46 protein-coding genes, 15 pseudogenes and 1 riboswitch (2 of these 62 cut by a window edge) are annotated in these 57,671 nt (G+C 66.4%); of the genes and pseudogenes, 23 read left to right on the top strand and 38 right to left on the bottom strand.

What is annotated here, in order from left to right; all coding sequences use genetic code 11:
- From GNX96_RS02305 to GNX96_RS02280, 6 genes are all read right to left on the bottom strand, one after another.
- Positions 1-1,068, bottom strand: the 5' portion of a protein-coding gene (locus tag GNX96_RS02305; RefSeq protein ID WP_163566826.1) for a hypothetical protein. 870 nt of this gene lie to the left of the window's left edge; the window shows 1,068 of its 1,938 coding nt (coding positions 1-1,068); its start codon is at positions 1,066-1,068; the stop codon falls past the left edge of the window.
- Positions 1,040-1,897, bottom strand: a complete 858-nt coding sequence (locus tag GNX96_RS02300) for a GH116 family glycosyl-hydrolase (protein WP_163566825.1) — start codon at positions 1,895-1,897, stop codon at positions 1,040-1,042. The genes GNX96_RS02305 and GNX96_RS02300 overlap by 29 nt, the downstream gene beginning before the upstream one ends.
- Before the next feature lie 271 nt (positions 1,898-2,168).
- Positions 2,169-2,957 carry an FHA domain-containing protein gene (locus GNX96_RS02295; protein ID WP_163566824.1) on the bottom strand — a complete coding sequence of 263 codons (789 nt, stop codon included), beginning with the start codon at positions 2,955-2,957 and terminating at the stop codon, positions 2,169-2,171.
- 40 nt (positions 2,958-2,997) lie between these two features.
- The gene (locus GNX96_RS02290) at positions 2,998-4,047 is read right to left on the bottom strand and encodes a protein kinase domain-containing protein (RefSeq protein ID WP_163566823.1); all 1,050 of its coding nucleotides are present in this window, start codon (positions 4,045-4,047) and stop codon (positions 2,998-3,000) included.
- A 21-nt stretch (positions 4,048-4,068) separates the two neighbouring features.
- Entirely contained in the window at positions 4,069-5,823 is a 1,755-nt protein-coding gene (locus tag GNX96_RS02285) for an outer membrane protein assembly factor BamB family protein (RefSeq protein WP_163566822.1), read from the bottom strand.
- Positions 5,799-6,263, bottom strand: a complete 465-nt coding sequence (locus tag GNX96_RS02280; protein WP_163566821.1) for a protein kinase domain-containing protein — start codon at positions 6,261-6,263, stop codon at positions 5,799-5,801. Before GNX96_RS02280 ends, GNX96_RS02285 begins: the two co-directional genes overlap by 25 nt.
- Before the next feature lie 530 nt (positions 6,264-6,793).
- On the opposite strand from GNX96_RS02280, the pseudogene GNX96_RS02275 reads away from it, so the two are divergent.
- Positions 6,794-7,933 (top strand): annotated as a pseudogene (locus GNX96_RS02275) (Cmx/CmrA family chloramphenicol efflux MFS transporter).
- Here the strand turns inward: GNX96_RS02275 and GNX96_RS02270 are convergent.
- The 8 genes and pseudogenes from GNX96_RS02270 to GNX96_RS02235 all read right to left on the bottom strand — a co-directional run bounded on the left by GNX96_RS02270 (position 7,930) and on the right by GNX96_RS02235 (position 17,863).
- Entirely contained in the window at positions 7,930-8,838 is a 909-nt protein-coding gene (locus GNX96_RS02270; RefSeq protein WP_163566820.1) for an alpha/beta hydrolase, read from the bottom strand. The pseudogene GNX96_RS02275 and the gene GNX96_RS02270 overlap by 4 nt on opposite strands.
- Positions 8,839-8,891: 53 nt before the next feature.
- Positions 8,892-9,497, bottom strand: a complete 606-nt coding sequence (locus GNX96_RS02265) for a TetR/AcrR family transcriptional regulator (RefSeq protein WP_163566819.1) — start codon at positions 9,495-9,497, stop codon at positions 8,892-8,894.
- Positions 9,497-10,267, bottom strand: a pseudogene (locus GNX96_RS02260) (enoyl-CoA hydratase family protein). The gene GNX96_RS02265 and the pseudogene GNX96_RS02260 overlap by 1 nt, the downstream one beginning before the upstream one ends.
- Before the next feature lie 12 nt (positions 10,268-10,279).
- Complete coding sequence (locus tag GNX96_RS02255) at positions 10,280-11,437, bottom strand: acyl-CoA dehydrogenase family protein (protein WP_163566818.1); 1,158 nt, start codon at positions 11,435-11,437, stop codon at positions 10,280-10,282.
- Positions 11,434-13,420: pseudogene (locus tag GNX96_RS02250) on the bottom strand (acetyl/propionyl/methylcrotonyl-CoA carboxylase subunit alpha). Before GNX96_RS02250 ends, GNX96_RS02255 begins: the two are co-directional and overlap by 4 nt.
- Positions 13,420-15,015: an acyl-CoA carboxylase subunit beta gene (locus GNX96_RS02245; protein ID WP_163566817.1), complete on the bottom strand. Its 1,596-nt coding sequence runs from the start codon at positions 15,013-15,015 to the stop codon at positions 13,420-13,422. The pseudogene GNX96_RS02250 and the gene GNX96_RS02245 overlap by 1 nt, the downstream one beginning before the upstream one ends.
- Positions 15,012-16,162, bottom strand: a pseudogene (locus GNX96_RS02240) (acyl-CoA dehydrogenase family protein). The gene GNX96_RS02245 and the pseudogene GNX96_RS02240 overlap by 4 nt, the downstream one beginning before the upstream one ends.
- Positions 16,162-17,863: pseudogene (locus GNX96_RS02235) on the bottom strand (acyclic terpene utilization AtuA family protein). Before GNX96_RS02235 ends, GNX96_RS02240 begins: the two co-directional pseudogenes overlap by 1 nt.
- 209 nt (positions 17,864-18,072) lie before the next feature.
- On the opposite strand from GNX96_RS02235, the gene GNX96_RS02230 reads away from it, so the two are divergent.
- The gene (locus GNX96_RS02230) at positions 18,073-18,978 is read left to right on the top strand and encodes a hypothetical protein (RefSeq protein WP_279579119.1); all 906 of its coding nucleotides are present in this window, start codon (positions 18,073-18,075) and stop codon (positions 18,976-18,978) included.
- 97 nt (positions 18,979-19,075) lie between these two features.
- Complete coding sequence (locus GNX96_RS02225; protein ID WP_279579118.1) at positions 19,076-19,264, top strand: hypothetical protein; 189 nt, start codon at positions 19,076-19,078, stop codon at positions 19,262-19,264.
- On the opposite strand, the gene GNX96_RS48090 is transcribed toward GNX96_RS02225, so the two are convergent.
- Complete coding sequence (locus GNX96_RS48090) at positions 19,261-19,713, bottom strand: aminotransferase-like domain-containing protein (protein WP_279579117.1); 453 nt, start codon at positions 19,711-19,713, stop codon at positions 19,261-19,263. The two genes, GNX96_RS02225 and GNX96_RS48090, sit on opposite strands and share 4 nt — an antisense overlap.
- Positions 19,676-20,680, bottom strand: a complete 1,005-nt coding sequence (locus tag GNX96_RS02220) for an aminotransferase-like domain-containing protein (RefSeq protein WP_279579116.1) — start codon at positions 20,678-20,680, stop codon at positions 19,676-19,678. Before GNX96_RS02220 ends, GNX96_RS48090 begins: the two co-directional genes overlap by 38 nt.
- A 63-nt stretch (positions 20,681-20,743) precedes the next feature.
- Between GNX96_RS02220 and GNX96_RS02215 the strand changes: the two genes are divergently transcribed.
- Positions 20,744-21,868: a pyridoxal phosphate-dependent aminotransferase gene (locus GNX96_RS02215; protein ID WP_163566814.1), complete on the top strand. Its 1,125-nt coding sequence runs from the start codon at positions 20,744-20,746 to the stop codon at positions 21,866-21,868.
- Here the strand turns inward: GNX96_RS02215 and thpD are convergent.
- The 4 genes and pseudogenes from thpD to ectA all read right to left on the bottom strand — a co-directional run bounded on the left by thpD (position 21,840) and on the right by ectA (position 24,993).
- Positions 21,840-22,748, bottom strand: coding sequence for an ectoine hydroxylase (gene thpD, locus GNX96_RS02210; RefSeq protein ID WP_163566813.1), 909 nt, complete (start codon positions 22,746-22,748; stop codon positions 21,840-21,842). The genes GNX96_RS02215 and thpD overlap by 29 nt on opposite strands.
- On the bottom strand, positions 22,745-23,146 hold the full coding sequence (locus GNX96_RS02205) for an ectoine synthase (RefSeq protein WP_163566812.1): 402 nt from the start codon (positions 23,144-23,146) through the stop codon (positions 22,745-22,747). Before GNX96_RS02205 ends, thpD begins: the two co-directional genes overlap by 4 nt.
- A 17-nt stretch (positions 23,147-23,163) precedes the next feature.
- Positions 23,164-24,416 (bottom strand): annotated as a pseudogene (gene ectB / locus GNX96_RS02200) (diaminobutyrate--2-oxoglutarate transaminase).
- Positions 24,417-24,426: 10 nt separating this feature from the next.
- The gene (gene ectA, locus GNX96_RS02195) at positions 24,427-24,993 is read right to left on the bottom strand and encodes a diaminobutyrate acetyltransferase (protein WP_163566811.1); all 567 of its coding nucleotides are present in this window, start codon (positions 24,991-24,993) and stop codon (positions 24,427-24,429) included.
- Between the two features lie 399 nt (positions 24,994-25,392).
- Here ectA and GNX96_RS02190 point away from each other — a divergent pair, with 399 nt between their 5' ends.
- Both GNX96_RS02190 and GNX96_RS62210 read left to right on the top strand, forming a co-directional pair.
- Positions 25,393-26,454, top strand: coding sequence for an alpha/beta fold hydrolase (locus tag GNX96_RS02190; RefSeq protein WP_163566899.1), 1,062 nt, complete (start codon positions 25,393-25,395; stop codon positions 26,452-26,454).
- Positions 26,448-26,717, top strand: coding sequence for an alpha/beta hydrolase (locus GNX96_RS62210; RefSeq protein WP_390623886.1), 270 nt, complete (start codon positions 26,448-26,450; stop codon positions 26,715-26,717). The genes GNX96_RS02190 and GNX96_RS62210 overlap by 7 nt, the downstream gene beginning before the upstream one ends.
- Here the strand turns inward: GNX96_RS62210 and GNX96_RS02180 are convergent.
- Together GNX96_RS02180 and GNX96_RS02175 are read right to left on the bottom strand one after the other, a co-directional pair.
- Entirely contained in the window at positions 26,673-27,566 is an 894-nt protein-coding gene (locus GNX96_RS02180) for an AurF N-oxygenase family protein (RefSeq protein WP_163566809.1), read from the bottom strand. The two genes, GNX96_RS62210 and GNX96_RS02180, sit on opposite strands and share 45 nt — an antisense overlap.
- A 154-nt stretch (positions 27,567-27,720) precedes the next feature.
- Positions 27,721-28,152 (bottom strand): hypothetical protein, encoded by a 432-nt coding sequence (locus GNX96_RS02175; protein ID WP_163566808.1) that lies wholly within the window; start codon positions 28,150-28,152, stop codon positions 27,721-27,723.
- A 155-nt stretch (positions 28,153-28,307) separates the two neighbouring features.
- On the opposite strand from GNX96_RS02175, the gene GNX96_RS02170 reads away from it, so the two are divergent.
- Positions 28,308-28,871, top strand: coding sequence for an MOSC domain-containing protein (locus tag GNX96_RS02170; RefSeq protein WP_313885567.1), 564 nt, complete (start codon positions 28,308-28,310; stop codon positions 28,869-28,871).
- A 111-nt stretch (positions 28,872-28,982) separates the two neighbouring features.
- On the opposite strand, the gene GNX96_RS48085 is transcribed toward GNX96_RS02170, so the two are convergent.
- The 3 genes from GNX96_RS48085 to GNX96_RS02160 are packed head-to-tail and all read right to left on the bottom strand — an operon-like array spanning position 28,983 to position 31,098.
- Entirely contained in the window at positions 28,983-29,408 is a 426-nt protein-coding gene (locus GNX96_RS48085) for a DUF445 domain-containing protein (RefSeq protein WP_279579115.1), read from the bottom strand.
- The gene (locus GNX96_RS48080; RefSeq protein ID WP_279579114.1) at positions 29,405-30,214 is read right to left on the bottom strand and encodes a DUF445 domain-containing protein; all 810 of its coding nucleotides are present in this window, start codon (positions 30,212-30,214) and stop codon (positions 29,405-29,407) included. The genes GNX96_RS48085 and GNX96_RS48080 overlap by 4 nt, the downstream gene beginning before the upstream one ends.
- 41 nt (positions 30,215-30,255) lie before the next feature.
- A complete protein-coding gene (locus tag GNX96_RS02160; protein WP_279579113.1) occupies positions 30,256-31,098 on the bottom strand; it encodes an SDR family oxidoreductase in 843 nt (280 codons plus the stop codon).
- Between GNX96_RS02160 and GNX96_RS02155 the strand changes: the two genes are divergently transcribed.
- The 6 genes and pseudogenes from GNX96_RS02155 to GNX96_RS60790 all read left to right on the top strand — a co-directional run bounded on the left by GNX96_RS02155 (position 31,097) and on the right by GNX96_RS60790 (position 37,558).
- On the top strand, positions 31,097-32,146 hold the full coding sequence (locus GNX96_RS02155) for an amidohydrolase family protein (RefSeq protein WP_279579112.1): 1,050 nt from the start codon (positions 31,097-31,099) through the stop codon (positions 32,144-32,146). The two genes, GNX96_RS02160 and GNX96_RS02155, sit on opposite strands and share 2 nt — an antisense overlap.
- Positions 32,147-32,242: 96 nt before the next feature.
- Entirely contained in the window at positions 32,243-32,413 is a 171-nt protein-coding gene (locus tag GNX96_RS02150) for a hypothetical protein (protein ID WP_163566806.1), read from the top strand.
- A gap of 197 nt (positions 32,414-32,610) precedes the next feature.
- Positions 32,611-33,729, top strand: coding sequence for a CaiB/BaiF CoA transferase family protein (locus tag GNX96_RS02145; protein WP_163566805.1), 1,119 nt, complete (start codon positions 32,611-32,613; stop codon positions 33,727-33,729).
- 31 nt (positions 33,730-33,760) lie between these two features.
- A complete protein-coding gene (locus tag GNX96_RS02140) occupies positions 33,761-34,345 on the top strand; it encodes a PH domain-containing protein (RefSeq protein ID WP_279579111.1) in 585 nt (194 codons plus the stop codon).
- Between the two features lie 80 nt (positions 34,346-34,425).
- Positions 34,426-35,835, top strand: a pseudogene (locus tag GNX96_RS60795) (PH domain-containing protein); the annotation flags it as partial.
- 165 nt (positions 35,836-36,000) lie between these two features.
- Positions 36,001-37,558, top strand: a pseudogene (locus tag GNX96_RS60790) (alkaline phosphatase D family protein).
- A 66-nt stretch (positions 37,559-37,624) separates the two neighbouring features.
- On the opposite strand, the gene GNX96_RS02125 reads toward GNX96_RS60790, so the two are convergent.
- Together GNX96_RS02125 and GNX96_RS48065 are read right to left on the bottom strand one after the other, a co-directional pair.
- Positions 37,625-37,888: a hypothetical protein gene (locus tag GNX96_RS02125; RefSeq protein WP_163566804.1), complete on the bottom strand. Its 264-nt coding sequence runs from the start codon at positions 37,886-37,888 to the stop codon at positions 37,625-37,627.
- Positions 37,889-38,050: 162 nt separating this feature from the next.
- Entirely contained in the window at positions 38,051-38,254 is a 204-nt protein-coding gene (locus tag GNX96_RS48065) for a hypothetical protein (protein ID WP_279579108.1), read from the bottom strand.
- On the opposite strand from GNX96_RS48065, the gene GNX96_RS02120 reads away from it, so the two are divergent.
- Positions 38,182-38,580 carry a septal ring lytic transglycosylase RlpA family protein gene (locus tag GNX96_RS02120; RefSeq protein WP_279579187.1) on the top strand — a complete coding sequence of 133 codons (399 nt, stop codon included), beginning with the start codon at positions 38,182-38,184 and terminating at the stop codon, positions 38,578-38,580. The two genes, GNX96_RS48065 and GNX96_RS02120, sit on opposite strands and share 73 nt — an antisense overlap.
- 41 nt (positions 38,581-38,621) lie before the next feature.
- Here the strand turns inward: GNX96_RS02120 and GNX96_RS02115 are convergent, their stop codons facing one another.
- Positions 38,622-39,761 (bottom strand): LacI family DNA-binding transcriptional regulator, encoded by a 1,140-nt coding sequence (locus tag GNX96_RS02115; protein ID WP_279579107.1) that lies wholly within the window; start codon positions 39,759-39,761, stop codon positions 38,622-38,624.
- A gap of 123 nt (positions 39,762-39,884) precedes the next feature.
- Between GNX96_RS02115 and GNX96_RS02110 the strand changes: the two genes are divergently transcribed.
- Positions 39,885-40,748 carry a GH39 family glycosyl hydrolase gene (locus tag GNX96_RS02110; protein WP_163566803.1) on the top strand — a complete coding sequence of 288 codons (864 nt, stop codon included), beginning with the start codon at positions 39,885-39,887 and terminating at the stop codon, positions 40,746-40,748.
- Positions 40,745-42,511, top strand: coding sequence for a discoidin domain-containing protein (locus GNX96_RS02105; protein ID WP_163566802.1), 1,767 nt, complete (start codon positions 40,745-40,747; stop codon positions 42,509-42,511). The genes GNX96_RS02110 and GNX96_RS02105 overlap by 4 nt, the downstream gene beginning before the upstream one ends.
- Before the next feature lie 134 nt (positions 42,512-42,645).
- Here the strand turns inward: GNX96_RS02105 and GNX96_RS62205 are convergent.
- The 6 genes and pseudogenes from GNX96_RS62205 to GNX96_RS60785 all read right to left on the bottom strand — a co-directional run.
- Positions 42,646-43,263, bottom strand: a pseudogene (locus GNX96_RS62205) (MBL fold metallo-hydrolase); the annotation flags it as partial.
- A 199-nt stretch (positions 43,264-43,462) separates the two neighbouring features.
- A pseudogene (locus GNX96_RS62200) lies at positions 43,463-44,473 on the bottom strand (serine hydroxymethyltransferase); the annotation flags it as partial.
- A pseudogene (locus GNX96_RS48055) lies at positions 44,457-44,651 on the bottom strand (serine hydroxymethyltransferase); the annotation flags it as partial. The pseudogenes GNX96_RS62200 and GNX96_RS48055, both read right to left, overlap by 17 nt.
- 53 nt (positions 44,652-44,704) lie before the next feature.
- Positions 44,705-44,824: riboswitch (ZMP/ZTP riboswitch) on the bottom strand.
- A gap of 3 nt (positions 44,825-44,827) precedes the next feature.
- Positions 44,828-45,568 carry a VOC family protein gene (locus GNX96_RS02090; RefSeq protein WP_163566801.1) on the bottom strand — a complete coding sequence of 247 codons (741 nt, stop codon included), beginning with the start codon at positions 45,566-45,568 and terminating at the stop codon, positions 44,828-44,830.
- 86 nt (positions 45,569-45,654) lie between these two features.
- Positions 45,655-46,377: an alpha/beta fold hydrolase gene (locus tag GNX96_RS02085; protein ID WP_163566800.1), complete on the bottom strand. Its 723-nt coding sequence runs from the start codon at positions 46,375-46,377 to the stop codon at positions 45,655-45,657.
- A 112-nt stretch (positions 46,378-46,489) separates the two neighbouring features.
- A pseudogene (locus GNX96_RS60785) lies at positions 46,490-49,583 on the bottom strand (alpha-mannosidase).
- Between the two features lie 217 nt (positions 49,584-49,800).
- On the opposite strand from GNX96_RS60785, the pseudogene GNX96_RS62195 reads away from it, so the two are divergent.
- The 6 genes and pseudogenes from GNX96_RS62195 to GNX96_RS02060 form a co-directional block, all read left to right on the top strand.
- Positions 49,801-50,346 (top strand): annotated as a pseudogene (locus tag GNX96_RS62195) (threonine/serine exporter family protein); the annotation flags it as partial.
- A gap of 40 nt (positions 50,347-50,386) precedes the next feature.
- Positions 50,387-50,830 (top strand): annotated as a pseudogene (locus GNX96_RS62190) (threonine/serine exporter family protein); the annotation flags it as partial.
- Positions 50,831-50,906: 76 nt separating this feature from the next.
- The gene (locus GNX96_RS02070) at positions 50,907-51,533 is read left to right on the top strand and encodes a threonine/serine exporter family protein (protein WP_163566798.1); all 627 of its coding nucleotides are present in this window, start codon (positions 50,907-50,909) and stop codon (positions 51,531-51,533) included.
- Positions 51,512-51,826: pseudogene (locus GNX96_RS62185) on the top strand (acyl-CoA thioesterase domain-containing protein); the annotation flags it as partial. The gene GNX96_RS02070 and the pseudogene GNX96_RS62185, both read left to right, overlap by 22 nt.
- Positions 51,783-52,238 carry a hypothetical protein gene (locus GNX96_RS62180; RefSeq protein ID WP_390623890.1) on the top strand — a complete coding sequence of 152 codons (456 nt, stop codon included), beginning with the start codon at positions 51,783-51,785 and terminating at the stop codon, positions 52,236-52,238. The pseudogene GNX96_RS62185 and the gene GNX96_RS62180, both read left to right, overlap by 44 nt.
- Positions 52,239-52,367: 129 nt before the next feature.
- Positions 52,368-53,540 carry an ROK family transcriptional regulator gene (locus GNX96_RS02060; protein ID WP_163566797.1) on the top strand — a complete coding sequence of 391 codons (1,173 nt, stop codon included), beginning with the start codon at positions 52,368-52,370 and terminating at the stop codon, positions 53,538-53,540.
- Positions 53,541-53,557: 17 nt separating this feature from the next.
- Here the strand turns inward: GNX96_RS02060 and GNX96_RS02055 are convergent, their stop codons facing one another.
- The 4 genes from GNX96_RS02055 to GNX96_RS02040 all read right to left on the bottom strand — a co-directional run bounded on the left by GNX96_RS02055 (position 53,558) and on the right by GNX96_RS02040 (position 57,229).
- Positions 53,558-54,379 carry a DUF346 domain-containing protein gene (locus GNX96_RS02055; protein WP_163566796.1) on the bottom strand — a complete coding sequence of 274 codons (822 nt, stop codon included), beginning with the start codon at positions 54,377-54,379 and terminating at the stop codon, positions 53,558-53,560.
- Positions 54,379-55,323 carry a family 20 glycosylhydrolase gene (locus tag GNX96_RS02050; protein WP_279579101.1) on the bottom strand — a complete coding sequence of 315 codons (945 nt, stop codon included), beginning with the start codon at positions 55,321-55,323 and terminating at the stop codon, positions 54,379-54,381. Before GNX96_RS02050 ends, GNX96_RS02055 begins: the two co-directional genes overlap by 1 nt.
- Entirely contained in the window at positions 55,208-56,122 is a 915-nt protein-coding gene (locus GNX96_RS02045; RefSeq protein ID WP_163566794.1) for a glycoside hydrolase family 20 zincin-like fold domain-containing protein, read from the bottom strand. Before GNX96_RS02045 ends, GNX96_RS02050 begins: the two co-directional genes overlap by 116 nt.
- Before the next feature lie 99 nt (positions 56,123-56,221).
- A complete protein-coding gene (locus GNX96_RS02040; RefSeq protein WP_279579184.1) occupies positions 56,222-57,229 on the bottom strand; it encodes a methyltransferase domain-containing protein in 1,008 nt (335 codons plus the stop codon).
- A gap of 246 nt (positions 57,230-57,475) precedes the next feature.
- Between GNX96_RS02040 and GNX96_RS67010 the strand changes: the two genes are divergently transcribed.
- Positions 57,476-57,671 carry the 5' portion of an LLM class flavin-dependent oxidoreductase gene (locus tag GNX96_RS67010; protein ID WP_452124459.1) on the top strand. 314 nt of this gene lie beyond the right edge of the window, so the window shows 196 of its 510 coding nt (coding positions 1-196); the start codon lies at positions 57,476-57,478; its stop codon lies off the right edge, out of view.

Here is a 57,671-nt window from a genome sequence, read left to right as displayed (position 1 = left end):
CGTCCATCCCGCGTACGTGCTGGATTCGAAGTCATCGACGACGATGTCCGCACGGGTGTCGGTGAAGCCGAGGTAGTCGACGTTGATGTGCGCCCACGCGCCCTGCCGCGAGTCGACGATCTGGATGGTCGCCGTCTGTCCTTTGTGGGCGGACACGTCGATGTACTGCTCTATCAACGGCTCGGTGCCGTCGCCAACGCCCGCGCCGGCTCCGGTGACCGAGCCGATGACCGTACCGTTGACAAGGACGTTGACGCATTCCTGTCCAGGCCAGTTGCCGCCGCCGACCCGCGCTCGTACGAAATCGCGGCTGATCGTGAAGGGTTGGCTGGTCAAAGTGCCGGTGTAGGAGTCCGGATCACCACTGTTGGCGCGATAGTTATACGACGTCACGATGTTCGTGCCGTTCGCGTTGAGGTCACCGAAGCGCTTCATCCCGTCCGGCACCGAAGAAGCCGCCACCGGTCCGGCGCCGAAGGCCGTCCCGGTCACCGTCCAACCAGCGTACGTTCCCGCTTCGAAGTCCTCGAAAAGAATGTCCGGCGCGTGGTCCGTGAAGACGATCTGGTCGACGTTGATATGTGCCCAGGCGCCCTGCCTGGAGTCGACGATCTGAATAGTGGCCGACTGTCCTTTGTGGGCGGACACGTCGATCCACTGGTCCACCATCTGCTCGGTGCCGTTTCCGGTCCCAGGCGTAGATCCGGTGACCGAGCCGACGACCGTGCCATTCACCACCACATTCAGGCATTCCTCGGCCGGCCAGTTGCCGCCACCGACCCGGGCCCGGACGTAATTGTGGGAAATCGTGAAGGCGGCGCTGGTCAGCGTCCCGGTGTACGAGTCAGCGGTGGCCAGGTCCCCGCCGGCCGCGATGAAGTTGTGCGAGGTGACGAAATGCGTACCGATCTGCTGGAAATCGCCGAAACGCCTCAGGTAGGCCGGCGTCGATCCAACGGTCACCGGGCCAGCGCCGAATGCCGTTCCGGTCGCTGTCCACCCCACATAGCGAGCCGTTTCGAAGTCCTCAAAGACAAAGTCACCCGGGTCGGTGGCACTGAATTCCACCCCGGCGCCACCACTGACGGTGAAACCGCGGCGTGTGCAGCTGGACCGGCTGCGTATTGCGGCTGGCCAGGCACACCGGCGCCTCGCTCCACCCGGCCAGGGTGACGGTGACCGGCTGCGTCGAGGTGTTCTTGACCGTGTACGCCATCACCGTCGCTGGCAGCTCGGAGTCGTCGACGTTGGTCGGCACGTACGGGCTGAATGCCTCCAGCGAGACGCTGACCGGCAAACCGCCGGCTGGGTAGTCGACGTGGGCGAGCGGATAGCGACCGGTGAAGGTGATGCCGGCCGGGTCGAACCCGGTGGAGTCCAGCGCCCGGGTCACCGTCTGGCCGGCCGACACCGTACGAATGACGAAGCCTTGCCGGAACCGCGGCGCGTACGTGGTGCGGTCGAGGTAGGACGCCGGCGCGACATAGTGCGGGCCACCGCAGTCGTTGGCGCCAGGCGCGACCAGCGTGGGACCGTTGTCGATGTCCCACCACCACAGCCGGCCGTCGCCGCCGAGGTAGAGCTGCCCGGTGGTGATGCCGCCAACCGGCATGCCGATGTGCGCCAACGCGGCCCCGGACCAACTTGTCGGCACGCCGCGGTCGGTCAACGCCTTCGCGGTCACCGCGTCCAGCTCGGCCGGTGCGCCGATCCGCTCGATCTGGTCAGGCCGCGCCGAGAAGGCGGCGGCCACGTCGGCTCGACTGGCCAGAATCCCAAAAGCCGCCGCCGACAGCGACGAGGTGAGGAACGCCCGCCGTGAGACCGCGCCGATGGGCAGTCGCGCACCCTTCGGGCCGTCGCAACAGTACGGGTCGTTCGGCTGAGTCGGATCCATGACGGTCGGCCTCCTGAGAAAATGCGGGACAACCACGCTAGAAATCGTTTTCCGCGCGTGGAGGCTAGCCGCCGGATGGCCATCGGGTCAACGGCTGTCGGGGCGGCTCGGGAAATCCCACACAAGACCATCGTCCAAGAATGGGAAAGCAGACTTCGGCCCCGAAAGGGACGGCCGTCAGCAATTCCGGCGTTGGATTCACTCATTCCAGCGCGGCAGTCGATGAGCACGCGACGTGTGCAGTGGCAGCAAAAGTGTGGCCTTGGCAACCTCAGCCCTCGAGGAGGGCCAGGTCTGCCGGGGTGAGGGTGCCCGACACCAGCAACGCGGTGATCAGATTGTGGTTCAGCGCGTTGCCCACTGGTGGCGGGACTTCCTCTTCCAAAAGGCCGGGTGTGATCGGGCTGAGCCGACGCCGGACCTTACCGACGACGTGCCCGAGCCGGCGGACGCCCCATTCTTCGGTCGGCCGCACCTCCGCCAGCTCGCTGGCGACCTGTCCCCACGTGAGCGGCTGCGGTTGGGGGTCGGAGCGCAGATAGCGTTGACTCAGACAGACCAGCACCAGCTTTTCCACCGGACTGAGAGAATGCGCGTCCGGATCGATCGTGTTCAGCTCGTACGCGGACGCCGGGTTGGTGCTGGCGCGACCGGCGACGCGGACCTCCAGGAGGTGTTCGCGCCGCGGTCCGACAATGAACAACGGCGTGTACGCGACCGGCAGGTGTTCGCGGTGGCCGCTCAGCAGCAGGCGCGGCCCGGGAAAGCAAATCGGCATCCGACCCACGTTGTCCACGACCCAGCCGGATCGCTCGTACGTGATGTAGCCGTGCTCGCGGCTGACGTGCGGATCGTCGGCACCGACGCAGACGTGCACCGCAGGATCGTTGCGGCCGAAAACCACCCGGAAGCCGGCATCCGGTGCGACGCTCATCCCGCCATTCACGCCGAGCACGAACAGCGTGCCGGGCGCGGCCGGCGGCAAGCCCCCGGCGAGGCTGCGGGCGTCTTTCGGCAGCAAGGTCACCTTGCTCGACGATCCCGGGATGGACAGCGTCATGAATGCAGGCTAACCGCCGCCATCCGGGAGGGGTCCCGATTCAGGTGTACGTGTAGCCGCTGTCCTTGCCGCTGCCCTGTTGACCGGAGACCCCGTCGACACCGGTGGTCACCTGGAAACCGTCGACCAGGACTCGGTGCTGGATCTCCCCCGGCGGGAAGCCATACGTCAGCTGCCAGGTGTTCTTTCCCTTCCCAGAAGGCAACTTCACCACTTGCCGCCACGGCAGCCTGACGTTCTTCAGGGTCATCGCCTGCCCGTTCACGGTGTACGTGACCGAAGTGAGCGCGACGTTGCCGGTGAAGTAGAACTCCAGCGTGTGCACGGCCGCCGGCGAGGCGGTCGGTTTGGGGGTGGGTTTCGGGGTAGGCGCTGGCTTCGGCTTCGTATCGAGGGCGTAGAGCGTTGGGACGCCAATACCGGCCGCCAGCACGACCGCGCCGCCGATGCCGCCGAAAAGCAGCGCCCGCCGGCTCATCCGCCGACGCGGTGGCATCTCGACCGCCATCCGCGGACCTATCGCCCTTTCCACCGGCGGATTCTGGGCCTCGCTCGCGCGCCGATCGATTTCGGTCACCACGGCTGGCGGCAGCCAAGACGACCCGCTGGACCTGGTCACCGAGGCCAAGTAGCTGGTCAGCTGCACCGCCGTCGGCCGACCGGCCGGTTCCCGGATCATGCAGTTGGCCAGGAAAATTCGCAGGTTTTCGTCGGCAATCCCTACCAGTGGTGGGACTTCGTGGTCGATCCGGAACATCTTCACGTGCGGCGGTCCCTCGCCGAACGGCTCCATCGCGGTGCAGGCGTACGCGAGGGTGGATCCCAGCGAGAAGACGTCACTGGCCGGTCCGAGCGCTCGGCCGCCCACCTGCTCCGGCGACATGAAACCGGGTGATCCAGCTGGCAGCGTCGGTCCGGAGATTTCCCCGCTCGGGCGGGAAATACCGAAGTCGATCACCCGCGGACCGTCCGCGGTCAGCAGCACGTTCGACGGTTTCAGGTCCAAGTGGGCAACCCCGGCCGCGTGAATCGCGACCAGCGCTTCGCCCAGGCCCGCCGCCAACGGCCACACCGCGGTCGGCGGCAGCACGCCGAAAAATCCCGTACGGCATCACGCAAAGACACCGCCGGCAGGAACTCGGTGACCAGCCATGGGACCGCCGCATCGGGGTCGGTGTCCACCAGCGGCGCGGTGAAGGCGCGCGCCAATGGCCTGAGCGGCCCACACCTCCCGACGGAATCGGTCCCGAATCTCCGGATCGGCGGCGAGCACGGGATGCACCACCTTGACCGCCACCGACCGGCCGGCCGGCGACCGTCCCAAGTAGACAGTGCCCATGCCGCCGGCACCGATCCGGGCCAGCACCTGGAAACGGCCGACCGAGGCCGGATCCCCGAATTCAAGGGCTTGCACTGGCGGCTCCCACGGGCGTCGGGGGCTGATGGCTTGCACGGACCCGTCCCGGGTCCCGATGAACACCAGCGCGCCGGCGGCGACCGGCCCACCGTTGTGCATGACGTCAGCGGCGTAAGTCCACAGGACCCGCCCGGAGGTGGCATCCAGCGCGTACGTCATCTTGTCAGTGCCCGCAACATAAAGCATCGTCCCGGTCAGCGTGAGCATATTGCTCGTACCAGCCACTCGGCCCTCGCCGTGACCGACCTGCTGCGACCACACCAGCTCGCCGGTACGCGTCCGAAGCGCCCGGACCTGCCCATCCGGTCTGGTGGTGTAGAGAATTCCGCTGCCGCACTGAAATCCAGATGTGAGGTCGTAGTCGGACCGCTGCCAGACATGCTGGCCGTTGTCGGCGCGAAGCGCGTGCAGGGTTCCCTGCTTGTCACAGACGAAAACCATCGCATCACCGGCCAGCGGGAAAAGCGCGTCAGCGATCTGGTACGACCATTTCTTGCGGCCAGTGCTGGCCTCCAGCCCCACCAACACGTCCTGAAGAACGACAACCACCCCGGCCGTCGTGTCGATGCCTTCCTTGGCCCCGAAGTTGGCCGTCCACAGTGGACTTCCGCTGGACACGCTCAGGCCGTGCGTACGCTCATATCCGAAGCAGGCCACCGATCCGGCGACGACGACATCGGAATCCGGGTAGTCGGGCTCACCCACGTACGTCCACGCGGTCGCGCCGCTGGACGCGTGGATGGCGGTCAGCAACTGCAGCTGGGTGGCATCGGAGGTATACGCCAGATCGCCGGTGGCCGAGCCCCGCGAGCCGGCCCGCGACCAGCGCTGGCGACCCGTCGCCGGGTCCAGTGCGTGGATGGTCTTGTCGATCCACACCAGCACCAGCCCGCCGGCCATCGTGACCACGTCAGGAAAGTAGCCACCCAGCCGTACTGTCCACTTGAGACTCGCCAGCGGCACCGACACCGAGGGCAGCGCCCTGGCTGCCTCGGTCGTCGACGGGGCCGGCTGCCGAGCGCGGTGCTGGGTGGTCGCGAGCCCGACCGCGACACCGCCGGCCAGCACACTCGCACCGACCGCGCCGATGACGAAACTGCGCCGGCTCAGCGGGCTTCGGGGCGCCGGCGGCGCCGGCACGATGGTGGGATCCACCGTTGGCAGACCCATCACCACGGGATCGGCCGTCGGCTCGCCGGTCAGCACCGACAGCTGCCCGACCGGCGGCGACGGCGGATGCCGGGCCAGCGCCGTCCGCCGGTCAATCTCCTGGGCCACCGCGGCCGGCAGCCATCCGGTGCCCTGCAACGAAAACTGACTCGGGCCGAGCTGTGCGAGCACCGCCTCAGCGCTCGGACGCTGCCGCGGATCCAGCCGCAGGCACTGGGAAATCAGCCGATGCAGGTCGCCGTCGGTGACACCGCTCAGCTCCGCCCTGCCGGCGGACACCCTTTCCATCCGGTCCTGCCAGCTACCGGCACCGAAAACCTCCGTGCCGGTAGCCGCGTACGCCAGCACACCGCGCCAAAGGTGAAAATGTCGCTGGCCGGCCCGATCCGGACGCCGGCGATCTGTTCCGGCGAGGTGAATCCAGGCGTACCAACGAAAGCGCCGGGTCGGGTGATCGAGGTCGCGTCCTCCGGGGTAGCGATGCCGAAGTCGATCACCCGCGGCCCGCCGGCGGTCAGCATCACGTTCGACGGCTTGAAATCCCGGTGCACCACGCCGGCCCGGTGGATCGCCGCGAGCGCCTCGGCCATCCCGGCCGCGAGGGCCCGTACGGAGCCGACCGGCGCCCCACCGAAGCCGCGGATCGCCTCGTCCAGGGACAGTCCCGGCAAGTACGCGGTGACCAGCCAGGGCGGGGTCGCGTCCGGGTCGGCGTCCACCACCGGGGCGGTAAAAAAAGCCGCTCACAGACCTCGCGGCGCGGATCTCGCGAGCGAACCGGCGGCGGTATTCGGGATCGGTGCCCATCCCGCGCACCACCTTGATCGCGACCAGCCTGCTGCCGGGCGTACGCCCAAGGTAGACGACGCCCATGCCGCCCATCCCCAACCGGGCCAACACCCGATAGGCGCCCACCCACGCCGGATCCCCCGGTTCCAGCGGCTGCACAACCCTGCCTCTCGGCTCGACCCCATCTGCTCCCGGACAGCCAACCACGAAGCAGCTGGCTGCATCTGTATTTATGTCGACACCATCGGCTCACCTGACTAATCTGCTCTGGTGTCCAGCCCCGAGTCAGACAGAGCGTAGCCACCGGCCATCCGGTGGCCACTGTCCCTGACCATCACCACCGGAACGCCGGTCCTCGCGCGGCGGCCGCTTCGTACCCGGCTGCCTTCCTGTCAATGAACGACTCAGGCCGTGTTTCCCAGCGTCAACTTGGAAACACGGTCAGTTGCGGGGTTTCGTGATGCCTTTTGCCCTTTACCGCTCGGACTGGCGGTCTTCACGCAGGGGACGTCCGAGTTCATGCTGTCCGGCCTGCTGCCGGAAATCGCCGCTGACCTGCACGTCTCCCTGTCCGCCGCGGGGTTGTTGACCTCGGCGTACGCGCTGGGGATGATCGTCGGCGCGCCGCTGATGGCGGCTTGGAGCGGGCGCTGGCCGCGCCGCCGTGCGCTGGTCACCTTCCTGGCCACCTTTGTCCTCGTACACGTCATCGGGGCTCTGACCAGCAGCTATGTCGTGCTGCTCAGCACTCGTGTGGTGGGCGCGCTGGCGAACGCTGGTTTCTGGGCCACTGCGCTCGCGGCCGCCACCACGCTGGTCGCGCCGAATGCCAAGGCCCGGGCCACCTCCATCGTGGTCGGCGGCGTGACTGTCGCGTGCGTCGCCGGAGTTCCCGCCGGCGCACTGCTCGGCCAGTACGGCGGCTGGCGGGCCGCTTTCTGGGCCGTCGCGCTGGTCTCGGTGCCGGCCGTTTTCGCGATCGTACGGGCAATCCCGGCCGATCACGCCCCGAACAACCGGGGCAGTCTTGGGAAAGAGCTGCGCTCACTGGCAAACTCCCGACCTCGTGGTGGCTTTGACGTTGGGCGCTCTCGTCAACGGCGCGACCTTCTGCTCTTTCACCTATTTGGCACCGATTTTGACGAATGTCACCGGTTTCGCGGTCGGCTGGGTGCCGGTCATGCTCGCGCTGTTCGGACTCGGGTCCTTCGCCGGTGTCAGCATCGGCGGCCGGATCGCGGACGTACGGCCGCATGCGCTGCTCGCCGTCGGCGGCTACGGCCTGCTCGTCGGATGGGCGGTTCTCGCGCTGACAGCGGAAAATCCGCTGGTCACCGCGGTGTTGGTCTTCGGCCTCGGCGCGTTCGCGTTCGGTACCGGGTCCACTCTGGTCTCCCGGGTGCTCTATCTGGCGACGGAGGCGCCGACGCTGGGCGGCGGGTTCGCCACCGCCGCGCTCAACGTCGGTGCCGCGGTGGGACCGTGGCTCGGCGGGCTGGCCCTCGCCACTGGGCTCGGGTTTGGGTCGCCGCTCTGGATCAGCGCGCTGCTGATGGCTTTGGCGGTGGTGCTCAGCGCCATCGTACGGGCGCGGGTTTAGAGGATTTTTCTTACCAGCGCGAAGCTTTCCTCGATGGCCCGGCGAGCCGCCGGCACGCCGGGCATCGTCAGGAAGCCGTGGATCATCCCGGCGAACTGCAGTTCCTCGACCCGCACGCCGGCGTCCCTCAGCGCCGCCGCATAGGCCACCCCTTGGTCACGGATCGGGTCATACTCGGAGGTGACCACGACGGCCGGTGGCAGCTCGCCGAGCCGGTCGAACAGCAGCGGCGAAATCCGCGGATCCGTCACGTCCGCGGGACCCGTCAGATAGGCCTGCCCGAAGAGTTTCAGGGCCCGCCGATCGAGCAGGTAACCGTCCGCGAACATCGGTCCGGACGGGTAGCGGCGAGAAACATCGGTGGTGGGGTAGAAAAGCACCTGGGCGGCGATTGGTGGCCCGTCATCGAGCAACTGCTGGCTCACCACCGCGGCGAAATTGCCGCCCGCGCTGTCGCCGGCCACCGCCAGCCGGGCCGGATCGGCGCCGAGCTCGTCGAGGTTGTCGGCGACCCAGCGGGTCGCGGTGAGCGCGTCTTGCACTCCGGCCGGAAACGGGTGCTCCGGCGCGAGCCGGTAGTCCACCGACACCACGACCGCATCCACCTGTTGGCACAGCGCGCGGCACGGACTGTCGTGGGTGTCCAGATCACCGAAAACCCAGCCACCGCCATGGAAATACACGATTGTCGGATGCGGCCCGGGGCCCTGCGGACGGTAGATCCTGATCGGCAGGTCGGCGCCGATCGTACGATCCTCGACGCCGCCCACCGGCAACCGGTCAGACACCGGTTCCACGACGCATTGCCGCCGGTACGCGGCGCGGATGTCGGCCACCGAAGCACCCTCAGTCACCAGCGGTGGCATGTCCTGCATCGCGGCCAGAACGGACGGCTCGACGGGCATCGGCTGCTCCTCTCGTTACCTCTGACCATAGCCGGCGGCACCGACAGGAACGCTCAGCTTTTGGGCAGCGTCGAGTCCAGCATGCGCGCCCACTGCCGGACGATGCCGGCGCGGCGCGCGCTGTCGTCGGTCAGCAGGTTCCCGAGACCAAGTCCGCGGAGCAGGTCCAAGGTGGCTTGGACTGTTTCCCGGACGCCGGGCGTGTCCGGCACACCGAGCATCCGGATGACCGCCCGATGCGCTTCCCGGCCGAGCTCGGCCTCCAGCGACACGATCGCCTCGCGCATCTGCGGTTCGGCGGCCGCGGCCACCCAAAGATGCAGCGCCGCCCGAAAAAGCTGACCGGTGTAGAGATCAGCGAGCAACTCCATCAGTGCCTCAGTCCGCCGACTCCCGGCCCCAAGAGTAGCTGCCTGCCGGCCGATCTCCTGCATCCGTACTTCGCTGACATACCGTACGGCGGCCAGGAAAAGTTCTTCGCGGGTAGGAAAATGATGCTGCGCCGCTCCCCTGGACACCCCGGCTCGCTCGGCCACCACGGTCACCGTGCTGCCGGCGAAGCCGCGCTCGGCCAGGCATTCCACGGCCGCTTCCAACAACCGCTGCCTGGTCGCCCGGCTGCGATCCTGCTGCGGCTCCCGTACGGCCGGGCTGCCCATCAGCCGGCCTCGGCGGCCCAGCGCGGTGGCCTTCGCTGCAGAAATGCCTGCATTCCCTCGGCGGCCTCGGCAGAGGCGAACAGCCGCGCCGACTGCTCTTGTACGCGGTCTCCCTCACTATCCATTGTGGACAGCACGGATCGGGTCGTCAATGCCTTGGATTCCGCCAAACCCTGCGGCGAGCAAGCTCGTAGTCCGGTCAGCACGGCCTCGGTCTCGGCCCCCGCGTCCTGCGCCGCGACCGTGACCATGCCGATCCGGGCCGCCTCGGCCGCTCCGAATTTCTCGCCGGTGAGGAAATAGCGCGCGGCCGCCCGTTCGTCCAAACGCGACAGAGTGGTCAACGAAATCACCGCCGGCGCGAGCCCGAGCCGCACCTCGGTAAAAGCGAAAGTGTGTGGCCGGGCCGGCCACCACGATGTCGCAGCCACCGATCAGACCGAGCCCGCCGGCCCGTACGTGACCGTCGATCCGGGCCACCACCGGCTTGGGCATAGCGACCAAACTCCGCATCAGCGCCAGCATTCGCCCAGTGCCGCCGGCGGGGCCGCCCTGACTTGCCTCTTTCAGGTCCACTCCAGCACAAAAAACGTGCCGCCGGTGTGGGTCAGGACCACCGCTCGTACGCCAGGATCCTTTGCCGCCGCGGCAAGGTGACCCTCCAGGTCGGTCATCAACCGGCTGGACAACGCATTGCGGTTGGCCGGCGAATCCAGCGTCACCGTGGCCACCGCGCGGTCCACCTCGCAATGAACCAGCTCGTCTGACACGTCTTCCCTTTCCTAGTAGGACTTCGGAAGACCCAGCGAGAACTGGGCGATGAAGTTCAGGATCATTTCCCGGCTTACCGGCGCGATCCGGCCGACCCGGGAAGCCGCGATCAGCGAAGCCACCCCGTATTCGGCGGTCATGCCGTTGCCGCCCATCGACTGCACCGCCTGGTCGACGGCTCGGACGGCGACCTCGGCGGCGGCATATTTCGCCATGTTCGCTGCCTCACCGGCGCCCATGTCGTCGCCGCTGTCATAAAGGAAAGCGGCCTTCCGCATCATCAACCGGGCCAGCTCCAACTCGATCTTGATCTGCGCCAGCGGGTGCGCAATGCCTTGGTGCGCACCAATCGGCGTCTTCCAGACCGTGCGGTCGTTCACGTACCGAACGGCCTTCTCCAGCACGTGTCGTGCGATGCCGGACGAAAACGCCGAGGCCATCACTCTTTCCGGGTTCAGGCCGGCGAAAAGCTGCATCAGGCCAGCGTCTTCGGTGCCGATCAACGCATCGGCCGGCAAGTGCACGTCATCCAGGAACAACATGAACTGGCGGTCCACGGACACGAGTTCCATGTCGATTTGCTTGCGTTCCAAGCCTTTCGCGTCGGTGGGTACGACGAAAAGCACCGGCTTGAGCTTGCCGGACTTGGCGTCCTCGGTGCGCCCGACGATCAGCACAGCATCGGCCACGTCGACCCCGGAAATGAAGACCTTCCGGCCGGACAGCACCCATTCGGTGCCGTCCCGGCGGGCGGTGGTGGTCAACCGGTGTGAGTTGGAGCCCGCGTCCGGCTCGGTGATCCCGAAAGCCATCGTGAACGATCCGTCCGCGATGCCCGGCAGGTAACGCTGCTTCTGTTCGTCGGTCCCGAAACGGTTGATCACCGTGCCACAGATCGCCGGCGAGACAACCATCATCAACAGCGGACAGCCGGCCGCGCCGAGTTCTTCCAACACGATCGCCAGCTCCGTCATGCCAGCGCCACCGCCGCCGTATTCCTCCGGCAGGTTCACGCCGAGGAAGCCCTGTTTCCCGGCCTCCTGCCAGAGTTCGTCGCAGTATTCGCCGGCCCGCGCTTTCCTCACGTAGTAGTCGTAGCCGTAGCGCTTGCCCAACTCGGCGACCGCGGCGCGAAGCGCCTTCTGTTCCTCGGTTTCGTTGAAGCTCACGATCCACTCTCCTCGTCGGTTTCCGGACGTACGACCGCAAGCACGGCGCCGATCTCCACCTGCTGTCCGATCCGGACGGTCAGCTCGTCCACCACTCCGGCCACCGGCGCGCTGACCTGGTGTTCCATTTTCATCGCCTCCAGCCACAGCAGCGGCTGGCCGGCTCGTACGCGATCTCCGACGGCAACCGCCAGCCGAACGATCGAGCCGGGCATCGGCGCGGTCAGCGACCCGGAGGCGGCGCCCGAATCCGCGGGCGCGAAGCGTCCGATCCGGTGCACCTGCACCGAGCCAGATGCGGAGTCCACACATCGAAGATCCTCGTACCGGGCGACCGAAAACCATCGCCGGACTCCCCCGACGACCAACGCGACTCCGGCCGCGCTCGCTTCGACCAGCCCAACGTTCGGATGGTCCGGCGCGGCCAGCCCATCCCGGGAGAGTCGGTACGACACACCACGTGCTCATCGGTGCCATCGGCGTACTTTTTCCGCAGTGGTGTGGAAAACACGTTCCGCCAGCCGACCGGTAGGCCGGACAGGTCACCGGCGTCCCGTCGGTTCGCCTCGGCGTCGGCCACCGCGCAGGCCAACGCGGCCAGCTTGACCTCGTCCTTGTCCAGCAGTGGCTGGAAAAGATCGTGGTGCTCAAGGAAGTCCGTACGAGTCTCGCCGGCCAGGAAGTCCGGATCGCTGAGCACTCGTACGAGCAAGTCGCGGTTGGTCTTCAGACCGTGAATCGTCATCCTTCGGAGCGCTCCGGCCAAAGCCGTGGCCGCCTCCCGCCGATCCGGATGCCAGGCGATCACCTTCGCCAGCATCGGATCGTAGTGAATGCCGACCTCGGATCCGTTCTGTACGCCCGAATCCAACCGCAGGCCGTACGACCGCAAGACCTCAAACTCGAGAGCCGGCTGGGCCAGCTCAAACCGATAGAGGACGCCGGTCTGCGGCTGCTGCTATTGCCGGGATCCTCCGCATAGAGCCGAACTTCGATCGCATGTCCCTGCGCGACCGGTGCGATGGCCGGCAATGGCTCACCTTCGGCGATCCGTAGCTGTAGCCGGACCAGGTCGACCTGATGCACGCACTCCGTGACCGGATGCTCGACCTGCAGCCGGGTGTTCATTTCCAGGAAGAAGAACTCGCCGTCATCGGTGGCCAGGAACTCCACTGTGCCAGCACCGCGATAGTCGATCGCCTTGGTGGCCGCGGTCGCCGCACTCATCAGCGCGGCTCGCATCGCCGGTTTCGTGGAAACCAAGGGCGAAGGCGTCTCCTCGACGATCTTCTGGTGTCGCCGCTGGATCGAACACTCCCGCTCCTGCAATGCCCACACCGTGCCGTGGGCGTCGGCCATCACCTGGACCTCGATGTGCCGGCCAGTCGGCAGATATCGTTCGCAGAAAACACTTCCGTCACCGAAGGCCGACGCGGCCTCAGCGGACGCCGCGGTCAGCGCGCCGGCGAGGTCCTCGAGCCGTCGCACCACCCGCATCCCGCGCCCGCCGCCGCCAGCGGATGCCTTGATCAGCACCGGAAGATCCGCATCCGTGACGTGCTCGGGCTCCAGTTGGCCCAAAACCGGTACGCCCGCCTCGATCATCAACTGCTTGGACGCGATTTTCGAGCCCATCGCGTCAATCGCGGCCGGTGGCGGGCCGATCCAGCACAGGCCCGCGGCCTCCACCGCGCGAGCGAACCCAGCGTTCTCGGAGAGAAATCCGTAGCCAGGATGCACCGCGTCCGCACCGGCCTCTTTGGCCGCCGCGATCAGCACGTCGACATTCAGATAGGTCTCCGCAGGCGTTTCTCCTGCCAGCCGTACGGCGGAGTCCGCCTCCGGTACGTGCGGCGACCCCGCATCCGGATCGGAATACACCGCGACCGTGCCGATCCCGAGCGCGGCACAGGTCCGGATGATCCGCCGGGCGATCTCGCCGCGGTTCGCGATCAGTACGGTGGAAATCACAGCCATCCTCATCACATCCGGAAGACGCCGAAGCCGTCCGCACCGCGAACGGGACCGGTGTGGATGGCGGACAAACACAGGCTCAGGATCGTACGGGTGTCCCGCGGATCGATCACCCCGTCGTCGTAAACCCACCCCGACAGGAACATCGCCAGCGACTCGGCCTCGATCTGGTTCTCCACCGCGGTCCGCATGGCCGCGTCGTTTTCGTCGCTGTACGGCAAACCTTTCGCTTCCGCGGAAGCTCTGGCCACGATAGACAGCACACCGGCCAACTGTTGCGGGCCCATCACCGCGGACTTCGCGCTGGGCCAGGCGAACAAGAACCTTGGATCGTACGCACGACCGCACATGCCGTAGTGGCCAGCGCCGTACGACGCGCCCATCAGCACCGAAAGATGGGGCACCTTGCTGTTCGACACCGCGTTGATCATCATCGCGCCGTGTTTGATAATCCCGCCGCGCTCATAGCTGGCCCCGACCATGTAGCCGGTGGTGTTGTGCAGGAACAACAAAGGCGTGTCGGACCGGTTCGCCAACTGGATGAACTGGGCCGCCTTCTGCGACTCCTCGCTGAAAAGGATCCCGCGGGCGTTGGCGAGAATGCCGATCGGATAACCGTAGATGCGCGCCCACCCCGTCACCAGGCTCGACCCGTACAACGGCTTGAACTCGTCGAAATCCGAGTCGTCGACAATCCGTGCGATCACCTCACGTGGATCGAAAGGTGTCTTCAGGTCGACGGGCACGACCCCGAGCAAGTCATCCGCGCCATAGCGGGGATCCTGCCGCACGGCAGGACGCGGGCCTTCTTTAGACCAGTTGAGCCGCGCGACGATTCGCCGGGCGATCCCCAGCCCGTCCGTTTCGTCGACGGCGAAGTAATCCGCCAACCCGGAGACGCGGGCATGCATGTCCGCGCCGCCCAGTGACTCGTCGTCGGAGTCCTCGCCGGTGGCCATTTTCACCAGCGGCGGCCCGCCGAGAAACACCTTCGACCGCTCGTTGATCATCACGACGTGGTCGCACATGCCCGGCACGTACGCGCCGCCGGCCGTCGAATTTCCGAACACCACCGCGACAGTCGGGATGCCGGCGGCGGAAAGTCGGCTCAGATCCCGGAACATCTGCCCGCCCGGGATGAAGATCTCCTTCTGGGCCGGCAAATCGGCGCCGCCGGACTCGACGAGGTTGATCAGCGGCAGCCGGTTCTCTTCGGAGATCTGCATCGCCCGGCGAACCTTGCGCCCGGTGTACGGGTTGCTCGAACCGCCACGCACGGTCGGATCGTGAGCAACCACCACGCATTCGACCCCGGACACCGTACCGACCCCGGTGACCACGCTCGCGCCGACGGCATACTGGGTGCCCCACGCGGCCAGCGGCGACAGCTCCAGGAAGGCACTGTCCTCATCGATCAGCAGCTCGATCCGCTCACGGACCAGCAGCTTGCCGCGTTTGCGATGCCGCTCCACGTATTTCGGGCCACCGCCGCCGACCGCCTTGGCGTGTTCGGCGTCGACCTCGGCGAGTTTGGCCATCATCGCCTGCGCGTTCGCGGCGAACTCGTCCGATCGAGTGTCCAAAAGGGACCGCAGCACGGTCATGAGGTGTATCCGAGCCGCCGCGCCCGCCAACGAGGTCATGATCTGCGCGCGCGCCACCGCCGATATCCAGGATTTTCATGTCGCGATAATGCCGTTCCACCTCGGAAGACCTCATGTATCCCATCCCGCCGTGCAGTTGTACGGCCTGGTCGACTACCCAGCTGCCGGCCTCGACCGCCGCGTTCTTGGCGAAACACACCTGGGCGATCAGGTCGGTCTCGCCGGCCACATACCGCCGGGCGATGTCCCGTACGTACGTGCGCGCCACGTCCGTGCGTTGGGCCATCTCGGTCAGCGTGTGCTGGACGACTTGCCTGGAGATCAGCGGCCGCCCAAAAGTCTCCCGCAGCCGGCACCACTGGACGGTCAGGTCGAGAGCCCGCTGGGCCGTCGCGTACGCCTGCACCGCCAACGAGATCCGCTCGGTCACGAAATGCTCGGCGATCTGGTAGAAACCGGTGTTCTCGGCGCCCACCAGGTTCGTCACCGGCACTCGTACGTCCACAAAGGACAGCTCGGCGGTGTCTGAACAGAGCCATCCCATCTTCGCCAGTTTCTTGGACACGGTGAACCCGGGGGTGCTCTTTTCGATCACCAGCAACGAGATCCCGTGCGCGCCGTCGCCACCGGTCCGGACGGCGGTGGTGACGAAATCCGCCCGGCATCCGGACGTGATGAAGGTTTTACTGCCATTAACGACATACGAGTCGCCATCCCGGCGAGCACTCGTCCGCAGCGAAGCCACGTCAGATCCGCCGTCCGGTTCGGTGATCGCCAGCGAGCCGATCAGCTCACCGGCCAGTGTCGGTCGGACCCACCGGTCGATCTGTTCAGAGTTTCCGGCCGAAACGAGGTGCGGCACGGCGATCCCGCAGGTCAGCAGCGAGGCGATCAGCCCGCCGCAGCCGCCGGCCGCGAAAATCTCCTCCACCGCGGTCAGCGAGTCCAGGATGTCCCCGCCGCTGCCGCCGACCGACTCCGGGAACGCCAGCCCCAGCAGCCCTATCGTGGCCGCTTCCTTGTGCAACTCGCGGGGAAGTTCGCCGACCTCTTCCCACTCGGTAAGGGACGGCAGCACCTTTGCGGCCATGAAACGCCGAACCGACTCGGCCAGCGCGGTTTGTTCGGGCGTACGAAAGGTGTCGATCACAGCAGCGACTCCGGAATGTCCACGTGCCGGGCCCTCAACCACTCGCCCAGGCCCTTCGCCTGCGGATCGAACCGGGCCTGCGAGGCCACTCCCTGCCCGAGCAGCCCCTCGACCACGAAGTTCAGCGCGCGCAGATTTGGCAACACATAACGCGAAACCGGCAGATCGGCGGCCTCCGGCAGCAGTCTGCGGAATTCGTCGACGGTTAGCGTGTGGGCAAGCCAGCGCCACGCCTCGTCCGACCTTGCCCACACGCCGACGTTGGCCGAGCCGCCTTTGTCGCCACTGCGTGCGTCCACGATCGATCCCAACGGGACCCGGCGGGTGGGACCAGTCGGCAGCGGGTCGGGCAACGCGGGCGTGGCCAGGTCGGCGAGCGCGAGCGTCTCTCTGGCCGCTGGCAAGGCAACGACCGTTCCGTCCGGCAGGTGAGCGTTGTGCGGAACCATATTCGCGTCGACGAAGGCAGCCGTGTAGACGGCGTACGGGGACGCTTTCCCAGGTGGAGCCGTGACAAAGAACCCCGGGTAGCTGGCCAGCGCCAGCTCGATCGCGGCCCCACTGAACGCCCGTCCCACCACGTCCGGGTTCGCATCCTTGACCACACAACGAAGCAGCGTGCTCGCCTGCTCCTCGGTCTCCCCGTCGGCGGCCGCCGTACGCGTCAACGTCCAGGTCAGCTCGGCCGGTGGCTGGGCAGCCAACGCGGCGGTCATCTGTGCCTTGACCAGCTCCGCCTTAGCGTCGATATCGAGGCCGGTCAACACAAACTCGACCTGGTTGCGAAAGCCCCCGAGAGTGTTGAGGCAGACCTTCACAGTCGGCGGCGGAGCTTCACCTCGCACCCCACTGATCCGTATCCGGTCTTTGTCCACTTCGGACAGTCGGATGGTGTCGAAGCGAGCGGTGGCGTCAGGATTCGCATAGCGCGGCGCACCTATCTCGTACAACAGCTGCGCGGTCACCGTTCCGATCGTGACCGCACCGCCGGTGCCGTCGTGTTTGGTGATCACACTCGAGCCGTCCGGATGGATCTCGGCGATCGGGAAGCCGGGCCGGCTGATGTCCAGCTCACCGAATCCGGAGTAGTTGCCGCCGGTTGCCTGCGTCCCGCACTCGATCACGTGACCCGCGACCACCGCTCCAGCCAGCGCGTCATGGTCGGCCGCCGTCCAGCCGTACCGGGCGATCGCTGGCCCGACCACCAGCGACGCGTCGGTGACCCCGGCCGGTGACCACGATGTCGGCGCCGGCCCGGAGGCATTCGGCGATGCCCCAGGCGCCGAGATACGCGTTCGCGGTCAACGGTTTCCCGAGATTCAGCTCGCCCGCGCGGGCCAACAGGTCGTCACCGTCGACGTACGCGACCGAAGCCGTCAGCCCGAGCTTGCCGACCACTTCCCGCAGCCGCTCAGCCAGCCCGGCCGGGTTGAGCCCACCGGCGTTGCTGACCACCATGACTCCGCGGTCGAGCGCTAATCCAAGGTTCTCTTCGAGCTGTCGTAGGAAAGTCTTGGCGTACCCAAGACTCGGATCCTTCATCCGGTCCCGGCCGAGAATCAGCATCGTGAGCTCGGCCAGGTAGTCGCCGGTGAGCACGTCCAGCGGACCGTCGGTGAGCATCTCGCGGACCGCCGAGAAGCGGTCGCCGTAGAACCCGGACGCGTTGCCGATCCGGATGGGTGCGCCAGCCGTCATGCGTGGAGCCTGCCCGGTCGCGCCGAAAAAAGCAAGCACGCCTGCTTGTTTTCTGCCTCTCCAACGATCGAGACGCCACGGATCACGCAGATCGCCCCCAACCGCGGCAACCCTGTGGTAAGTGTTGTTTTCCCGTCAAATGCGGCCGATCGGGGCGGTCAATATCGCGCTGCAATGGGGGCGACATGCCTGCGCGACCTAGTGGGACCATGCTCGACCGGGAGGACCAGCTGGCCCGGTCGCTCCGTACCGGACCCTTTCACCTGGCACTACGCAGCGCGATCGAGTGTCGCGGACTGTCCTTGGCTCGGCTCCAGTACCGACTCGCCCAACAGGGCATCCAGGTCGCTCAGTCCACCCTCAGCTACTGGCAGCAGGGCATCCGCCGACCGGAGCGAGCGGAGTCTCTCCGCGCGGTCACGATGCTGGAGGAGATCCTCCGGCTGCCGAATGGCTCGCTGACGATCCTGCTGGGCTCCCGCCGCCCACGCGGGCGCTGGCTCAACCACCTGCCCGGATCGCGCGCGCTGGCCGAGGTGATGTCCGGCCCGCGAGAGGCGGTGGACCGGCTGCTCACCGAGATTGGCGGCGCGCCGGGCAAAGTACGGGTAGCGAGCCTGCACGAGTTCCTTTTCCTGGACGGTCAGGGCCGGCTGGCGCGATCCGAGCTGCACCACGTCGTGCGGGCGGTCTCCGGGCGTACGGACCGGCTGGTCGCCTTGTACGCCGGCGACCCAGGCTGCGATGCGAGCCGGATCGACGTACGAGCCACCGTCAACTGCCAGATCGGCCGGATCCGCCGCGACTCCGTCGAGGGCCTGGTCGCCGCCGAGATCCTGTTTGGCCGAGAGGTGTCGGACGGCGAAACGCACGCCATGCGCTACGAATTCCTCGACGGCACCGCGGACACCCCGTTCCCCGGCCACCAGCGCGGTTTTTTCCCTTCTCCGGTGGGCAATATCTGCTGTTCCTGCAGTTCGACCCGGGCTGTCGACCCAGCCGCTGCCTCTACCGGTCGCTACGGCGAGACCCGCAACCGCAGGAAATTCCGGTCAGTTCACATTCAGCCGTCCACATCCTTGAGGACGACATCCAGCCGGGTGTCCTTTCGCTGACCTGCGACTGGCCCTGACCGCCGCCGGCCCCCTCTGGCGTCGCGCGGTGGGATTGGGCAGACTTGTGCCGCACAGCCCGGCAAAAGACAAGGACGATGTGAACCCCGCACGCAAACTGCGCCAAACGGCCGGTCAGGTCGCGATCGTGGCCTTTCTGGTCTCGCTGCTCACCACGTACTTCCACGCCACCGCCATCCGGACGCTGTCCAATGTGGTGTTCATGGTGGCGGCCATCCTTAGGCTCTGCCTGTTCGGGTTCGACAAGTTCGTCCGCGGCGGCCGCTAAACAGCGAGGGCGGGCGACGCTCGTACGCGCCGACCTGGTGGCCGGTAGGTCCGCCATGCCACCGCCAGCCGGCGGACCGCTTCGGCCTGAGTGTCCAGCGGTAACCGGAAATGCAGCCGGATGTGGTCTTCGCCGCCGCCGGTCACGTCCAAGCCGGCGCCGGGCAACACGGCGACTCCGTGCCGAATCGCCGCCTGCGCGAAAGAAGTGCCATCGCCGTACGGCAGCCGGACCCACAGGGTTTGACCGCCGCGAACCGCCGGCGCCTGCCAATCGGGCAGGTGACGGGCCAGTTCAGCCTGCAGATGGTGGTGACGGCGCTGAAGTTCCTCGGCCCGCCGCGACGAAAGTTCGTCGAGACGCCCGACCAGCTCGGCGGCCGCAAGCTGACCTGGCGTGTCACCGCCAATATCATGCACGGCCCGTAGCCGGGTCAGCCGCGCGATCACCGGCGCGGCGGCCCGCACCCATCCGATCCGCAGCCCACCCCACAGTGTCTTGCTCAAACGATCCCACCGCGATCACCGCTTCGCCGGTCATCGCCGGCGGTGGCCGCTCACCCGGAAATCCCAAGTCCGCCGGCACTTCGTCGGCGATCAGCGGCACTCCAGTGGCCGCGGCGACGGCCGCGAGGTGAACCCGGTCCGGCGCCGAAAGCACGGATCCGGTCGGATTGTGGAAAGTCGGGATCACGTACGCCAGCGCCGGCCGCTCTTCCCTTACGGCAGCGGCAAAGCCAGTCAGTCCGACGGGCAGTGCCCGGAGCACGGCTCCCTCCTCACGGAATGCCTCCAGCGCGCCCGGATAGGTGGGTGCCTCCAGCAGCACTCGCTCCCCCGGGCGTACGAATCCACGCGCCGTCAACGAAAGCGCCTGCTGGCCACCGTTGGTCACCAGCACTTCCTCAACGGTGGTCGGATTTCCCCGCTGCGTATAGCGTTCCGCGATCGCCGCCCGCAGCCGCGGATGGCCGGCCGGGTGATAGCCGATGTCGTTGCTGATCGACGCGAGCTCGGGCACTATTCGCGCGTACGCCTGCGCCACCTCCGGCGGTGGCGCGTCCGGAGCGGCGCAGGCGAACAGGATCACGCCGTCCCTGGGCTCCAGTTGGTGCAGGAACATCGGCGCCGCGGTGGTTTCCAGGGCCGTCGTCCGCCGTTCCCCGGCCACTCTGGTGCCACTGCCCTGCCTCCGGACGATCCGGCCGTCCTGGGTGAGCTGCTCGTACGCGGCGACCACGGTCGTACGCCCGACCGCGAGCGCCGCCGCAAGGCTGCGATCGGGTGGCAACGGCGTGCCCGGCGGCAGCTCGCCGTCATCGATCATCTGCCGCAATCGGCTCGCCAGCAGCACATAGAGCGGGCCGCGGCCGGTCGACCAGCGGCCCAATCGCTCGCTCAGCTCGATTGGCTCCATCTCCAAACCAATTCTGGCCGATTGGCTCTGGGAATGCCAGCCGGGGTGCCACACGATGGGGACATGACTCGATTTGCCCCGAACGCCATCATGTCCCTGGTCGGCGAGACGCCCCCGCATGATCTCGGCGAGAGCGTCAGCCCGGAGTTGCACCTGGGTGACCTGCTGTCCGGTGATCTTTCCGACCTGTCACTGGGATACGGCACCGCTGCCGGTGATCCGGCTCTGCGCGCGGCGATCGCCACCTCGAACGGCGTCGACGCGGACGAGGTCGTCGTCACCGTCGGTGGAATGCACTCGATTTTCCTGATCGCCTTTCTGCTGTGCTCCCCCGGCGACGAAGCGGTGACCGTGTCCCCGCTGTTTCCGATGTCCCGCAACGCGCTTGACGCGATGGGTGCGGACGTACGCGTGTTGCCGTTGACTTTCGAGGACGGCTACCGGCTGGATCCGGCCCGGCTACGCCCTTTGCTGACGCCCGCGACAAAACTCGTCAGTCTGGCGTCGCCGCAGAACCCGTCCGGCGTCGCTTTTTCGCCGGATACCGTGCGAGAGGTGCTCGCCATCATGGCAACGCAATGCCCAGCCGCGTACCTGCTGCTGGACGAGACATATCGCGAGGCAGCTTATGGTTCCGATCAGGTGACCGCCAGCGCGGCAGGTCTCAACGACCGAGTGATTTCAGTCGCCTCGCTGTCAAAATGCCACGGCGCGGCTGGACTTCGGATCGGCTGGACCATCACCCGTGATCCGAAGCTGCGAGAGAGCTTGGTGCTGGCCAAATTCAACACCGTCGTCACTTGCTCATCTGTCAGTGAGACGTTGGCCCTGCGCATTTTCCAGAACCTGGAGAACATTCTGGCGTCCCGCCGGCAGTCGCTCAGCACAGGTCTGGCCATGGTGGAGCAATGGGTGGCAGAAAACGCCGCATTCGTCGAGTGGGTACGCCCAGACGCCGGCGCGATCTGCTGTGTACGCCTCAAACCGGCTGCGTTCGACGACAAGGCAGTCGAAAGCTTCTATCAAACACTGCAAGATCACGGCGTACGAGTGGCCAACGGCACCTGGTTCGGCGAACCGGCCCGCGTCTTTCGCCTCGGCTTCGGTTTCCTCGCCGAGCCCGAACTGAAGGCCGCCCTTGACGCGTTCTCCGCCGCGCTCAGAGACCGGGGTTTTGGAGAGGCGTGAAAGTAGGGGAAGCGATGTACGGGGGACGGGGCTTGCGGGCCGAGTAGGGGGCTCGCAGGGTGTTTTCCATGCTGTTGAAAACGACGAAGATGTTCGAGCGCGGATACGGAGTGATGTTGTTCGCCGATCCGTGCATGATGTTGCAGTCGAACATCAACGCCGAGCCCGCCGACCCGGTGAACTGGTCGATGCCGTGGTCTGCCGCCAACTGGGTGAGACTTGCCTGGTCGGGGGTGCCGATTTCCTGTTCCTTCAGCGAAGCCCGGTAGTGGTCATCCGGCGTTTCGCCCACACAGGAAACGAAAGTGCGATGCGAGGCGGGCATCACCATCAGGCCGCCGTTGAACGGGTAGTTGTCGGTCAACGCGATGGACATGCTGACCGCGCGCATCGCCGGCATGCCGTCCTCGGCGTGCCAGGTCTCGAAATCCGAATGCCAGTAGAAGCCTTTGCCGGTGAATCCGGGCATGTAATTTACCCGACTCTGGTGCACGTAGACATCCGAGCCGAGAATCTGCCGGGCCCGGTCCAGCACTCGCGGCTGGGTGATCAGCTCCCGGATTGGCTCACTGATCTGGTGCACCTCGAAGACGGACCGCACTTGCGCGGATTCCTTCTCCACAATCGTACGTTCATCGGCTTTCAGCGCTGGATCGGTCGCCAGCTTCTCCAACTCCTGCCGGTAAAACCGCACCTCCGTCGGCGTCAGCAACCCGCCGACGGTCAGATATCCCTTTGACTCGTACGATCGGAGTGTCGCAGCCTCGATCGGCCCGGGCCGCTGGCCCCACACCGTCGGATCGACCCGCGGGATCAGCCGCGGCTGATCACCCACCCTGGTCGGATACGGATCGGACACTTTTGGCTCGGTGGTGGTCATGGGGCTACCTCCGTCTCGGCGATCAACGGATACACTCCGTTCTCGTCGTGCACCTCCCGGCCGGTGACCGGTGGGTTGAAAACACAGATCGTGCGCATGTCCGTCTTGGGCAGCAGTTGATGGTGCTCGTGGCCGTCCAACAGGTAGAGGCTGCCCGGGCCGATCTTGTACGTCTGGTCATTGTCCTTGTCGACCAGCTCGCCTTCCCCCTCGACGCACAACACGGCCTCGATGTGATTGGCATACCAGAAATCATTGATCGTGCCGGCATAAAGCACCGTCTCGTGCATCGAAAAGCCGACACCTTCCTTGGCGAGCACAATGCGCTTGCTCCGCCAGTTCGGCGTCCGTACGTCCCGGTCCGTCTCGTCGATTTCTTCCAGCGTACGAACAATCATCGCTCTCCCCTCTGCGGTCAGCCGACCGCGGCGGCGACCGACTCCGCCACCAGCCGCAGGCCCTCTTCGACCTCGTCATCGGTCACGGTCAGGGCCGGCATCAGCTTCGCGACCTCGCCGTCCGGTCCGGATGTTTCGATCAGCAGGCCACGCTCGAAGGCCTGTGAGCACACCGATCCAGCCAGGTCACCGGTGTCAAACGCGAGGCCACGGGCCAGTCCGCGGCCCTTCGGCTGCATCGGTACGCTCGGATGGGCCTCGACGATCTCCTTCAACGCCCGACCGATTGTCTCGCCCTTGGCCAGCGTCGACTTCTCCAGCTTGTCGTCCTGCCAGTATTCCCGCAGGGCGGTCGTCCCGGTCACGAAAGCCGGGTTAACGCCCCGAAAAGTGCCGTTGTGCTCCCCCCCGGCTCCCAGATGTCCAGGTCCCGCCGGATCAACGTCAACGCCAGCGGCAACCCGTAGCCGCCGATGGATTTGGACAGGCAAACGACATCAGGCGTGATGCCGGCCGCCTCGAAACTGAAGAACGGGCCGGTACGTCCGCATCCCATCTGGACGTCGTCCACGATCAGCAGGATGTCATGCCGTTGACACAGTTCCGCGAGGCCCTGCAGCCATTCCATCCGGGCGACATTAATGCCGCCCTCGCCCTGCACGGTCTCCACGATCACCGCGGCCGGCTCATTGAGCCCGCTGCCGCTGTCTTGCAGCAGCTTCTCGAAAAACAGGAAGTCCGGGGTCTGGCCGTCGAAATAGTTGTCGTACGGCATCGGGGTCGCATGCACCAACGGGATGCCCGCGCCACCGCGTTTCAGCGAGTTGCCGGTCACCGACAACGCGCCTAACGTCATCCCATGAAACGCGTTGGTGAAATTGATGATCGACTCGCGGCCGGTCACCTTGCGAACCAGTTTCAGAGCCGCCTCAACGGCATTCGCTCCGGCCGGCCCGGGAAACATCACCTTGTAGTCCAGCTCACGTGGACGCAGGATAGTGTCCTGGAAGGTCTCCAGGAAGTCCCGCTTCGCCACCGTGGTCATGTCCAAGGCGTGGGTGACCCCGTCACGGCCGAGATATTCCAGCAACGCCGCCTTCAGCACCGGATTGTTGTGCCCGTAGTTCAGCGCGCCCGCACCTGCGAAGAAATCAAGGTATTCTCGGCCGTCCTCGCTGTAAAGGTGACTGCCGGTGGCCCGGTCGAACACCGTCGGCCAACCCCGGCAATAGCTGCGCACCTGCGATTCCAGCGACTCGAAAATGCTCATCTCACTCCGTTCACGTGGTTCCCCGCCGAACGGGTGTGATCACCCAGGGACCGATGCGGTAAAGGTCCTCGGCTTGGTGGTTGTCCGGGAAATGTTGGTCCTCGAACAGCTCGGACCGGCCGAAATCGCAGCCCAATTTGCCGGCCAACGCTTCGAAAAGTCGTCGAGAGGCGAGGTTGTCCTGGGTGATGGTGGTTTCCATCCGGCGGACGCCCTGGACGGCCAGCTGATCCACCAGGCGGTCCAGCAGCGCGCCGGCGACGCCGTGCCCGCGAGCTTGCTCGTCCACCGCGATCTGCCAGACCACGACGGTGTCCGGAGTGGACGGTCGGACATAGCCAGTCACGAAACCGACGGTCCGCGAACCCATCCGGGCCACCGCGGACGTGTCGGCGAAGTCGCGACACCACAGCAGATAGGCGTACGACGAATTGACGTCGAGCACCTTCGAATCGCGGGCTATCCGCCACATGTCGGCGCCATCGGCGAGAACTGGCACGTCGATGCGTACGAGCTTGGCCCGCGACGGCAGCCGCGTGACCAGCCCGCCGGAGCGAGTTTCCGGTTGGATTGGCATGTTAGAGGACCCTAACAAGGGGTCCCGGTGGGCTCATTTCGGGAAACCCGGCAGACGTACTCTCACCAGGTCTTTCACATTTCAAACCGTGACGTGGTCAACAGTTTTCGGCGAACATCTGACCGAGAGTGGTCATGTCTCACTAACCGTCGCGTCCGTGCTCTATTCTGCGGCCGGTGATCTCACGTGCATTCGCAGCTACCCTGTTCCTGCTGGCCACGCTGGCCGCTGGCGCAACGACGAGCCCGCTGCACTGGGCCGACTGCGGCACCGACTTCGCCGGCTTCCAGTGCGCCACCATGACCGTCCCGATGGACTACCGGCAACCGCACGGTCGGCAGATCTCGCTCGCGCTGATCCGGCTGCCGGCCGCTCGCCCGGAAGAACGGATCGGTTTCACTGGTCACGAACTTCGGTGGTCCGGGTGCCGATGGCTACCGCAGCCTGCGAAAATTCGCGCGTACGGCGACATTTCCGCAAGCCGTACGGGATCGCTTCGATCTGGTCAGCTTCGATCCGCGCGGCATCGGACGGTCGACCCCCATCAACTGTTTCTCCTCCGACGCCGAACAGCAGGCCTATTTCAGCCAGCTACCCAATTTTCCTGACCTGAACCGTGCCGCTGAGCTACGGTTTTACCGGCAGGCAGCCGAATTGAGCCGGCGCTGCGAGCAGCATGCCGGTCCCCTGTTGGCGCACATGTCAACCGCCAACGTGGCTCGCGATCTGGACCGGCTGCGGCAGGCACTCGGCGATGATCGCCTGACCTACCAAGGATTCTCGTACGGCACAGTCGTCGGCGCAACCTACGCCAACCTGTTCCCGACCAAAGTGCGGGCGATCATTCTGGACGGCACGCTCGACATGGTGGGCAACGCGGTCGGTCATGGAGACGAGGGCAGCACGCTCTCCATCGGCACCCGACAGGGCGTCGCCGACGCGGGGCAAGAAGTCCTGTCGCAGTTCTTCTTGCTGTGCGCGAAAGCCGGAGCCCCATGCCCGTTCAGCGCGGGCGGCGACCTGCCCGGTAAATGGACCCACCTGCTCGCCGAAGCCAAACGTGCGCCGGTCACCAGTGGGGGTATCACGTACGACTACCCGACACTGTCCGGCGAGGTCTACAACGACCTGACCGCACCGATGCTCGATTGGCCGACACTGGGCACGCTTCTGCAGCAGCTGTACGACAAATCCGCACCATCCACTGTGGATAGTGACGATCAAAACAGTGCCTACCAAGACAACGGCTCGGAAGCGTACGTGGCTGTCCAGTGCGAGGACGCGGCCGCTCCGAAGCGCCTGTCCACCTACACGACACTGGGAAAGTCGGAGGACGCACGGATCCCGGCCTTCGGCCGGATGCAGGTCTTCGACCCGATGCCCTGCCCGACCTGGCCAGTGTCGACCGCGACCGCTTCGTCGGGCCGTGGAACCGTTCAGCCAGCCCGATCCTGGTGGTGAACTCCACGCACGACCCGTCCACCCCACTGTCCGGTGCGGTCAAAGCTGTGGCGCAGCTTCAAAACGCGCGCCTGCTTCCAGTCGAGGCGGCTGGCCACACGGCGTTGTTCCGTCCTCGCAGTGTTTGCGCAGACGCGTACGAACTCGCCTACCTGACAGCCCAAACCCTGCCGGCACCTGGCACAATCTGTCCCTCGGACGAACTTCCCTGGGGACTGTCAGCGAATGAGCGCGGCGCGGCGCCACCACACCCGCTCGCGTGAGCTGATCATGCCGACCTCGTCGAGATAGCCGATGATCTTTTCGCCCATCCACTGCCGAGTCCGCAGATAGTGCGGGTTCGCACGGGCGACTTTGCGCGCCCGCACGGGATCCAGGCCCACCGACGCGTACACCGTCGGCTGGATCAGGCTGTCCATCACGAAATACGCCACTACCGCGGTCATGTGCTGGTGGACGGCCAGTGCTGGCTTGGAAAGCTTGGGCACCTGGCGGGCCAACTCCTCGCGGGCGAATCGTACGTGCCGGGCCTCCTCGACCACGTGAATGCGGTTCACCATCCGAACCAACGGCTGGATTTGCGGATCGTCCATGGACTCCCGCTGCAGCCGGTCCAGGGTCTCCTCCGCCACCAGAACACCGGCGAACATGCTCGGACCACCGGCCACCATGGTGAAAATCCGGCCGAGTTCGTGCACCATCCGGGCCGGCCGGTACGACGGCGTGCCGAATTTCGCCGTCATCTTGGCGAACATCAGGCTGTGCCGGGTCTCGTCGCCGATCTCGGTGAGGGCGTACTGAGCATGCGAGGTGCGCGGATTCCGGTCATAGATATAGCGAGCGAGCACCTGCATCAGAATGACCTCAAACCACAGGCCCACACTCGCGATGCTCGCGACCTCGTGTTTGGACAACTCCACCCGCTGCCGGTGGCTCAGCCGCTCCCACAGCGGTGTGCCGTAGAGCGACACCCTTTCAAAGGGCGCATAGGGCATGTCCGGATCCAGCGCGGACTCCCAGTCGATGTCCACATCTGGATCGAATGAGTTCCGGGCCGACGAGTCGAGCAGTCGGCTCGCGGTCCGCTCTCGGTTCTGCACCTGGCCGGTCATCACGCCTCCCACGGCGCCACACGTACGAGATACTACGTGTTACACACACTCCTGTGTACGCGTGACGCTGTCAAGGTCCGGCAGGGCAACCATCCGGGAGAACGCTGATGAGGCTTAGCAGCCAGCCACCTCACTGCTGACGCCGAACTCGAAACTAGCTGCGGATCGTGAGACAGACATAATCCCTCCCGTGGTAGAGGGAGAAGGAGCCGTTCGCGCCGAGCACCCAGAACCGGGCACAGGCGAAGCTGTTCTCGTCGACGTTGACGTTCAAACTGACCTTTGTGTCGGTGTTGCTGTTCAGTACGGCGTTGGTCGCGCCGTTCGCCGTGTGGTCTTTCCCGCCCTGATGCCACCGGACCTGGACGTGCCCCTTCGCGGTTTCCGAGGTGGCGACAGCTATCACCGCTCCTATCGAGTCGATGTGCAGTTTGGTGCCGGCAACATCCGTGCAGATCACGGCGCAGGTGCGACCACCGGCGTAGGCCGGCGCGGTGGCGCCAGCGAGAACGGCGGTGCCGACAATGGCACCGACACAAAAGGCGAGCAGACTATTCCGCGACAATGCCTTGAGATGCGAGACCACGGGACTCCTTATAAGAGTGGTAACAACTGCACGCAGATGGTGCTCTTCGCAGATGTCAGGTCGTTGTCATCACCTTGTCACCAGCATCAGCACGGCTCACACCGGGGGGGTAAATCGTGTGACAGCCGGCAGGCGGGGCGCATAGCCTCGATCAAATGGGGTTCTTGTTGTCCTTGAATGTGGGCCAGAAGCGGCCGGTCGCCGCCAAGTCCGGCTTCAGCGGCATCGACAAGCGACCGGTCGCGGGCCCGGTGATGCTGCGTTCCCCTGGACCCAAACACGGCGGCCTCGGCAGCGGCCTGGTGGGCGACGAAATCATCGACGTGGCGAACCACGGCGGCGACGACCAGGCGGTCTACGCGTACGCGCGCGAGGACCTGGACGTGTGGTCGACCGAGCTGGGCCGGCCGCTTTTACCGGGATTCTTCGGCGAAAACCTGACCACGACCGGGATCGACGTCAATGGCGCGCTGGTCGGCGAGCGGTGGCGGATCGGCGACGAAGTCGAGCTGCAGGTGACGCTGCCGCGGATCCCGTGCCGAACGTTCGCGGTGTGGATGGACCAGCGGGGATGGATCAAAACGTGGGTGAGCCGCGCGACGCCCGGCGCGTACCTGCGGATCGTACGGCCCGGCGAACTCCGCTCCGGTGATCCGGTCACGGTGGTCCACCAGCCGGCGCACGACACATCACGATCGCGATGGTCTTTCGGGCGCTGACCGTCGAACCGGACCTGCTACCGCTGTGCTCAACGCCGACGACCTGCCGGCCGACGCCCGAAACCTGGCCGAGCGGCGTACCAGCCTCGCCCTCGACGCCGAGCCGGCCAGTCAGCCCAGCAACAGCAGGACCTGAAGTTCCCCCACCAGGAAGCCGATAATCGCGCCGACCGTGATGAGTTTCCACTCGTCCTGACGAAAGGCCGGCCGGAGCAGCTCCTCGAACTCCATCGGGCTGAGCATCTGCATTTTCTCGGCGATCGTCGTACCGATGTCCAGCACATCGCTGGCATAGCCGGCCGCCGGCATGATCGCCTCACGCATCCGGGCCATCGCCAGCTGCGCCGCGCTCGCCTTCATTTCCTGGTAGCGCCGCGATCCGACGGTCAGCACCACGAACGGCTTGGCGATGCTGCTCTGCTCGTCGATCACGGTTTGCACTTCGTGCTGGACCAGGCCGAACAGCCGATCCGAGCGAGGTCCGGTGAGCAGCGACTCGACCACCGCGTCGGTGGTCAGCACTTCCTCGGCGATCAACCGGCCGTAGTCGCCGGCGATTTCCTGGCGGCGGCGGTGAAACAGGCCCTGCCAGCCGACACCGAAGAACTTCTTCGGCTCCCGCGGGTGGAAAAAATCATCTTCAGCGCGAGCCAGTCAGTCGCCCCGCCCACCACCAGCCCGAAGATCGGCATGATCAGCGGCTGCTGGGTGAGGGCCCAGAGCACCACCTGTACGAAACCCAGGACTAGTCCGAAAACCAGGCCGCAGCGGGCGATGAAGGTGAACTCGGCCCGGGAGATGTCCCGGATCAGCCGGTTCAAGAGATGTTTGTCCCGAGTGATGTTCTCGATCGCCATCGACCTGATGTCGACGAAACTGTCCACATCGGCCATCACTTCGGCGAGCAGCTTGCGGGTCACCGCGGGCGCCCGCGACTCGATGTTGGACAGCAGCAGCCGCTGCGCCACCGGCGGCAACATTTCCCAGAGATTGGGCTGATAGCGGGCCAGTACGTGACTGCCCACGTCCTGTACGACCTGCCGGAGCGGCTCCTCCATCTCCTTGGCGAGCCGATCCGGATCAAGCTGGTCGACGACCTCTTGCGGATCCAGCAGCCGGCCGATCAGCAGCTCACACGCGATGGTGGCCATCCGGCGGGCGTTCTTGGGCACGATGCCCTGCCAGCCCAGGAATGGCGGGATGCCGATGAACTCCATCGGGCGGAACATCATCTCGATAGCGACCCGTTTGGTCACATAGCCAATGATCGCCGCGATGATCGGCATCGACGCGTACACGAACCAGTGGCCAGCCAGTTCACGGCCGATGGCGTCGAGATGCACCGGGCCACCCCCATCCCGTCATCGGCGATTCCGGTCACACCCTACCGGTCAGTCAGGTCCTGGTTGCCCTGCTCAGTGGCCTGCTTCTGGAGATCACGCATGCCGGCCAGCCAGCGGTCGGGCTTGGCGGCCCGATACTCGTAGTAACCCTTCGCCTCCGGGTGCGGCAGGATCAGGAACTCGCCGGTCTGCAACGCGGCGGCCACCGTGTCGGCGACTTCCTCGGGCTCGATCGCGCTGTCCCCGAGAATCGCCTTGCCGACCTCGCCGGAGCCGGCCAGCATCGCGGTGCGTACGCCCTGCGGACACAGACACTGAACGGTGATTCCTTGGTCGCCGTACGTGATCGAGAGCCATTCGGCGAAGGCCACCGCGCCGTGCTTGGTGACCGAATAGGGCGCCGCGCCGATCATGGTCAGGAGGCCAGCGGCGGACGCCGTACTGACGAAATGGCCGCGGCCGCGCTGCACCCACGCTGGCATCAACTCGCGCGCCGCGTACACGTGCGCCATCACGTTGACCTGCCACGCAAGCTGCCAGTCACTGTCCAGCGAATCGATGCCACGGCCGGCCGGAGTGCCGGCGTTGGCGAAGAAGATGTCGATCTCACCGAGGTTTTCCCTTGCCTTGGCCACCAACTCACGGTTGCCTTCGGCACTGGAGATATCCGCTCCGACGCCGAGTCCACCCAGCTCAGCAGCCACCTCGCCGACCGCGTCGCCGTCGAGGTCCGCCAGCACCAGCCGCGCGCCGTCGGCGGCGAACCGGCGCGCCAACGCCGCCCCGATCCCCCGCCCAGCCCCGGTGACCACAATCCCGGCTCCCGACAACTCCATGCCTGCCTCCACCTGCTGCTCGCGATAAGTGTGATCATTGTGGGTCATGTGGCGCCTACCGACGACTCTCCTGCCCGACGGCCTGGAAGACCAGCTTTGGATTTCTGACGGCCGCTTAACGCGTACACCTCATGACAGTGCCGAAATACTCCCCGGTCGATATGTTTTGCCCGGTTTGGTGGATGCGCATGCTCACCTCACCCTGACACTGCGGGACGGCACGATGGTGCTGGCCGACCGCGCCTTCCGCGATGCGACGTTGGCCGCCGCGCGTACGGCCGGCACCCTGCTGATCCGCGATGTCGGCGGCGACCCGGCGCTGACCTTGGAACTGGCCCGCGATCCCTCGTCGGGCGTGCTCGCCGCCGGGCGCTTCCTTTCGTCACAGGATTACTACTTCCCCGGCGCGCACACGCCCGTCCACGCCGACGATCTGGCCGCGGCGGCGGTCGAGCAGATCCAGCTCGGGGCGCAATGGGTCAAGCTGGTCGGCGACTTCCCGTACAAACTCCAGAGAGGCGTGCCGTCCACGCCGACCTACCCGCTGGAGTCCGTACGAGCGATGGTCGACGCCGTCCACGCCGCCGGTGGCCGGGTAGCGGCCCACACGCAGTCCACTCACCTGGCGAACCTGGTCCCGCTCGGGATCGACAGCGTCGAACACGGCGACGAGATGGACGAGGCGAGCCTGCACACGATGGCCGCCACCGGTGCCGGCTGGACGCCGACGCTCTGCATGACGATGGCTCCCCCGCGTGCCACCGACTCCGAATATTTCCTTCGCCGCCGGGCCGCCCGCATCGAGCGGATGAAGACGATGATCCCACTCGCCCATCGGCTCGGCGTACCGATCATGACCGGTACGGACGTGGTCGGCTTCCTTCCTCAGGAAGTCAGCAACCTTGTCCACTGTGGACTGTCCCCTGTGGACGCCCTGCGATCGGCCACCACCACCGCCCGCACCTTCCTCGGCCGGCCCGGTTTCGTCGACGCAGAGCCGGCGGACGTGGTGACGTACGAAGACGATCCCCGTGAGGATCCTTCGGTGCTGGGCAAGCCCGCCGCGGTGGTACGACGCGGGGTTCGCATCGCCTAGGCCTGGCCAGCGGCATCGTGACAGCGAATCGTCAGCGTCGTGCAAGCGGCACCTGCTTTGCTGATATCGCTCATTTTTCAGCGAAAGGTGATTCTGGTGAACAAGTTTGTCCCGGCCGTGGTGGCCACCGCCCTCGCGTTGTCCATCGGCGCGGCCACGATGGCGCCGGTCGCCGCCAGCGCGGCACAGCATGGTTCCCGCAACTGCATCTGGCGAGTCGACTCGCCCGGTGCCTACATGAACGCCCAGCGGCGTCTTCTATTTTGAGGCCGCCAACAACGAACTTTGGGGCAAAGGCCCGAGCGACCTCTACTCGTACGAACACCATGTCTGGGGAAACATCTCGCCGGCGGTCGTGCACATCGAGAGCTGCGACCCGTAAGAGGCTTGCTGCACCCTGCCAGACACCTGGGTTAGCGTACGTTCAGTAGGTTAGCCCAGGTGTCAGCTGGAGGGTGGAGCGCATGAGTGGACCGCTGCAGGGACTGACAGTCATCGAGCTCGCCGGGCTGGCGCCGGCGCCGTTCGCGGCGACTGTCCTCGCCGATTACGGCGCGGATGTCGTACGCGTCGAGCGAACGTCGGTCGCTGGCGCCCCTGGCGATCCACTCGCGCGTAGCCGCAGGTCAATCGCGGTGGATACGAAGCATCCCGCGGGCGTGGACATCCTTCTGCGGCTGGTCGAGAGGTCGGACGTACTCATCGAAGGCTTCCGTCCCGGTGTCACTGAGCGCGGCGGGTACGGGCCGGCGCACTGTCTCGCGCGGAACCCGCGGCTGGTTTACGGCCGGATGACCGGCTGGGGGCAGCAGGGTCCGCTCGCGCCCACCGCCGGCCACGACATCGACTACATCGCGATCGCCGGGGCGCTGGAGCCGATCGGCCGCGCCGGCCAGACGCCCGTCCCGCCGCTGAATCTGCTCGGCGACTTCGGTGGCGGCGGGCTGCTGCTGGCCACCGGCATTCTCGCCGCGCTGTTCGAGCGGGAGCGCTCCGGCAAAGGCCAGGTCGTGGACGCGGCGATGGTCGACGGGGCCGCACTCTTGACGACGTTCATGCACGGGATGCGGGCAGTGGGCATGTGGAATGGGCCGCGGGGCACCAATCTGCTCGACGGCGGCTCGCCTTTCTATGACACGTACGAGACAGCCGACGGCAAATACGTCGCAATTGGTGCGCTGGAAGAGAAGTTCTACCAGGAACTGCTGACCATCCTTCGGTTCGAGGACGTCGAGAACCGGATGGACCCGAGCCAGTGGCCGCGGTTGCGCGAGCGGATTGGCGCCGCGGTGAAGACGAAGACCCGCGACGAGTGGGCGGAGCTGGCGGCCGCGAGCGACGCGTGCCTCGCGCCCGTCCTGACTCCCGGCGAGGCGCCGAGCCACCCGCACAACGCCGAGCGCGGCACGTTTGTCGAGGTCGCGGGGGTTACGCAGCCGGCGCCGGCGCCGCGCTTCGACCGTACACCGGCGGCTACCCCGGCCGCCCCGCCGCGGGCCGGCCAGGACACCGACGCGGTGCTCGCTGAGCTGGGCCTACGCGACCAGATCAGCGATTTGCGCAAGGCGGGCACAGTCGCGTAACGGACATCCGCACCGCCGTGGACAATGACAAATGACAGGGGTTCCAGTGGTCGCCCTGGCACTGGCGGCGACCTCGGCGGTGGGAGACAGTGAGAGCGTGACCGAAACAACGACCGGATCTCTTGCCGAGCCGAGCGGCATGCGGCTGGCTACGCCTCAAAACCTCGTCAGTCGCAAGGCGATTGGCTACTGGACCGTACGAGTTGCCCTCGGCTGGCTCGTCCTGATTGCCGGCCAAGTCGTCGCGCTCGTCATTTCGCAGCAGCCGTGGTTGTGGGCGACCATCGCCGTCACTGTGGTGATCGGTGCGGCCCATGCCGTCGTGATGCCGCAGTGGCGGTTCCGGGTGCACCGCTGGCAAACCACCGCCGAGGCGGTCTACACCAAGGCCGGCTGGATCAACCAGGAGTTCCGGGTGGCCCCGGTGTCCCGGATCCAGACCGTCGACACCGAGCGCGGCCCGCTGGAGCAACTTTTCAAGCTCTCCAAGGTGACCATCACGACCGCTTCGTCGGCCGGCCCGGTCAGCATCGAAGGCTTGGACGCGGACGTGGCGGCCCGGCTGGTCGACGAGCTGACCGCCACCACGCAGGCGACCCGCGGGGATGCCACGTGACCGCCCAGGCCCACACCTCCGAGCACGAGCCGGCCGAAACCGCGGTTGAAGACGACGGTTGGCGCCGGCTCGACCCGAAGATGCTGCTCATCCGGCCGGTACGAGAGCTGGTCAAGTTCGTTGTGCCGCTGTTCGCCATTTTCGTCGCCGGCAGGGTGTCCGGCGGATTCCAGTACGAGTACTACAGCTTCATCGGCGTCGCCATAGTGATCTTCCTCGGCATCCTGCACTGGTTCACCACGTCGTACCGGATCGGCCCGGACCAGGTCGAGCTGCGCACCGGCCTGCTCCGCCGCCGGCATATTGGAGTGCCGCGGGACCGGATCCGTACGGTCGACATGTCCTCCGACCTCATGCACCGCTTTTTCAAGCTGTCGGCGGTGACTATCGGCACCGGCCAACAAACCACCGAACGGCACGACAAACTCAAGCTCGACGCCATCACCGCGCAAGCCGCCGCGGCGATGCGGACCGAGCTGCTGCACCGTACATCCGTCTCCACCACCAAAACGACTCAACAGTTCCCAGTGGACGCGGCGGCCGGGGACGAGACCGAGACCGAATTGGTCCGGCTGGATCCGGGATGGCTGCGCTTTGCTCCCTTCACCCTGTCGGGCCTCGCCGCGGTCGGTGCGGCGGTCGGCATCTTCGGCCATTCGGTCAACGACTTCCGGATCGCCCTGGAGCGGTACGGCCCGGTGCAACAGGCCATCACCACAGTCGAGCAAATGGGCGTGCTGGCCGCCGTCGCCGTTATTCTGGTCATTCTGGTGGTGGTCGTGGCAATCTGCTCGACCGTCGCTTATGTGTTGGCGTACTGGAATTTCCGGCTCACCCGTGAGCAGGCCGGCACCCTGCACATCCGCCGCGGCCTGCTGACCACCCGGTCGGTGTCCATCGAGGAACGCCGGCTGCGCGGCATCGAGATCAAGGAACCGCTGCCGTTGCGGATCGTCCGAGGCGCCCGGGTCAGCGCGATCGCGGCCGGCCTCAGCCGCGGCGGCAAGGGCGCCGAGCGATCCAGCGGCGGCCTGCTGCTGCCGCCGGCTCCGCTCGCCGAGGCGCACAAGGTGACCGCCAAGGTGCTGCGGGAAACCACCGACCCGACCACCACTGCGCTGCTGCTGAAGCACCCGGCAGCGGCCATTCGCCGGCGCTTCACCAGGGCGATCGGGGTCGCCGCGATCCTGGTGGTGATCGCCGCCGCACTGGCTTGGTTCGCCATCCTGCCAGCCTGGGTCTTCACCATCTCGCTGGTATTGCTGCCGCTGGCCGCGATTTTGGGCTGGGACCGGGCCCGCAGCCTCGGGCACGCGCTGACCGATCGCTACCTGGTTAGTCGCAAGGGCAGTCTGCAAAGGGAAACCACCGCGATCGGGATCGACGGCATCATCGGCTGGCGGATCCACCGGTCGTTCTTCCAGCGCCGTCTCGGCCTGGTCACCCTGGTGGCGACCACTGGTACGCCGCACGGTGGGCACTTCGTCATCGATGTCACCGAATCCGAGGCGGTTCGGCTGATCGCCGGCAGCACCCCGGCGATCCTGCCCACCCACCATCGCCACCTGACGGACACCGACTGTCCACCTGCCGGTCGACTCCGCCCGGTAAGACTGCCTGCGGCCACATTCGCGCAGGTAAAGGCAGGTCTCGGCATGGTGTCCAGAAACGGTCGGAGCTCGGTGAGCCGGCGGTCGGTGCTCAGCGCAGGCTTGGTCGCGGGCGCGCTGGCGGTTCCCGGAATAGCGGCCGCGGCGGTCGTACGATCCGGTCGCCCGGTCCTCACGCACGGACTGCAGTCCGGTGACGTGACCGCCACCAGTGGCACGGTGTGGGCCCGCGCCGACCGGCCGGCCCGGCTGTTGGTCGAGTACGGATCGGATCCCGAGTTCCGCCGAGCCCGGCGGATCCTCGGCCCGGTGGTCACCCCACGTACCGACCTCACCGGCAAGACCATCCTGCCGGCCCTGCCGCCGGCTCGGGACGTGCATTACCGGATCACCCCGATCGACCTGCACGACTCGACGCTCACCGGCCAGTCCCAGACCGGTCATTCCGTACCGCGCCGATCGCCCGCGGTGATGTCTCGTTCCTGTGGGCCGGCGACCTCGCCGGCCAGGGCTGGGGAATCGACACCGCGCGCGGTGGTTTCCGGATTTTCTCGGCGATGCGCAAGCTGAACCCCGACTTCTACATCTGCAACGGCGACAACATCTACGCGGACAACCCCATCAAGGAGACGGTCCCGCTGCCGGACGGCAGCACCTGGCGCAACCTGGTCACCGTGGAGAAATCCAAAGTCGCCGAGACTTTGACCGAATATCGCGGAAACTACAAGTACAACCTGATGGACCAGAACCTTCGCGAGTTCTACTCACAAGTCGCGCAGATCCAGCAGTGGGACGACCACGAGACACATAACAACTGGTATCCCGGTCAGATCCTGGATGACCCGCAGTACACCGAAAAGCGAATGGACGTGCTGGCCTCCCGGGCCCGGCGGGCGTTCCACGAATTCACCCCGATCAATCCAGTTTATGATCCGCAGGGCCGGGTTTACCGGGTTCTGCACCACGGGCCGTTACTGGACGTTTTCGTGCTGGACATGCGGACTTTCCGGGACGCGAACTCCACTGACGCGCTGCCGTACGACAACGGCGGCATTCTCGGCCGCTACCAGGCGGAGTGGCTCAAGCGGGAGCTGGCTGCCTCGACCGCGACTTGGAAAGTCATCTCCAACGACATGCCGTTGGGAATGGTCGTACCCGATGGTACGGACCATTTCGAGGCGGTCTCCCAGGGTGACCCCGGACACCCGCTCGGCCGTGAGATCCAGATCGCGGACATCCTTTCTTTCCTTAAGAGGCAGGACATTCGCAACGTCGTGTGGCTGACCACCGACGTGCACTACACGGCGGCCCAGTATTTCGATCCGGAGAAGGCCGCATTCCCCGATTTCCACCCGTTCTGGCAGTTCGTCGCCGGGCCGCTGAACGCCGGCGCATTCCCGCCGGACAAACTGGACGGCACTTTTGGCGTACAGCAGGTGTTCGTGTGAAGGCACCGACGGTCGCCAACACCTCACCGGCCAGCGAGTTCCAGTTTTTCGGTCAAGTGTCCATCAATGGCGCCAGCAAGGACCTCACGGTACGGTTGCGGGACAATTCCGGCGCTGCGGTGTGGTCCACGACTCTTCATGCGCGCCACAGATAGGAAATAGCTCCTTATCGTCTGGGAATGCCACCAGCGTTACAGTTTCGACGTTGTCTGCGACAAGGTTCACAGATTGATCGGAACGGCGAACAAAGGCCCATCGACGTGCCAGAGTTTGCCAGGTCGCCAGCCGCCAGTGCCGCCGGTGGCGACCCCGATCAGCGCCGGTGAATATCCCCTTCCAGCGGGATTCTGGTCAAGCACCGGACTTGCGCAGATCATCCCGTACTCCAGTGGAAGGTCCGCTTTGTCCGGTAGGCACAGCAACGACGAGCCGTTCGATCCCACCGACACCGCAGAGTTCAACGTGGTCGTCCCGGAGGAAGGCACCGAAGCCGTTCCCTCCGTCCACGACCAGCAGACTCCTGTCGAGGATCAGCCGAAGCAGCCGCCACGCGCGTTTCGCCGGGTGCCGCGTACGCGCTATCTGATTGCCGGCGCCGCCGCTGTCGGCGTGTTGGCCATCGCCAGCGCGGGCGTGGCAGCCGTTCACTACAGCTCCGCGGCCGAGCCGTCCACCCAGGTGCACGTGACGACGCCCAAGCAGACGGTCGCTCCGACACCGTCGGTGTCCCCGGACGCACGCCGGTATCTCGACGGCGACCGCGCCTCCCCCGCGATGGCTGGCCGGCCAACCGCGACCCCGTCGCCCAGCGGTTCGCCCAGCTCGGACCGGTCCACCAGGAGCTCCAGCACCGGCGGCTCGGGCTCGGGCAGCGGCGACGGCGGCGCGCGCGGTCACCGGCGGCAGCACCTGCAAAGCGTCCTTCTATGGCGACGGCCAGAACACCGCCTCCGGCGAGCGGTTCAACCCCAACGCCATGACCGCCGCGCACAAGACGCTGCCCTTCGGCACGCACGTGCGGGTGACCAACATCCGCAACAACGAGTCGGTCACCGTCCGCATCAACGACCGCGGCCCGTACGTGGCCGGTCGCTGCCTGGACCTCTCGACCGCGGCCTTTGAGAAGATCGCCTCCACCGGTTCCGGCGTCATCACCGTCCGCTACGAAGTCGTCTAGGTCCTGTCTAGTTATTCCGCCGGGCGATAGCCAGACGGGGCCTAACTGCTGACGACCTTCAGGTAGCCGAGCGCGGATTCGCGCGTACGGATACTGACCGGCAGCACTACTCGGCGGCACGGACGCTCCGATTTCCCCTCGTCGATGCGCTCGGCTAGCAGCCGCATCCCCTGCCGGCCCATTTCGGTGGCCGGCAGGGCGGCGGCCGCGATGGTCAGCGGCAGAACGTTGAACGGGCCGGCGTCGTCCATCCCGGCCAGCTCGACCTCGCCCGGCACCTCGCGGCCGAGCGCGGCGAGATCGTGCGCGACCGTGGCGACCATGTATCCGTGCGCACAAAGCAAAACCGTCGGCGGCTCCGGACCATCCAGCAACCCGCTCAGGATCGCCTTTCGCTCCGGCTCCGGAAGCTGGCGATAGGACCTGAGCAAGGTGAAGTCGGGGCATACGGGCACGCCGTAAGTGGTGAGCGCGTGAACGTGTCCACTCAGCCGGTCACGCACGCTCGTACAGTCCGCCTCGTCCCACAGCGTCGCCATCCGCTGGTGCCCCTGGCCAAGCAGATAGCTGGTCAGCTCGAAGCCCACCGCGAAGTTGTCGACGATCACCGCATCCGTAGCCAGCTCGGGAAAATAGCGGTCCACGGTGACCAGCGGCACCTGTCGCCGGACCAGCTCGGCCACCGCCGGCGACGGCGAGTCGCCGTCGACCGGATACAGCACCACTCCGCTGACTCCGTTGTCCAGTGCCCGGCGGATCGAACGGTCCTGCACCTCGACCGATGCCTTGCTGTCCGACAACACCAGCTGGATGCCCAGATCGGCGCACACGGACTCGACTCCGCTGACGATCGCCGACAGGTGCGGGCCCATGCCGTGGATGACGCAGGCGATCGAGCGCACACTCCCCCGGCGGGTCGGCTTGACGGGCGCCGGCCGCTCCGCGACGAACGTGCCCCGGCCCTGTTGCCTGATCAGTACGCCGTCAGAGACCAGATCGTTGAGCGCCTTGATCGCGGTCGTGGTGCTCACTCCGAACCGCTCGCAGACCTCGCGTTGGCTGACAAACGGCTCATTTGGCACGTACTCGCCGCGCGAGACCATCCCCAGCAGGTCCTGCTTGACCTGCTCGTACCGGGGGATTTTCGGCTGACCGCTGATGTCCGCTCCGCTCCGGTCCAAGCTCGCGGACCTGGTTAACTTGTCATCTTAGTGCGCTTTTGGACCACCACGAGGACATCCATTGACACGTTAACGCGCTCTGGTTAGCGTGCCAAGTCACCCGAGCCCAGAAGAGGGACCAAGATGCCTCGGAAAGCGCTGCCCCGACTCCTGCTTGCCGCCCTCCTTACGGCCGCTTTTGGCCTCGTGGCGGCTCTTCTCCCGAATACTCCGGCGGCCGCGGACGGCCCGGTGTCCACCGTGACGGCCGATTTCTCGGCAAATAACGGCACCGGCTCGCCCTACGTGCTCGGCGGCGGGATCAACACCCTCGACAATCCGAGCAAAGTCGATGCCCTCCGCCAGTCCGGCGTAACCATGCTGCGGCGCGACGCCTATCTGAACGACATCCTGCCGAACAGCACGGTCGCCAACTACAAGAACAACGTGAACAACATCCAGGATCCATCCACCTGGGACTGGAGCAAATACGGCTGGGCGGACACCTATCACAGCCGTGGCTTCAAAGTGCTGCTCATCATGAGCTACGACACGCCGTGGCTCGGCTACGGCTGCAGCGGTTGTGACTATTTCTCGCCACCGCAGGATTTCGACGTGTACGAGGACATCGTCAAGAAGATCTACCAGCATTTCCAGGGCAAGGTCGATATGCTGGAAATCTGGAACGAGCCGGACCTCGACCACTTCCTGAACACCACCGGCAGCCCCTACCAGGGCGACAATTTGCGAGCGTACAAAGACATCTACCAGCACGCGTCGCATGCCGTCCGCTCGGTGGACAGCACCATTCCCATCGGCGGCCCGGTGGTTTCCAACCCGACGCTCACCAGTTGGGCCACCGCACTCTTCCAGGATCCCAATATCCCCGCCGCCAACATCAACTTCCTGAGCTACCACCACTATTCGACAGCGGCAAACGACGTGGTGCCGACCTGGAAGTCGATCGCGGCCGCCGCCGGCGGGGACCGACCTTCCCGGTCTACGTGACCGAGTGGAACTGGACACCCGCCTTCAACCTCGATCCGATGAACAACGACCACCCGAACATGATCAGCTTTGACAGCAATCGGCTGACGAACATGTACTTGCAACATACCGACGGGGCGCTTTTCTACGCGGACAATGACAACTCCGTCAACCCGGATTTCTTCGGGGTTTACGCCAACGGCACCATGACCCCGAAGTCACGCGCTTACCACCTGCTGTCCCAGGATCTCGGGCTCGGAGCGGGCCCCGGCACGATCCGCGGCATCTCGTACGCGGCTCCGGTGACGAACGCGGCGGCGGCCCACACGGCTGCCGGCGAGAACGTGGCCTGGGTCGTGAACGACGGCACCAGCCCGCTGCAAATAGACCTCCGGCTAACCGGGCTTGGCGGCGGGTCTTCGGTGCAGGCGAACGTTTTCGAGGCCAGCGCCAACCAGGCCGTCGGCTCGCCGCGCTCGTCAACGCAGCTGGCCGTCAGTGCCGGTGCCGTGACCGTACCGCTGAGTGCGCCAGCCAAATCACTTGTCGGCGTACGCCTGACCTCGTACCCGATCGCGGACGAGACCAACCTCGCCCCGGCGGCCACCGCAACGGCTTCCTCGTCTTCGGGCGGGTTCGTAGCGGCTGAGGTGACCGATGGCATCATCGGTCGATGGGGCCTCGGTGAATGGGCTTCCAACGGTGAGAAAACCCCGTGGGTGCAGCTCACTTGGCCGACCGCGCAATCCATCGGCAGGGTTGTTCTCTATGACCGCTCGAACACTACCGACCGGGTCACCTCCGGCACGTTGATCTTCAGCGACGGCAGCTCCGTACCCGTACCAGCACTGTCCGATGACGGGACCGGCAAAGCGATTTCCTTCGCGCCACGCGATGTTTCATCGGTACGGCTGCAAGTCGACAGCAGTTCCAGTGGAACCCTCAACAGCGGGCTGTCCGAATTCCAGGTTTTCCACGGTGACAACGTGGCGCCGGACGCGACCGTCACCAGCTCCTCGCAGCTGGACACCGGCGCGCATTCCCAGGTGAACGCGGTCGACGGCATTTCCGGACAGGCCAACGGACAGTGGGTGTCCACCGAATCAACGCCATGGATTCGTACGACCTGGATCAATCCTCGCCCTGTCAACGAAGTTGTCCTTCGCGACCAGGTCGGCGGGAGCGGCCACGCGAACAGCGGCACGCTGACCTTCAGCGACGGCAGTTCCGTTCCGGTGACCGGCATCGCGACCGACGGCTCGCCGAAATCGGTGTCCTTTCCGGCCAGATCGGTGGGCTGGGTCCAATTCCAGGCAGACGGTGGGACCGGCAGCGATGTCGGACTCTCCGAATTGCAGGTGTTCCAGGCCGCGAACCTGGCTTCGGCCGCCGATGTCTCGGCCTCCTCGGTCTTTTCCTCCACGGCCGACGGCACTCTGCCGGCCACCGGAGCGACCGACGAGATCATCAATCAGTGGTATGCCGGGGAATGGGGATCGCAGGGCGAAAAGAATCCTTGGATCCAGCTGAACTGGCCTACCGTGCAGACGGTCGGCAGTGTTGTCCTTTACGACCGGAACAACCTGATCGACTGGACGATGGGCGGCACTCTCACCTTCAGCGACGGCAGCACGGTCGCGGTGTCCGGAATCGACAACACCCGGCTCGGCAAGGTGGTCACTTTCCCCACCAGGACAACCACTTCGATCCGGTTCCAGGTCACTGCCAGCGGCACCGGCAGCCTGAACAACGGCCTGTCCGAGATCCAGGTTTTCGCCGGCTAGACCCGCATGACCAGTCCGTCGTCGGCTGTCTCGTACGCGAGATCAGCGCGGTGATCGCGGACATCGCAGGACAGGTGGGTGAGGATCACCCGCTTGCAGGTGAGTTTCCCAGCGTACGAAAGTAAAGTCTCATAAGTGAGGTGATACGGAACCGCCCTGGCGCGGTAGTAGCACTCGGCGATCAGCAGATCCGCGCCAGCTGACGCCTCGATGATCCCGTCCGTCCAAGCAGTGTCGCCGGTGTAGGCGATCACCTTGCCGTCCACTTCGAGCCGCAGCACGAAGGCCGGCGCACCGCTGGGATGATCGCCCAACCATGCCCGCACTCGTACGCCGTCGATGTCCTTGGGCAGGTCGATGCCGGCACCCTGCTCCGCCAACTCGACCGTACGGGTGCGGAATTTTCGTCTGACCGCTGAAGATCCAGGGAAGAAGACCTCCATTGCGGCGACCAGCCGGTCCTCGGTGCCGACCGGTCCGCTGACCAAAAGGTTGTCCAGCCGGCCAGTGAACTGGCCGTCCAGGATCAGGAACGGCAGCCCACCGAAATGGTCGGCGTGCAAGTGCGAAAGAAAGACCGTACGCACCTCGCCTGGATCCAGGCCCAGGCGCCGCATCGCCACCATCGAGGTGGTGCCACAGTCGATCAGGAAGACGCCACCGGATTCCCGGCGTACGTGGATGCATGCCTGCAGCCGGCCGCCGCTGCCGAAGGCGTCGCCGGTGCCCGCGAACGTCACGGTCAGCGTCATTTCCCCATTGCACGCGCCGACGGTCACCTCGTGCAAGCTTTTTCAGCGGCCAGCTTGGCCGACGGGCGGCCGGCATCTGCGCCGACCGCCCGTGACCTTTCGGGATACCCCGATCAGGCGACCGGCAAAAACCCGGCGCCGGGAAACCGTCCATGAGGGCCTTGACCTCGGAACGGACCTTGGCGATGGTGTCCTCGTCCTGGTCCCGGGCGGCCTCTACGACCCGGTCGATCCATCCGGCGACGGTCGCCATCTCCGAAGCCCGCAGACCCCGCGAAGTCAGCGACGGCGTACCGATCCGCAGGCCCGACGGGTCGAAGGGCTTGCGCGGGTCGAACGGCACGGTGTTGTAGTTGACCACGATGCCGGCCCGGTCCAGCGCCTGCGCCGCCGGCTTGCCGGCGATGCCCTTGCTGGTCACGTCCATCAGCAGCAGGTGGTTGTCGGTGCCGCCGGAGACCAACTCGAAGCCGCGGGCGGCCAGCTCCTCACCGAGCGCCTTCGCGTTGGTGACCACCTGCTGCGCGTACGCACGGAAGTCCTCGGTGGCGGCTTCCTTCAGCGCCACCGCGATCGCCGCGGTGGTGTGGTTGTGCGGGCCGCCCTGCAGGCCCGGGAAAACCGCCCGGTCGACCGCCTTGGCGTGCTCTTCCTTGGCCATCAGCATCGCGCCGCGGGGTCCGCGCAGAGTCTTGTGCGTGGTGGTGGAGACAACGTCCGCGTGCGGGATCGGCGAGGGATGCACGCCAGCGGCGATCAGACCGGCGATGTGCGCCACGTCCGCGGCCAGCACCGCGCCGACCTCATGGGCGATCTCGGCGAACGCGGCGAAGTCGATGGTGCGCGGCACGGCCGTACCGCCGCAGAAAATCAGCTTCGGCCGCTCGGCCAGCGCCAGGTCGCGGACCTCGTCCATGTCGATCCGGCCGGTCTCCTTGCGGACGCCGTACTGCACGCCGCGAAACCACTTGCCGGTGGCCGAGACACCCCAGCCGTGGGTGAGATGGCCGCCCATCGGCAGCGACATGCCGAGCACGGTCTCGCCCGGCTGCAGGAATGCCAGGTAGATCGCGAGGTTGGCGGGCGCGCCCGAATACGGCTGGACATTGGCGTGGGCGGCGCCGAAAAAAGCGCGCCTTCGCGCGGTCGATCGCCAGCGTCTCGATCGGGTCGATGTTCTGCTGGCCCTCGTAGTAACGCTTGCCCGGATATCCTTCGGAATACTTGTTCGTCAGGACCGTACCGGTGGCCTCAAGGACAGCGGCGGACACGTAGTTCTCGGACGCGATCATCCGCAGCGTGTCGGCCTGCAGCTGCTCCTCGGCGCCAATCAGCGCGGCGATTTCCGGGTCCTGGGCGGACAGGGCGGGGTGACGGGTGTCTGTCATCGGCTCTCCTGGCGATCTCGGGTCGATCCGCTGCCGGCGCAGCGAGAACGGACCCGGCGTGCCCAGGCGAACGGCACTCCGGAAAACTCCCCAGCGCAAGCCAGGTGTGCCGCTTCCTCGTGGTCGCTTCCACGTCCGCGCGATCCGCTCGTACGCCAGTCACGGCACTCTTTACCTTACCCACCAGCCCCGCCAGCTGGCACCCGGGTAGTGATGCAGTACGGCAGTCCAGCGGGGTCCAGCAGGGTAAGCCAGTCGTCGGTTGCTCGTACGAAAGAGGCCCCGAGCGCCTGGTGCCGGCGCACCTCTGGCTCCCGCCCGTCGCAAGCCAAATCCAGGTGCGCTCGTACGAACGGCTCCGGCTCCTCCAGCCGTTGCAGCAGCAGTCTTATGGGCATGCGGTCGGGACGTACGAGGTGTTCGAACTCCCCTGCGGGATGCCGTTCCCAGCCAGTCAGCGCCGACCAGAAATCGGCCTCCCGCTGGTAGGTGGCCGGCGGAATGTCCAGACACAGCTGGTCGACCGCGCTCCGCTGGCCGTCCGGCCAGATCGCCGGCTCAGGTCGTACGCTCTCGCTGTGGTGCGCCACCACGCAGAACGGAAATCCGCCCGGCGACCGGAAGACGACCAGGGTCCCTTTGTCGTCGACCACCTCGGCGCCCAACGCGACGGCTCCGGCGATCTCGGCGCGTACGTCCTCGACATGCAGATCGAGGTGACAGCCACCGTCCCCGTCCACCACCTGCAACCGCAGGCAGGCGTCGCCCTCGGCCGGCAACAGGGTGGCGAACTCCAGGAACTCCCCGCGCCGAGCCGACAGCGTCGTGCCAGTCACGTCCAGCCAGAACGCCTCGGCCGCCCGTACGTCCGCCCTACGCGGCAGATCCAAAAACGCCGTCACCCAGTTGACTCGCACCGGACAACCTCATATCACCTCGTCGGAGCAGGGCGAAGGGGAAAGTCACTCGCCGCAGCCGGCAAGTACACCGAGCAGAATCTTTGCTAACGCTCCAGGAAAGCCGACACCATCGGCAGAACCAGCTCTGGCTGGCGCATCACCGCCATGTGCGTGGTGTTGGGCAGTACGGCCAGTCGCGAGTCGGCGAGAATCTCGTGCATTTCGGCGGCGTGCTCCAGGCGTACGAAGTCGGTGTCGCCGATGATCATCAGCGTCGGCGACGAGACATTGCGCAGGTCATCCGCGGTCCACTCACCGATGGTGTTCGGCGCTTGCGACACTCGTGGCAGAAATGTCATGAAAGCGTCCGGGGTCGGGGAAACCGCGGTGTACGCTTCGCGCATTTCCTGGAAATCAGCCGGAGTTGGCAGCCGTAGGTGTCCGTTGGGCAACTCCGAGTGCTGAATTTCCGGGTAGTAACCGGCAAGTTGGTACTGTGTGCTGGCCAGTACGAGCCGGTCGACCCGTTCGGGATGCAGCATCGCGATGCGCAGCGCGGTCAGCCCACCCACGCTGAATCCAAAGAAATCCGCCCGATCGAGCCCCAGCTGATCCAGCAGCGCGACGATGTCGCCGGCGAGAGACTCGATCGTGAAGTCGCGGTCGATATCCGCTGTGTGGCCGTGGCCCTGCATCTCCACCGCGATCACCTGACGGTTCGCCGCCAGCGCCGGCAGCATCGGGCCAAAAGTCAGGTCGATCGTGTGCACCCCCCCGCCGTGCAGCAGCACCAGCGGCCGACCTTCGCCGTGCAGCTCGTAATACATCTTCAGACCGTTTACGTACGCGCATATGCGCCGCTCATCGTTGGCCTCCAAGAAAAGTCAATGGCCCATCCACTGTATGGCAAACAGTGGATGGGCCATCAACCGCCGAAGCCTAACGAGCCTTCAGGCGTACGGTGACGATTTCAAACGGTCGCAACGGAACCCGCAGCTCGCCGTCCACGACCTCGCCGGCAGCATCGGCGAGCGGCCGCTCCAGCAGGTCGACGACCTTCGCCGAAGCGGCGTCGAAGCCGGTGGACACGGCGGCGGTCGTACGCGAGCCGGACGACTCGTAGAACCGGACGATCACGTCGCCGGAGCGGTCCTCGGCAAGCTTGACAGCCTCCGTCATCACGCCCGCACCGGACACGCTGACCAGCGGCTTGTCCGTGCTGGAGCCGGCCGCTACCCGCAGCGGCAGGTTCAGGGAGTAGCCCTCGGAGACCGCGTCCGCGATCTGCGCGCCGGCCCGGATCGAGTACGTGAACTGGTGAATTCCCTGGTCCGTCTCCGGGTCCGGCTCTTGGGCGCACGCAACAGGGTCAGTCGTACGGTCGTGGTCGTACCCCCGCCTGCACGGGTCGAACGGCCAACGTCGTAGCCATAAGTCGCGTCGTTGACGATCGCGACGCCATAGCCGGGCTCGGCCACGTGCACCCAGCGGTGTGCGTAGACCTCGAACCGGGCGGCGTCCCAGCTGGTGTTCGCGTGGGTCGGCCGGTAGACGTGGCCGAACTGGATTTCCGAGGCGGCCCGGTCGGCGTGCACGTCGATCGGGAAGCTGGCCTTCAGCACCTTTTCCGACTCGTGCCAGTCAATCTCGGTCTCGATGTCCAGCCGCTGGCTGCCCGCGGTCAGTCGCAGCACCTGCGAGATCTTCGACTCGCCAAACGACCTGCGAACACGGATCGCACCGGAAAGCGGGCCGGCGTCCAGGATCTCGATGCTGTCCACATCGGACAGATCGGTGTGCTTGTGCTTGTAGAACTTGTCGATGTCCCAGGCGTCCCACTGGTTGGGTGGTCCGGGTGCAGCTGCAGCAGGTTGCCGACAGTGCCCGGAGCGAGTGCCTCGCGGCCCTTTTCCAGGTCGAAAACAGATTGCAGGTTGCCGTTGTCGTCAAGCCGGACGCGTACAAGACCATTGTCCAGCCCGCGGTCGGTGACACTCACGGGGGTGACGCCACCGGGTAGCGACGGCTCGGCCGTACCGGTGCCCAGGGCCGGCGTCTGCGACCACATCGCGACTCGCCCATCGGCGAGTTTTTGGTCCGCCTCAACACCATGCGCCAGCTCGACCGGCACCGCGACGACCTCGGACCGAGCCTGCGGACCGGCGTTGAAAACCCGGATCCCGTCGCCCTCGCCGTCGCCGAACGCGCCGGCGATCAGTGTTTCCAGCTCACCGGCCACTCGCGCATACGTCTCGCGCGCCTCGCGGTGCACCCAGGCGATCGAACTGCCCGGCAGGATGTCGTGGAACTGGTGCAGCAGAACGGTTTTCCAGAGTTCTTCGAGCTTCTCGTACGGATAGTCCTTGCCCTGCAAGGCGGCCGTCGTTGCCCACAGTTCGGCTTCCCGGAGCAGGTGCTCGCTGCGCCGGTTGCCGGCCTTGGTGAGGTGCTGACTGGTGTACGTGCCGCGGTGGAACTCCAGGTAGAGCTCGCCGGACCAGACCGGGGCGTCCGGATATTCGGCCTCAGCCCTGGCAAAGAACGCCGACGGTTTCTCAATGGTGACCCGCGGCGCGCCTTCCAGGTTCGCGAGGCGGCGGGCCCGCTCGACGTGGTCGCGGGTGGGGCCGCCACCGCCGTCGCCGTGCCCGAACGGGATCAGCGAGGTCGAGCCGAAGCCCTTTTCGGCGTACTGGCTGACCGCCCGGGACAGCTCCTCGCCGGAAAAACACCGCGTTGTACGTGTCAACCGGTGGGAAATGCGTGAAAACGCGGCTGCCGTCGATGCCCTCCCACCAGAAAGTGTGGTGCGGCAACCGGTTCGTCTGGTTCCACGACAGTTTCTGGGTCAGGAACCAGCGTACGCCCGCCAGCCGTGCCAGCTGCGGAAAAGCAGCGGTGTAGCCAAAAGAGTCGGGCAGCCAGATTTCCTGGGTGTCCACACCGAACTCTTCGGCGAAGAACCTTTTGCCGACCACCAGCTGGCGGGCCAGCGCCTCGCCGCCGGGCAGGTTGGCGTCCGACTCGACCCACATGCTGCCGACCGGCGACCAGTTCCCGGATTTCACCGCGTCCTGGATCCGCTGGTAGATGTGTGGCTGGTTTTCCTTCACCCACGCGTATTGCTGCGCCTGCGACGCCGAGAAAACGAGTTCGGGATAGTCCTTTGCCAGCGCTGTCACGTTGGCGAACGTACGAGAAGCCTTGCGGACGGTCTCGCGCAGCGGCCACAGCCATGCGCTGTCGATATGCGCGTGCCCGGTCGCCGAGAGGTGGTGTGCGCTGGCGTTCGCCGGCGACGCGAGCGCGTCGGCCAGCTGCTCGCGAGCAGCCGCCGCCGTACCAGGCACGTCATGCAGGTCAAGCGCGTCGAGCGCGCGGTCGAGGGCGCGCGCAGGATGAGGTGCCGGCGCGGCTCGGTGACCGGCAGCTGGCGCATCACCTCGTCCAGCACCTCGACGTCATGGATCAGCTGCCACACGTCCTCGTGGCGGACCGCCAACTCGGCCTTGACCAGGCGATACAGCTTCGCGTCCGGTGCGGTCAGCCGGTCGCCCATCTCGGTGGGCAGAAAGTCGTGCAGAATGCTCGGGTTGGCGGCCGCCTCGATGAAGAGGTGGACGTTCTCCACGCCTTCGGCCACTGGGACGTACGCGTTCAGCGGCGCGATGCCCTTGATCGGCACACCGTCGGCGTCATACGCCATGCCCTCGGCCTGAAAGCCCGGGCCTTCGCCGTCGAAACCGAGGTCCATCACCACCTCGACCCGCTCACCTGCCCAGTCCGCCGGCACCTGGCCGGTCAGCTCGAACCAGGTGGTCGACCACGGTGAGCCCCAGGGCTGGCCGATCTCGAAAGACTCGTACTTGCCGTCGGCATGCGCGGCCAGCGCGTCGGACGCCGGCACCGGCTCCCCGTCCACGTGCCAGGCACGCACCTGCAACGGCGCGGTCCGCACATAGAGGGCCGGCCGGATGCGCTGCCGCAACGCGCGGCTCAGCCGTTCCTCGATCAGGGCGCGATCGTCGTGCACAAGGGTGTCCTCTCTCAGCCGGGACTCTGGACCCGGCCGCACTGTCCGCCGGTTAGTGGCATGGTCCACACTAACCACTGGTCCGGCACCTTTGCGCGGGGTTGCCGGCAGTGGTCAGCGGTGGTCCGGGAACGTTCCCATAATCTGGTCTTCACTGTGGTGCACGTGACAGCTTCGCGATGCTTGTCCAGGCCGCGTCGACACCTACGATAAACGTATGCCTCGCTGTGACAACGCTGTCACCGCGACCGACGGAACCATCCGGCCGGTCGCGGTTTTTTCGCGCGTTTCCAGCGACCTGAAGTCTCCGCGTCGCGGCGCTGCCCAGGCCGCGCGGATCGACGACATATCCCGGCCGCGTAACAACGCCATTACCCGGCTTCGGCCATCCATTTTCGCCATTCCCGCGGCTCGCGGCCGCGTCATCGCGCCCGCGGTCCGTACCGAGTCAAAGAAAGGCGGCGTCGAGCACAGCACTATGGAGACGTTGGTGGAGCGCACCCGGCGATCGAACGCGCGCACCGCTTGGGGACGGTTGCTGGACCGCGCGGCCGCCCGTCGGCTGGACAACCTGATCGACCTTGCCGAGGAAGAGCCGGGTGCGCCCGAAACGTACCGGGCCATGGATCTCGCCCTGCGAGTCGGCGAACTGTTGCTCGCCAGCGGCGAATCGACCGAGAGTGTCACGGAGGCGATGGTGAGCCTCGCGCAGTCGTACGAGCTGCCCCGGTCCGAGGCGATCGTCAACTTCACCGCGATCTCCATCTCCTGCCTGCCCGGCCGCGGCGCCGCGCCCGTGACGGGTGAGCGAGCTGGTCCGCCGCCGCTCCCCCGACTACACCAAGCTGGTCGCCGTCCACACGCTCATCCGTACGGCCGCCACCGGCACCTTGTCTCTGGACGACGCGTTCGCGCAGCTCAACCACATCAAGTACGGCCGAGGCGGGTACCAGCGCTGGCTGATCGCCCTCTCGCTGCCGCTGATGTCCGCCGCCGCGGCCATGCTGTCCGGCGGTGGTCTGCTGGTTTCCAGCATCGCCTTCCTGGCCGCGCTGCTGGCCGACCAGACCACTGTGCTGCTGGCTCGGCGTGGGATCGCGGAGTTCTACCAGTTCGCCGTCGCCGGTGCGATCGGTTCGCTGACCGCCGTCCTGCTGATGGCCACCGGACTCCCGCTGCACGGCTCGACCGTGGTCACCGCCTCGATCATCACGCTGCTCCCCGGTCGCGCCCTGGTGGCCAGCGTCACCGATGGCATCACCGGTGCGTACGTCAGCGCCGGCGCTCGCATGCTCGAGGTTTTCTTCGCGCGGCAGCGATCGTGTGTCCGGCGTCGGCCTGGTCGTCTACACCGCCGTCCACTGTGGACTGCCGCTGTCCATCGCCGGCCTGCCCGCTACCCCACCGGGACTCAACGCTCTGCAGATCGGCGCTGCGGTCGTCCTGACCGTCACTTTCGCCCTCTCGATGCACACTCCACCGCGCGAACTGCTGGCCGCGGCGATCGGCGGCGGCCTCATCTGGGTCCTTTACACCCTCCTTCGCGAAGCGGCCTTTTCCCCGATCATCGCCGCCGGCGTCTCCGCCGCCGCCATCGGCACCATCGCCCATTTCGCCGCCAGCTGGGCCCGCCGCCCCGCCCTCCCGTACGTCGTCCCGCTGATCGGACCGTTGCTGCCCGGCACCGCGCTCTACCGCGGACTATTGGAGCTGGGCGGCGGAAATGTCAGCCAAGGCCTGCTCCATTTGACGCAGGCGCTGGCGATTGGGATGGCTCTCGCCGCCGGAATCTGCGTTGGCGGCGAACTCGTACGCGCCTTCCGCGGCACCCCGATCGCCGCTGTCGCCAGCAACTGGCGCCGCCCCGCCGCCCGCCGCCGCCCGCGGATATTGATCGCATCTCCCGCTTTTGACCACAAACCAAACAGGTGCCATATCGTACGTACGTGACGGACCTGTTCTATGAAGAGCTTGGCGGCGGCAAGTTCCGCCCGACCGAGGCAACGACCAGCCCGTGGGACCAGCGGATGCAGCACGGCGGGCCACCAACGGCGTTGCTCGCGACCGAAATCTGCCGGCAGGCCGGCGGCCCGCCCCTGCGGCTGGCCAGGATCACCGTCGATTTCCTGGCCCCAATTCCCCGGTCGGACGCAGAGGTCGCCGTCCACATTGTCCGGCCGGGTCGGCGTACGCAGCTGACTGAGGCGACGATGGTCGTGGACGGCAAGGCGGCGGTCGTCGCCCGGGCCTGGCAGATCGCCGTCGGCGCGGCCATCGAGCCAACGCCGTCCGATTCCCCGCCGGCCCCTACCCGATCCGCAGCCGCAGAGCTACTTTCCGGGGATCGGCCGGTGGGGCTATGGCGAGGCGACCGAGTGGCGTTTTGTCAGTGGTGGCTGGGATGTGCCGGGTCCCAGCCAGGTGTGGGCGCACGTACGGCTGCCGCTGTTGGCGGACTCCGATCCGGAACTGGTCGGCCTCCAGAGGCTCCTCTTGTTGGCCGACTCGGCGAACGGCCTGAGCGCGCAGATGTTCCTGGGCGACTGGCTTTTCATCCCACCCACGCTCACGGTGACGGTTTTCCGCTATCCACAGAGCGACTGGATCTACCTCGACTGCCGCACCCCCACCTGTCCGCTGACGGCGGCGGCATGAGCGAGGCGCGCCTCTACGACGACGAGCACGGCTATCTCGGCAGCGCGACTCAACCATTGTACGTGGGTCCGCGTGGCTGACCACATTACGATGGTCTCTGGCGATAATCACTGAACCGGAGGTCATCCCGTGATCGGTCCGCGATCTGTCGTGCCGGCCGGCGATCTGACCCGACTGCGGCAGATCAACGAGCGGGCGGTATTGGCCGCCATCCGGGTCGGCGGCGAGCTGCGGCTTGCCGAGCTGGTGTCGCTGACCGGCCTTACCCGCGCGTCGCTGACCGAGGTCATCCGTGGTCTACGGGACAAGGGCTGGGTGGTGGAGCAAGACGCGATGACCGCAGGTCGGGGCCGGCCGGCACACCGCTACCGGTTCCACGCCGAGGCTGGCCACGTGGTCGGCCTCGACATCGGCGCGTACGCGGTGAAGGCCGCGGTGGGAGACCTGGCCGGCACCGTACTTGGCGAGGCACGGCGGCAGACCCGACCGGCGGACTCGCGGGCGAAGCGGCTGGATTCCACCGTCGACGCGGTCGGCGACTGCCTGCGGGCCGCTGAGCTGCCCGCCAACGCGGTGTGGATGACGACCGCCGGCACCACCGGGCGGATCGACCGGAACGGCCGGATCCTGCTGTCCGCGGCCATCCCCGGGGCCGGGCTCGACCTGGCCGGCAGGCTCGCGGAGCTGCTCGGTGGGCCGGTGCTGGTCGAGAACGACGTACGGCTGACCACCCTCGCCGAACAGCGGCTCGGGATGGCCCGTGGGGTCCGCGACCTGGTGGTCCTGCAGGCTGGCCGACGGGTCGGGCTCGGCCTGGTGCTGGACGGGGCGGTGCGGCACGGACACCGTGGCGCGGCCGCCGACGTGTCCAGCTTCAGTGCGTTGAGCTGCGATCATGCCGTCGACTTCCTCGACCTGTGCCCGGCCGTGCCGGCCACCGGCGGCACCGGCGACCGGATCCAGGACGTACTCACCGCCGCCGCCGAGGGCCAGCCGGCCGCCGTCAATGCCGTCGGCCGATACGTACGTGCAGTCAGCCAGGTCGCCGCCGCCGCAGTCTCACTTATAGACCCCGAGATGCTGCTGATTACCGGCACTCTCGCGCCCTACGCGGATCTCGTACGACCAATCCTGCTCGACGAGAGCCACCTGCGCTGCATCACCGTGCCACGCGTCGAGGTGTCCACGCTCGGCCCCGACGCGGTCCATCAGGGCGCCGTCCAGTACGCCCTTGACCACCTCGCCGACCTGCTCCTGGGTGACCCCGACAGCGCCCTCCCAGCGCTCACCCGCCCCCAGTAACGGAGCTTGTCCGCATCCTAGTTCCACGTGTCGTGGTGAAAAGTGCCGTCGACTTGTTGGTACCACCAATGCTGAAAGTGGCCGGTGGTGTCGAGGGAGAAAGCATGTTGCTCAGCGGTCCGGTAGTTGAAGGCGGCGAGGTCGCCGACCGCGAGGCCACCGTTGGCAAGGGTGGTCCAGTCCTCGTGCGCGATACCGGTGCCGTTGAGGTAGACGTGGTCGAGATGACCCGTGACGGAGTCCCGAAAGAAGACGTGTTTCTGCTGGACGTAAGGAAAACTGGCGGGGTTGCCGGCGATACTGAAGCCGGTGGCGCTGGTCAGGTCCTGCTGTGTCACCTGACCGGTCCCCTCGTCGTACCACCAGTGCTGCAGGTTTCCGTTCTGATCGCGGGCAAAGACGTGCTGCTCGGCTTCGCCGAAGTCGAAACCGGTGGGCGCCGCGTCGGTCGCGAGCTGCCCGCCCCAGCTGGCCTGGTGAACGTAGACCGGGTCGGACGGCTGCCACCACCAGCGGTGCAACGCACCGTCCGCGCCGCGAGCGAAGACGGTCTGGACGCTTCCCCACACGTAAGCGACGGGAGCACCGCCGGTCACCTGCCCACCCCAGTCGTCGGCCCGCAGCTGGCCCGGTACGGCCAGGTAGTACCAGTGATGCAGGTGCCCGTCCGAGCCGCGCGCGAAGACGTGCTGCTCCTCGCCGTACGCGAAACCGGCCGGGTCGCCGACGATGTCCAAGCCCGGACCGCCGGCTCCCACTGTCCAGTCCTGGGTGTCCCACCCGCCGGACACCCCGTTGGTCCACCACTGATGCAGGTGGTTGTCGGTGCCGCGGGCCATCACATCACATGCTGCTGGTGGGCGGTGACGTACGCGACCGGTTGGCCGGCCGCCGAGCCGGCCGGCGCGAGTTGCTCGGACTCAGTGGCCGACATCCCGGGCGCCCACCAGCTGTGCGTCAGACTTCCGTCCGGATGAATGACAAAAGCGTTCTGCGAGGTGCCGAAGACCTCCGTCCGCGACCCGGCCACCGAACCCGCTCCAGGATCACCTGGCGCCGGCGTCGCGAGAAAACCAGGTGCCTGGCCAACCAGGTTCAGGGTCGGCTGCATCTGGTTCCAGGTAGCGAAAAGTGGCGTCGTACCCCACGATTTCTGGGCCAGTGCCCGGTTCAGCGGTGCCAGATCCCGCTCCAGCCTGCCCGGATCCTCGGCCTGAGCGTCCCACTCACAGAGCAGAACACCGGCGAGGTGTGGGTCCGTACGACCACCGGGCAAAGTGCGGTTTCCGTTGAAGACTCCGGGATCGAACTGCTCCCAGATCCGCTGGCCAGATGTGTTGGGCAGACTCGTACTGCCCTCGTCGTAATAGAGAAAAGTGTTGTCGCCGTTGATCACCTGGTTACCGTTGGCGGCCAAGTCCGCCGGCGAAAGGCCGCCGGGCATGGCGAGCCAGTCCGTTACGGTGATGTCACTGTTGAGCGGCACTTTGCTGCTGGGAAACAGGTCGTCGCCCCACATTCGCATGGATTTTCCATGCTGGCGGGCAATCGCGTCGTTCCCGTTCATGAAAGCGCGATAAAGATCCTCGGCGGTGGCGCCGGCGCCGAACTGGCTGACCGCCGCTCGGGTCAGCGAGCCGAGATTTCCAGTGTCGTTCAGTCGCTGGTTATATTCCGGATATTCGTCGCCGCCGGTGTGCCAGGTCGATCCACCGAACCTCGCCAGGTACGTCGACATCAGGCCGCGCGCCCAGTTCACCGCGTCCGGACTCGCCAAGTCCAACGCCCCCGGCAGCTCGGTTCCACTGTCGTTGCGCAGCGTGTCTTGGTCCGGCAGCGGGGCATCGCCCTGGGTTCAGGTGTCCCGGCATGTTCACCACTGGCGTCAGCTTTACGTTGTACGTGGCGGCGAAGGCGTCGATCTGCTGCGATTCCGCCGCGCTGAGCGCGGAGGTGTTGGCACCGAACTGGAGCTCGTTCAGCTTCAGGTAGGACAAGTCACGAATTTCGTTGAACCACCAGCCCAGCGGAAAATGCCTGGCATTGGTGTCCACCAGGACAGCCCGCACCGCATACTGCGGCCAGTCCCGGACCGTACCGGCCGGCAATGCCGTCGACTGCCGCACAAGCTGCAGGATCGTACGGCTGCCCCAGAACGCACCGGCGACGGTCTGGGCACTCACCTGCAGCGTCGGCCCGACGGTCAGAGCGTAACCCTCGTTGCCCAGTTGCTGGTCAGTTGATCCCAGGCCAAGGAAAATATCGCCAGGCTGGGTCGTACCGACAGTCGCGGTGACCACCGGCGGCGACGGTACGTTCAAAGCCAAGCCGAGATCCGCGGCGAAAGTCCGCGCTGCCGCTGTCAGCGTGGCGGCGTCGGCCGGGTTGACCACCACCCGCGCGGCAGCGGTCCATGCGTATCCGGCGCCGGCACCGGCCTGCCACTGCCGGAGCGCGGGCAGCACCGCGGGCAGGGCCTCCGCGGCCGACGCCGGAGGCAGACCTGGAGACAGGCCAGCGGCCAGCACGAGGGCGACCCCGACGGCCAGCAGGATTCGGATCAGGCTTACCCGTTTTGTCATCTCAGACCCCTGTATGGATGCGCCTTATTACGATGGAGAGTGACGATAATCCGGATCGTCAATCAGGGGAACGGCCAAGAGCGGCCAACGCCGAATTCGTCAGACAGCCGTCCCGCCGTCGAAGACCGCCAGCACCGCCAGCCGACCGTGCAGGCGAAGATCGATCTGCCGCCGCAGCAGGAATCCTGTACGTGGGCCGGCTGTGAGGTCCGGCAGCAGCGCCACCGCCCGGCCGTCCGGTCGCAGCACTCGACGGATCTCCCGCCACAGCGGCTCCGGACCGATCGTGACCGGGACCGCGACACCCCAGGGCGGGTTGACCAACACCCGGTCGACGCTGCCGCCAGCGATCGGCAAAGCCGCCGCGTCCGCGACGCCCAGCGAGACCGCACCACCAGCATTCCCGACCGCTACCCGTACGACCGACGGCTGAAGATCGAAACCCAGCCGCCGCCCGGTGGCCTCCAGCAGGGTCGTACCAGCGCCACAGCACGGATCCAGCACCAAGTGCCGCTCCTGGATGTCCGCCAACCGCGCCATCGCGGCGGCCACCGGCGGATGCAGGGTGCCCGGCACCGAGCCGATCTTGTACGAGCGGCGATGCAATGGACGGTCCGCGATCCGGACCGCGACCCGGGCAACCTGGCCCTCCAGGGACACCCGCCAGGTGACGCTGCCCGCCGGCGGCCTCCGACCACCCCGTCGAGAGTGATAGCGACAGCCCAACAAGTCCGCGAGTCGAGCGCCGACCGCGTCCTCCACGTCGTACCGGCCGAACCGCCGCAGCCCGACAACCGAGGCTGAAACGTCCACATCGGACGTCACGTCTATACCACCAAAACGTTTGCGTACGGCCAAAACCGCGGCGACGTCCACCGCCATCGCCGAGAACCGGCGAAGGTCCACTGTGGACTTCCCGATCCCGGTCACCTCGGCGGCCAGCACCATCACGTCATCGACTGTCCGCAACAACAACGGATCAGTCCCGCTCGGCCGAAAAACGACCTCCCGGTGCCGGACGCTTTCCGTCCGGCCGATGCCCTCTTGGTGAATTTCCGCGCTGGCCAACGATTCCAGGCCACGGACCGTACGCGCCAAAAGGCGCACCAACGGTTACGTTCCTCCCGCGTCGCGACACGGAACGGCAGGCAGCCGCTCCGCTTCGCCGGCGGCGGGCTTTCAGCGGTGCACAAACTTACCGCGACGCCACGACAGGCCGGCGGATCGCTAGCCGAGGGGGAAGGTGAAGAACATGCCCGGGACTGTAGCAAGGAAGCCTGCTGGCCCGCCGGCTATTTATCCCCGGAGCGACGCTCCCTGGTTAGCTCCGCTCAGCTCCGTAGGCTGGCAGGCATGAAACTTGGTATGCACATTTGCGATTTCACGTACCCGAACGGACCGGCCCGACTCGGCGCGGACCTCGCCGACCTGGTCCGGCGCGCCGAGGACGCCGGGATCGACACCATCACGGTGATGGACCACCTGTTCCAGATCTCGGTCGTCGGCCCCAGCGAGAACGACATGCTGGAGGCGTACACAGCACTGGGTT

This window comes from Fodinicola feengrottensis, assembly GCF_010993775.1.
GTDB lineage: Bacteria > Actinomycetota > Actinomycetes > Mycobacteriales > HKI-0501 > Fodinicola > Fodinicola feengrottensis.
The sequence above is the reverse complement of the archived record's forward strand: the minus strand, read 5'-3'. Positions and strand labels throughout refer to the sequence as shown.

What these genes read in the sequence shown, in the direction of transcription:
- GNX96_RS02155 (WP_279579112.1), top strand. Translation starts at nt 31,097, where the DNA reads ATGTGGCGCCTACCGACGACTCTCCTGCCCGACGGCCTGGAAGACCAG.
- GNX96_RS02170 (WP_313885567.1), top strand. Translation starts at nt 28,308, where the DNA reads ATGGGGTTCTTGTTGTCCTTGAATGTGGGCCAGAAGCGGCCGGTCGCC.
- GNX96_RS02300 (WP_163566825.1), bottom strand. Translation starts at nt 1,897, where the DNA reads ATGGATCCGACTCAGCCGAACGACCCGTACTGTTGCGACGGCCCGAAG.
- GNX96_RS02055 (WP_163566796.1), bottom strand. Translation starts at nt 54,379, where the DNA reads ATGGCCCGCGGCACCGACAACCACCTGCATCAGTGGTGGACCAACGGG.
- GNX96_RS02230 (WP_279579119.1), top strand. Translation starts at nt 18,073, where the DNA reads ATGCTCGACCGGGAGGACCAGCTGGCCCGGTCGCTCCGTACCGGACCC.
- GNX96_RS02295 (WP_163566824.1), bottom strand. Translation starts at nt 2,957, where the DNA reads ATGACGCTGTCCATCCCGGGATCGTCGAGCAAGGTGACCTTGCTGCCG.
- ectA (WP_163566811.1), bottom strand. Translation starts at nt 24,993, where the DNA reads ATGCCAATCCAACCGGAAACTCGCTCCGGCGGGCTGGTCACGCGGCTG.
- GNX96_RS02145 (WP_163566805.1), top strand. Translation starts at nt 32,611, where the DNA reads ATGAGTGGACCGCTGCAGGGACTGACAGTCATCGAGCTCGCCGGGCTG.
- GNX96_RS02270 (WP_163566820.1), bottom strand. Translation starts at nt 8,838, where the DNA reads ATGCCCGTCGAGCCGTCCGTTCTGGCCGCGATGCAGGACATGCCACCG.
- thpD (WP_163566813.1), bottom strand. Translation starts at nt 22,748, where the DNA reads ATGACCACCACCGAGCCAAAAGTGTCCGATCCGTATCCGACCAGGGTG.
- GNX96_RS02220 (WP_279579116.1), bottom strand. Translation starts at nt 20,680, where the DNA reads ATGGAGCCAATCGAGCTGAGCGAGCGATTGGGCCGCTGGTCGACCGGC.
- GNX96_RS02215 (WP_163566814.1), top strand. Translation starts at nt 20,744, where the DNA reads ATGACTCGATTTGCCCCGAACGCCATCATGTCCCTGGTCGGCGAGACG.
- GNX96_RS02265 (WP_163566819.1), bottom strand. Translation starts at nt 9,497, where the DNA reads ATGGGCAGCCCGGCCGTACGGGAGCCGCAGCAGGATCGCAGCCGGGCG.
- GNX96_RS02140 (WP_279579111.1), top strand. Translation starts at nt 33,761, where the DNA reads ATGACAGGGGTTCCAGTGGTCGCCCTGGCACTGGCGGCGACCTCGGCG.
- GNX96_RS02110 (WP_163566803.1), top strand. Translation starts at nt 39,885, where the DNA reads ATGCCTCGGAAAGCGCTGCCCCGACTCCTGCTTGCCGCCCTCCTTACG.
- GNX96_RS02205 (WP_163566812.1), bottom strand. Translation starts at nt 23,146, where the DNA reads ATGATTGTTCGTACGCTGGAAGAAATCGACGAGACGGACCGGGACGTA.
- GNX96_RS02180 (WP_163566809.1), bottom strand. Translation starts at nt 27,566, where the DNA reads ATGACCGGCCAGGTGCAGAACCGAGAGCGGACCGCGAGCCGACTGCTC.
- GNX96_RS02045 (WP_163566794.1), bottom strand. Translation starts at nt 56,122, where the DNA reads ATGACAAAACGGGTAAGCCTGATCCGAATCCTGCTGGCCGTCGGGGTC.
- GNX96_RS02160 (WP_279579113.1), bottom strand. Translation starts at nt 31,098, where the DNA reads ATGACCCACAATGATCACACTTATCGCGAGCAGCAGGTGGAGGCAGGC.
- GNX96_RS02245 (WP_163566817.1), bottom strand. Translation starts at nt 15,015, where the DNA reads ATGACCGTGCTGCGGTCCCTTTTGGACACTCGATCGGACGAGTTCGCC.
- GNX96_RS02085 (WP_163566800.1), bottom strand. Translation starts at nt 46,377, where the DNA reads ATGTATTACGAGCTGCACGGCGAAGGTCGGCCGCTGGTGCTGCTGCAC.